The organism is Streptomyces sp. NPDC002490 (genome assembly GCF_040296045.1).
GTDB lineage: Bacteria > Actinomycetota > Actinomycetes > Streptomycetales > Streptomycetaceae > Streptomyces.
This window is the reverse complement of sequence record NZ_JBEOWM010000044.1, coordinates 1-54440: the sequence shown is the minus strand read 5'-3', so window position 1 is coordinate 54440 and position 54440 is coordinate 1. Positions and strand designations below refer to the sequence as shown.

General features: G+C 73.6%; 43 protein-coding genes, 1 other RNA gene and 1 pseudogene. 28 read left to right on the top strand and 17 right to left on the bottom strand.

The annotated features are described in order from the left end of the window. Positions 1-111: 111 nt before the first annotated feature. Together ABT092_RS24485 and ABT092_RS24480 are read right to left on the bottom strand one after the other, a co-directional pair. A complete protein-coding gene (locus tag ABT092_RS24485; protein ID WP_351247351.1) occupies positions 112-960 on the bottom strand; it encodes a hypothetical protein in 849 nt (282 codons plus the stop codon). 156 nt (positions 961-1116) lie between these two features. After that, on the bottom strand, positions 1117-2004 hold the full coding sequence (locus tag ABT092_RS24480; protein ID WP_351247349.1) for an N-acetylmuramoyl-L-alanine amidase: 888 nt from the start codon (positions 2002-2004) through the stop codon (positions 1117-1119). 306 nt (positions 2005-2310) lie between these two features. Between ABT092_RS24480 and ABT092_RS24475 the strand changes: the two genes are divergently transcribed. Beyond that, positions 2311-3387 carry a Zn-dependent alcohol dehydrogenase gene (locus ABT092_RS24475; protein WP_351247347.1) on the top strand — a complete coding sequence of 359 codons (1077 nt, stop codon included), beginning with the start codon at positions 2311-2313 and terminating at the stop codon, positions 3385-3387. A gap of 107 nt (positions 3388-3494) precedes the next feature. Here the strand turns inward: ABT092_RS24475 and ABT092_RS24470 are convergent, their stop codons facing one another. Both ABT092_RS24470 and ABT092_RS24465 read right to left on the bottom strand, forming a co-directional pair. Continuing rightward, positions 3495-3644 carry a hypothetical protein gene (locus ABT092_RS24470; RefSeq protein WP_351247345.1) on the bottom strand — a complete coding sequence of 50 codons (150 nt, stop codon included), beginning with the start codon at positions 3642-3644 and terminating at the stop codon, positions 3495-3497. 62 nt (positions 3645-3706) lie between these two features. After that, on the bottom strand, positions 3707-5080 hold the full coding sequence (locus ABT092_RS24465; protein ID WP_351247343.1) for a hypothetical protein: 1374 nt from the start codon (positions 5078-5080) through the stop codon (positions 3707-3709). A gap of 265 nt (positions 5081-5345) precedes the next feature. On the opposite strand from ABT092_RS24465, the gene ABT092_RS24460 reads away from it, so the two are divergent. From ABT092_RS24460 to ABT092_RS24450, 3 genes are read left to right on the top strand one after another with little or no spacing between them, the layout of a single operon-like run. Then, positions 5346-6212, top strand: coding sequence for a Nif3-like dinuclear metal center hexameric protein (locus ABT092_RS24460; protein ID WP_351247341.1), 867 nt, complete (start codon positions 5346-5348; stop codon positions 6210-6212). A gap of 44 nt (positions 6213-6256) precedes the next feature. Continuing rightward, entirely contained in the window at positions 6257-6952 is a 696-nt protein-coding gene (locus ABT092_RS24455) for a zinc ribbon domain-containing protein (RefSeq protein WP_351247363.1), read from the top strand. A gap of 22 nt (positions 6953-6974) precedes the next feature. Further along, positions 6975-8276: a bifunctional RNase H/acid phosphatase gene (locus ABT092_RS24450; RefSeq protein WP_351247361.1), complete on the top strand. Its 1302-nt coding sequence runs from the start codon at positions 6975-6977 to the stop codon at positions 8274-8276. Between the two features lie 28 nt (positions 8277-8304). Here ABT092_RS24450 and eda read toward each other — a convergent pair whose 3' ends face one another. After that, positions 8305-8949, bottom strand: coding sequence for a bifunctional 4-hydroxy-2-oxoglutarate aldolase/2-dehydro-3-deoxy-phosphogluconate aldolase (eda, locus tag ABT092_RS24445; RefSeq protein WP_351247339.1), 645 nt, complete (start codon positions 8947-8949; stop codon positions 8305-8307). Between the two features lie 64 nt (positions 8950-9013). After that, the gene (gene yaaA, locus ABT092_RS24440; protein WP_351247359.1) at positions 9014-9814 is read right to left on the bottom strand and encodes a peroxide stress protein YaaA; all 801 of its coding nucleotides are present in this window, start codon (positions 9812-9814) and stop codon (positions 9014-9016) included. Between the two features lie 197 nt (positions 9815-10011). On the opposite strand from yaaA, the gene ABT092_RS24435 reads away from it, so the two are divergent. Beyond that, positions 10012-11718 (top strand): ABC transporter substrate-binding protein, encoded by a 1707-nt coding sequence (locus tag ABT092_RS24435; protein WP_351247337.1) that lies wholly within the window; start codon positions 10012-10014, stop codon positions 11716-11718. Between the two features lie 78 nt (positions 11719-11796). Here the strand turns inward: ABT092_RS24435 and ABT092_RS24430 are convergent, their stop codons facing one another. From ABT092_RS24430 to ABT092_RS24415, 4 genes are read right to left on the bottom strand one after another with little or no spacing between them, the layout of a single operon-like run. Further along, a complete protein-coding gene (locus ABT092_RS24430; RefSeq protein WP_351247336.1) occupies positions 11797-12984 on the bottom strand; it encodes a C45 family autoproteolytic acyltransferase/hydrolase in 1188 nt (395 codons plus the stop codon). Continuing rightward, positions 12981-13715 (bottom strand): SDR family NAD(P)-dependent oxidoreductase, encoded by a 735-nt coding sequence (locus ABT092_RS24425; RefSeq protein ID WP_351247334.1) that lies wholly within the window; start codon positions 13713-13715, stop codon positions 12981-12983. Before ABT092_RS24425 ends, ABT092_RS24430 begins: the two co-directional genes overlap by 4 nt. Continuing rightward, positions 13712-14554, bottom strand: coding sequence for an SDR family NAD(P)-dependent oxidoreductase (locus ABT092_RS24420; RefSeq protein WP_351247332.1), 843 nt, complete (start codon positions 14552-14554; stop codon positions 13712-13714). The genes ABT092_RS24425 and ABT092_RS24420 overlap by 4 nt, the downstream gene beginning before the upstream one ends. Beyond that, positions 14551-15351 carry a polysaccharide deacetylase family protein gene (locus ABT092_RS24415; protein WP_351247330.1) on the bottom strand — a complete coding sequence of 267 codons (801 nt, stop codon included), beginning with the start codon at positions 15349-15351 and terminating at the stop codon, positions 14551-14553. Before ABT092_RS24415 ends, ABT092_RS24420 begins: the two co-directional genes overlap by 4 nt. Positions 15352-15630: 279 nt before the next feature. Here ABT092_RS24415 and ABT092_RS24410 point away from each other — a divergent pair, with 279 nt between their 5' ends. After that, entirely contained in the window at positions 15631-17028 is a 1398-nt protein-coding gene (locus ABT092_RS24410) for an APC family permease (RefSeq protein WP_351247328.1), read from the top strand. 69 nt (positions 17029-17097) lie between these two features. Here the strand turns inward: ABT092_RS24410 and ABT092_RS24405 are convergent, their stop codons facing one another. Both ABT092_RS24405 and ABT092_RS24400 read right to left on the bottom strand, forming a co-directional pair. Beyond that, complete coding sequence (locus tag ABT092_RS24405; protein ID WP_351247326.1) at positions 17098-17781, bottom strand: hypothetical protein; 684 nt, start codon at positions 17779-17781, stop codon at positions 17098-17100. A gap of 62 nt (positions 17782-17843) precedes the next feature. After that, the gene (locus ABT092_RS24400; RefSeq protein ID WP_351247324.1) at positions 17844-18662 is read right to left on the bottom strand and encodes a MerR family transcriptional regulator; all 819 of its coding nucleotides are present in this window, start codon (positions 18660-18662) and stop codon (positions 17844-17846) included. A 127-nt stretch (positions 18663-18789) separates the two neighbouring features. Between ABT092_RS24400 and ABT092_RS24395 the strand changes: the two genes are divergently transcribed. From ABT092_RS24395 to rnpB, 3 genes are all read left to right on the top strand, one after another. Beyond that, on the top strand, positions 18790-19242 hold the full coding sequence (locus tag ABT092_RS24395) for a DUF4260 family protein (RefSeq protein ID WP_351247322.1): 453 nt from the start codon (positions 18790-18792) through the stop codon (positions 19240-19242). Positions 19243-19321: 79 nt separating this feature from the next. Next, complete coding sequence (locus ABT092_RS24390; RefSeq protein WP_351247357.1) at positions 19322-19846, top strand: TetR/AcrR family transcriptional regulator; 525 nt, start codon at positions 19322-19324, stop codon at positions 19844-19846. 35 nt (positions 19847-19881) lie between these two features. After that, positions 19882-20298, top strand: an RNA gene (gene rnpB / locus ABT092_RS24385) — RNase P RNA component class A. A 102-nt stretch (positions 20299-20400) separates the two neighbouring features. Here the strand turns inward: rnpB and ABT092_RS24380 are convergent. Beyond that, a complete protein-coding gene (locus ABT092_RS24380; RefSeq protein ID WP_351247320.1) occupies positions 20401-21714 on the bottom strand; it encodes a nucleotide sugar dehydrogenase in 1314 nt (437 codons plus the stop codon). 68 nt (positions 21715-21782) lie between these two features. On the opposite strand from ABT092_RS24380, the gene ABT092_RS24375 reads away from it, so the two are divergent. Beyond that, the gene (locus ABT092_RS24375; RefSeq protein ID WP_351247318.1) at positions 21783-22556 is read left to right on the top strand and encodes a glycosyltransferase family 2 protein; all 774 of its coding nucleotides are present in this window, start codon (positions 21783-21785) and stop codon (positions 22554-22556) included. 38 nt (positions 22557-22594) lie between these two features. On the opposite strand, the gene ABT092_RS24370 is transcribed toward ABT092_RS24375, so the two are convergent. Beyond that, entirely contained in the window at positions 22595-23536 is a 942-nt protein-coding gene (locus tag ABT092_RS24370; protein WP_351247316.1) for a TauD/TfdA family dioxygenase, read from the bottom strand. Positions 23537-23880: 344 nt separating this feature from the next. Here ABT092_RS24370 and ABT092_RS24365 point away from each other — a divergent pair. From ABT092_RS24365 to ABT092_RS24355, 3 genes and pseudogenes are all read left to right on the top strand, one after another. Further along, a pseudogene (locus ABT092_RS24365) lies at positions 23881-24183 on the top strand (helix-turn-helix domain-containing protein); the annotation flags it as partial. A gap of 126 nt (positions 24184-24309) precedes the next feature. After that, complete coding sequence (locus ABT092_RS24360) at positions 24310-25329, top strand: XRE family transcriptional regulator (protein ID WP_351247355.1); 1020 nt, start codon at positions 24310-24312, stop codon at positions 25327-25329. A gap of 681 nt (positions 25330-26010) precedes the next feature. Then, complete coding sequence (locus ABT092_RS24355) at positions 26011-26958, top strand: ParB N-terminal domain-containing protein (RefSeq protein ID WP_351247314.1); 948 nt, start codon at positions 26011-26013, stop codon at positions 26956-26958. A 125-nt stretch (positions 26959-27083) separates the two neighbouring features. Here the strand turns inward: ABT092_RS24355 and ABT092_RS24350 are convergent, their stop codons facing one another. Both ABT092_RS24350 and hppD read right to left on the bottom strand, forming a co-directional pair. After that, positions 27084-28184, bottom strand: a complete 1101-nt coding sequence (locus ABT092_RS24350; RefSeq protein ID WP_351247312.1) for an alpha-hydroxy acid oxidase — start codon at positions 28182-28184, stop codon at positions 27084-27086. Further along, positions 28168-29274, bottom strand: coding sequence for a 4-hydroxyphenylpyruvate dioxygenase (gene hppD / locus ABT092_RS24345; protein ID WP_351247310.1), 1107 nt, complete (start codon positions 29272-29274; stop codon positions 28168-28170). The genes ABT092_RS24350 and hppD overlap by 17 nt, the downstream gene beginning before the upstream one ends. Before the next feature lie 311 nt (positions 29275-29585). Here hppD and ABT092_RS24340 point away from each other — a divergent pair, with 311 nt between their 5' ends. The 7 genes from ABT092_RS24340 to ABT092_RS24310 all read left to right on the top strand — a co-directional run bounded on the left by ABT092_RS24340 (position 29586) and on the right by ABT092_RS24310 (position 39945). Continuing rightward, the gene (locus tag ABT092_RS24340; protein ID WP_351247308.1) at positions 29586-30731 is read left to right on the top strand and encodes a prephenate dehydrogenase; all 1146 of its coding nucleotides are present in this window, start codon (positions 29586-29588) and stop codon (positions 30729-30731) included. 538 nt (positions 30732-31269) lie between these two features. Further along, positions 31270-33876 carry a helix-turn-helix transcriptional regulator gene (locus tag ABT092_RS24335; RefSeq protein WP_351247306.1) on the top strand — a complete coding sequence of 869 codons (2607 nt, stop codon included), beginning with the start codon at positions 31270-31272 and terminating at the stop codon, positions 33874-33876. Positions 33877-34070: 194 nt separating this feature from the next. Beyond that, positions 34071-35474, top strand: coding sequence for an aminotransferase-like domain-containing protein (locus tag ABT092_RS24330; protein WP_502968495.1), 1404 nt, complete (start codon positions 34071-34073; stop codon positions 35472-35474). A gap of 228 nt (positions 35475-35702) precedes the next feature. Continuing rightward, positions 35703-36833: a 3,5-dihydroxyphenylacetyl-CoA synthase DpgA gene (gene dpgA, locus ABT092_RS24325; protein ID WP_351247304.1), complete on the top strand. Its 1131-nt coding sequence runs from the start codon at positions 35703-35705 to the stop codon at positions 36831-36833. Between the two features lie 23 nt (positions 36834-36856). Then, a complete protein-coding gene (dpgB, locus tag ABT092_RS24320; RefSeq protein WP_351247302.1) occupies positions 36857-37507 on the top strand; it encodes an enoyl-CoA-hydratase DpgB in 651 nt (216 codons plus the stop codon). Next, positions 37504-38817: a (3,5-dihydroxyphenyl)acetyl-CoA 1,2-dioxygenase DpgC gene (gene dpgC, locus ABT092_RS24315; protein WP_351247300.1), complete on the top strand. Its 1314-nt coding sequence runs from the start codon at positions 37504-37506 to the stop codon at positions 38815-38817. Before dpgB ends, dpgC begins: the two co-directional genes overlap by 4 nt. A gap of 258 nt (positions 38818-39075) precedes the next feature. After that, positions 39076-39945: an alpha/beta fold hydrolase gene (locus tag ABT092_RS24310; RefSeq protein ID WP_351247298.1), complete on the top strand. Its 870-nt coding sequence runs from the start codon at positions 39076-39078 to the stop codon at positions 39943-39945. A gap of 6 nt (positions 39946-39951) precedes the next feature. On the opposite strand, the gene ABT092_RS24305 is transcribed toward ABT092_RS24310, so the two are convergent. Beyond that, complete coding sequence (locus ABT092_RS24305) at positions 39952-41247, bottom strand: sensor histidine kinase (protein ID WP_351247296.1); 1296 nt, start codon at positions 41245-41247, stop codon at positions 39952-39954. Positions 41248-41820: 573 nt separating this feature from the next. Between ABT092_RS24305 and ABT092_RS24300 the strand changes: the two genes are divergently transcribed. From ABT092_RS24300 to ABT092_RS24265, 8 genes are all read left to right on the top strand, one after another. After that, positions 41821-42987: a peptidoglycan-binding protein gene (locus ABT092_RS24300; protein WP_351247294.1), complete on the top strand. Its 1167-nt coding sequence runs from the start codon at positions 41821-41823 to the stop codon at positions 42985-42987. Next, positions 42984-43790 (top strand): ABC transporter ATP-binding protein, encoded by an 807-nt coding sequence (locus ABT092_RS24295; protein ID WP_351247292.1) that lies wholly within the window; start codon positions 42984-42986, stop codon positions 43788-43790. Before ABT092_RS24300 ends, ABT092_RS24295 begins: the two co-directional genes overlap by 4 nt. Continuing rightward, positions 43787-44992, top strand: coding sequence for an ABC transporter permease (locus ABT092_RS24290; protein WP_351247290.1), 1206 nt, complete (start codon positions 43787-43789; stop codon positions 44990-44992). Before ABT092_RS24295 ends, ABT092_RS24290 begins: the two co-directional genes overlap by 4 nt. Before the next feature lie 273 nt (positions 44993-45265). After that, complete coding sequence (locus ABT092_RS24285; RefSeq protein WP_351247288.1) at positions 45266-45490, top strand: MbtH family protein; 225 nt, start codon at positions 45266-45268, stop codon at positions 45488-45490. A 196-nt stretch (positions 45491-45686) separates the two neighbouring features. Continuing rightward, the gene (locus ABT092_RS24280) at positions 45687-47798 is read left to right on the top strand and encodes an ABC transporter ATP-binding protein (RefSeq protein ID WP_351247286.1); all 2112 of its coding nucleotides are present in this window, start codon (positions 45687-45689) and stop codon (positions 47796-47798) included. Next, a complete protein-coding gene (locus ABT092_RS24275) occupies positions 47795-49675 on the top strand; it encodes an HAD-IIIC family phosphatase (protein WP_351247284.1) in 1881 nt (626 codons plus the stop codon). Before ABT092_RS24280 ends, ABT092_RS24275 begins: the two co-directional genes overlap by 4 nt. After that, entirely contained in the window at positions 49672-49896 is a 225-nt protein-coding gene (locus ABT092_RS24270) for an acyl carrier protein (protein WP_351247282.1), read from the top strand. The genes ABT092_RS24275 and ABT092_RS24270 overlap by 4 nt, the downstream gene beginning before the upstream one ends. 134 nt (positions 49897-50030) lie before the next feature. Further along, positions 50031-54440: non-ribosomal peptide synthetase (locus ABT092_RS24265; protein WP_351247280.1), on the top strand; the 4410-nt coding region annotated here is incomplete at its 3' end.

The following is a 54440-nucleotide window of genomic DNA, read 5'->3' as shown; positions in this document are numbered from 1 at the left end:
CGGCCCCCCCCCCCCCCCCCCGCCCCCCGGCCCCCCCCCCCCCCGCCGCGCCCCCCCCCCCCCCCGCGCGGCCCCCCCCCCCCACGCCGTGTGCGGAGGGAGGGGCCGTGATCAGCCCCGCTGGATGCCCGAGGTGTCCTGGAGGACGCCCCTGCGGCCGTCCTGGGTCTGCGCCACCAGACCCGGACCGCGCTGTTCCACGGCCAGGTACCAGGTGCCCGGGGTGAGCTCGGCGATCGGGTTGGGCGAGCCGTCCTCCGGGAACAGCTGCCGGGTCACCGGCACCGCGAACCAGAACGGCGAGAAGTCCCCGCCGGACGACTGCGGCCCGGGCGCCGCCGCGGGGCCGGGCTGGGGCGCCTGGTGACCCGCGGGCTGGCCCGGGGTGCCGAAGGCGTTCGGCTGCTGACCGCCGAAGGGCGGCTGCTGGCCGCCCGGACCGGCCGGGTAGCCGTAGCCGCCGGGCGGCTGCTGACCGTACGGCTGCGGCGCCGCAGCCGGGCGCGGGGCGCCCATCAGCGGCGCCTTCAGCGCCGGCACCAGCGGGGTCGCCACCGCGGCGCCCGCGAGCAGCACGGCCGCGATCAGGCCGAGGATGAGTCCGGCGCCCGCGTCCGGGGACAGCGCGGCGTTGCTGTCGAACGGGCCCGCCGGGTCGAAGATGTTGCCCAGCGCACTCCACGCGGAGAAGATCGCGAAGGCCACCCCGAACTGACCGAGGTCCAACCCGACCACCTTGCGCGGCTGCGGCTGGGTGTGGGAGAAAACGATCAGTCCGGCGGCGATCAGGCCGGCCAGGAACATGCTCATCAGGGTGGGGCCGCTGTCCCAGGCGTTCGGGTACTCGGCGCTCTCCATGGCCCCGTCGATCGAGTACATGTCGAGGAACGACGCGATGAAGAGCAACACCGCTGCTCCGATCACCACGCCATCGCCTCTCGTGAGGGAGCGGATGTTCACTTCAGGAAGGTCCTTCGTCGGTCGTCTGGTCGGTCGCTCGTGAAGGGGGCGTGTCGCCGCCGCGCGGAGGCGGGAAGCGAGGGGGGTGACCCTCCATCGTAGGCTGACCCTATCGTCGGCCCGGCGCAGGAGTCTGCCAGGCCGGGGCAGGGCATACTACCCACGCAGAAAACTCATGATTCCCTCAGCGATTCCCCACGCCGCCCGCTGGCGCCAGGCGCCGTCCACGAGCCGGGCCGCGTCCTGCGGGTCCCGCATGTTCCCGCACTCGACGAACACCTTGGGCACCCGGGACAGGTTGAGCCCCCCGAGGTCCCCGCGCACGTCCAAGCCGGTGCCGCCGCCCAGGTAATTGGCGGGCGCGCTGCCGGTGGCCCGCCCGAACTCCCGGGCGACGTCCTCCCCCAGGGCGCGGGAGGGGGCGACGATCGCGGCGGTGTCGGCGGCGCCGGCCTTCACCCGGGCGGGCAGGATCACGTGGAAGCCCCGGTTCCCCGGTGCGGAACCGTCCGCGTGGACCGAAACCACGGCATCGGCGCGCGCCGCGTTGCCGGTCCGGGCCCGTTCGTCCACGCAGGGCCCGAAGGCCCGCTCCCCGTCGTGCGTGAGGACCACCCGCGCGCCCCGCTCCCGCAGCGTCGCCGCCAGCCTCCGGGACACGTCCAGGGTGAAGTCCGCCTCGGTTGCGGCGTCCGGCCCGTCGCCCGTCGCCGCCCCGGTGGCGTCGCACGCCTTGCGCCCGGTACCGATGTCGACCTCGCGGCCGATCTCGCGGGGGTGCCGGAAGTTGCCCGGGTTGTGCCCCGGATCCACCACGACCACCTTCCCGGCCAGCGGCCCCGCGGCCAAGGCCCCGCCGGTCGACGGTTCGACCGGGCGGCCCGGAGCGCCGGCCGGCCCCCGCTCGGCGGCCGACCCGCCCCCGCCGGCCAGGGCCGCCACCCCCACCAGGAGGACGCCGCACCCCGATACGGCCACCACCAGCGGCCCGCGCCGACGCCGGGCCGGCGGGGCGGCGGAGGGCTCGGGAACGTGTTCGGGCACGGGGCGACCCTAACCCCGCGGGGGCGCCGGGGCGGCTCCACGGCGCAGGACGCGCAGGGCACCCGTGGCCGAGACCTCCTGGAAGCGGCCGGAGGCGGCCCCGGCGCCGTGCCGCCCACACCTCGGAGTGTTCTCCGCGGCGTCGGGTTGACCGGCGAAATCATCGGACGGTATTGCGTTCTACGATGATCGAGCCGGTCCGCACGAGGGGAGTCGGGCCGGCCCGCCGCCGCGTGCGCCCGGTCGGTACGCCTCCGCCGGGTCGCCCGGGCGCGACGGACCCCGCCCGAGGAGAGGAGCACCGCGATGCGCGCAGCCGTCCTGCACGAGACGGGACAGTCCCAGCTGGAGGTCCACGACGACGTCGAGGCGGTCGGGTTCGGCCCCGGCAAGGTGCGCGTGCGGATGCGGGCGACCGGGCTCTGCCACTCCGACCTCTCCGCCATGGACGGCACCCTGCGGCAGCCGGTGCCGTTCGTCCCCGGCCACGAGGGGGCCGGGGAGGTCCTGGACGTCGGGGACGGGGTGGACGCGGTCCGCCCCGGGGACCGGGTCCTGATCGGGTGGTTGCCCGCCTGCCGGTCCTGCGGACCCTGCACCCGGGGGCAGACCCATCTGTGCCTCAGCGGCTTCCGGGCCGCCCGCACCCCGCACTTCCGCCGCCCCGACGGTCCCGTCTTCGGCTTCGCCGGCAGCGGCACCTTCGCCGAGGAGCTCGTCGTCGACGCGGCGGGCGCGGTGCCGATCCCGGACGACCTGCCCTTCGACCTCGCCGCCCTGATCGGCTGCGGGGTCACCACCGGGCTCGGCGCGGTCCTCAACACGGCCCGGGTGGAGGCCGGTTCGTCGGTGGCGGTGGTCGGCTGCGGCGGGGTCGGCCTCGCCGCCCTCCAGGGCGTCCGGCTCAGCGGTGCCGCCCACGTGGTCGCCGTCGACCCGGTGGCCTACCGCCGGGCGGCGGCGCTGCGGTTCGGCGCGACCGAGGCGGTGGCCCCCGAGGGCTTCGACGACGCACGGCAACGGGTCACCGGCGGCGAGGGCTTCGACTACGTCTTCGAGGTGGTCGGCACCTCGACCACCGCCCGCACCGCCTACGAGGCCACCCGGCGCGGGGGCACCCTGTGCGTGGTCGGCGCGGGCGCCCCGGACGACTTCCTCCGGCTCAGCATGTTCGAGCTCTTCTTCGACGAGAAGCGCATCCTGCCGTCGATGTACGGCGGCGGCGACCCGCTGCGCTCCTACCGGCGGGCCGTCGACCTGTGGCGGACGGGACGGATCGACCTGGAGGGCCTGATCACGCACCGGATCGCGCTCGCGGAGGTCAACGAGGCGTTGGCGCGGATGCGGGCGGGCAGCGCCCTGCGGACCTGCATCGAGTTCTGAAGGCGTGGACCGACCCCAACGGCCCCGCAGGGCGGGGCCGTTGGGACGTGCGGGCGGCCGGCGGGAACCCGTGGGCCCCGCGCCGGCCGCCGGGAGCGGTGGCTCGACTACGCCGCGGCGGAGTCCGGCTTGCGGTGCCGGCCGTGCGGTTCCTCCTCCTGATCGTGGGCGGCCACCGCACCCCGGTGCTTACCGGGTCCGGCGGTCTCCACGGCCTCGCGCGGTTCGGCGCTCGGGTCCGTCTGGGTCTCGGTCATCCGCATGGTTCACCCCGTCAATGGATCTTCACAACAGCCGGGTGATTCTAGCGGGCGACCGATCATCCGCCGAGGGGCACCCGCCCGGTGAGCGGGGCCTGTTGCAGCGGTACCGGGCGGAGGTGGCCGCCGACTCCGACCACCGCGCCGGCCCCCGGCCAGACGCCCGACCCGGGTCCGCACGGCACCAGGGTCACCCCGCCCGGATGCGGTTGCCCCTCGACGGACGACCCGTTCCGTCCGTCCTCGGCGGCCCGCGACCGGACCGGCGGCGGCTCGCCGGTGTGCTCGGCCCGCGGCGCGGGGACCGGGACGTCGGCGGCCGGACGGCCGGGCGCGGCGGTCGCGGGCGGGGGAGTCGAGGGGTGCGCCGCGGCCAGCGCGGCGGGCGTCAGCCGGGCCACCCCGCACGGCACCGTCCGGGTGGCGTACGGCAACCGCAGCTCACCGTCCCGGGTCCAGAGTCCCGACCCCGGCAACCAACCCGGTGGGGGCGGGAGTTGACGCACCGTTCGGGAGGCGGCGCGCCACACGCCCAGCCAACTGCCCCGCGGACCGTCGATCCGCAGGGCGACCCCGCACTCCTCCGGGGCCAGCGCCTGTCCCGGTTGCAGGGCGAAGGGCGCCACCCGGTGGCCCGGCAGTCGCAGGCAGTCGGGGAAGCGGACCGGCAGGGTGCTGCCCAGCACGCCCCAGCCCAGCCGCTCCAGCCCCGGCGAAGGGGCGTCGGAACGGATCAGCAGCAGCCCGCTGTCGGGATCGGCGAGCACCAGTCGGTCGGTGCTGTCCCGGGCGATCTGGAGCAGCGGGGACGCCGCTCCGCCCTGCCCGAGGTCGACGGAGACCGCCTTGGTGCGGCCGTCCGCGGTCCGGTCCAGGGCCAGCAGCCGGCCCGTCCGGTCCAGCCAGGCGCCGCCCGAGCAGCGCCCGGGGACCTCGGCGACCAGCTCCGGTCCCGCACCCCCGGCCACCCGCCACACCCGGCTGAGGTCGGTGTCCGCGCCCAGGGCGTAGGCGCAGGTCCCGCCGGGCGCGGGCGGGAGCAGGCTCCACCGGGCGGTGCGCGGGCCCTGGTCCAGGGCGCCGAGCCGCACCTCGCCGGTCCGCGGTCCCGTCGGGTAGACCAACGAGAACTCGTGGCGGTCCGCGACCGGCCGCCGCACCAGCACCCGGCCGTCCGCCATCGGCTGCACCTCGGTGCCGGGCTCCTCCGGCCGGGGCCCCGGCAGCGGAACGGCGTACGGCTCGGGGCCGTCCAAGGTCCACCGTTCGGGGAACCAGCGGTCCGCGGCGTCCGCGGACCGGGTCAGACGGGCGGCGTAGCCGCCGTCCTCGGTGATCACCAGGCTCCCCGAGACGCCCCCGGGACCGGGGGGCAGGGGTGGTGCGGGTGGTTCGCCGTCGTCAGCAGTGGTCCCGCTGGCACAGACCGTCATGGTTCGGTCACCTCCGGCGACGAAGCTAGGTTTTCGTACGCACGGACGTTGCACGCGTCGCCCGACATTCATCACAAAGGGTGGCGATCGGGGGTTCCGGTCGAAAACGCGCCGGAGACGGCCGGGGTGCGGCGGCCGGCTCGGCACCCGGCGGCGCGGTACGAGTGCCCCGCGGGTCCGGCTGCGGCCGACCCGGCGGCGACGGCGCGGACCCGGGCGGGGATCAGCCGTCCAGGTGGGGCACGGGGCCAGGTAGCCTAGCTGCGTGCCCCGCCTGTCTGAAGTCATCGCCGCGCTCGACGCCCTGTGGCCCCCCGAGCGGGCCGAGGGGTGGGACGCGGTCGGCACCGTCTGCGGCGACCCCGACGCCGAGGTCCGCCGGGTGCTGTTCGCCGTCGACCCGGTGCAGGAGATCGCCGACGAGGCCGTCCGGCTCGAAGCCGACCTGCTGGTCACCCACCACCCGCTGTACCTGCGCGGCACCACCACCGTCGCCGCCTCGCACTTCAAGGGCCGGGTGGTGCACACGTTGATCAAGCACGACGTGGCGCTGTTCGTCGCCCACACCAACGCCGACCGCGCCGACCCCGGGGTGTCCGACGCCCTCGCCGGCGCCCTGGACCTGCGGGTGACCGGCCCGCTGGTGCCCGATCCGAGCGATCCGGCCGGCCGCCGCGGCCTGGGGCGGATCTGCGCGCTCGACCGTCCGATGACCGTCCGCGAACTCGCCGAGCTGGCCGCCCGCCGGCTGCCCGCCACCGCGCAGGGCGTCCGGGTGGCCGGCGACCCGGACGCCGAGGTCCGCACCGTCGCGGTCAGCGGCGGCTCCGGCGACGGCCTCTTCGACCAGGTCCGGGCCGCCGGCGTGGACGCCTTCCTCACCGCCGACCTGCGCCACCACCCGGTGTCCGAGGCCCGGGAACACACCCCCCTCGCGCTGCTCGACGCGGCGCACTGGGCCACCGAATGGCCCTGGTGCGAGCTGGCCGCCGCCCAGCTCGACGCCCTCTCCGACCGGCACGGCTGGGGACTGCGCAGCTACGTCTCCCGGACGGTCACCGACCCCTGGAGCGCCCACGCGGCGTCCGTACCACCACTGGCCACCACCTACGAACCGGGAGCCCCCAACTGAACGCCGCGCCCGCCGACCAGCTCCGACTCCTCGACGTCCAGGGCCTGGACGTACGACTCCAGCAGCTCGCGCACAAGCGCAGGTCGCTGCCGGAGCACGCCGAGATCGAGTCGTTGACCAAGGACCTCAGCCAGCTGAAGGACCTGCTCGTCGCCTCCCAGACCGAGGAGGGCGACTGCGCCCGGGAACAGACCAAGGCCGAACAGGACGTCGACCAGGTCCGTCAGCGGGCCGCCCGGGACCAGCAGCGCCTGGACTCCGGCACCGTGTCCAGCCCCAAGGACCTGGAGAGCCTCCAGCGGGAGATCGTCTCGCTCGCCAAGCGCCAGGGCGACCTGGAGGACATCGTCCTGGAGGTCATGGAGCGCCGTGAGTCGGCCCAGGAGCGGGTCACCGAACTGACCGACCGGGTCGCCGCCGTGCAGGCCAAGGTCGACGACGCCACCGCCCGGCGGGACGCCGCCGACGGCGAACTCCGGGCCCAGGCCGCCGCCGCGACCAAGGAGCGCGAGCTGATCGCCGCCTCCGTCCCGGCGGACCTGCTGAAGCTCTACGACAAGCTGCGCGAGCAGCAGGGCGGCATCGGCGCGGCGCGCCTCTACCAGCGCCGCTGCGAGGGCTGCCGCCTGGAGCTCAACATCACCGAACTCCACGAGGTGCGGGCCGCCGCCCCGGACGCGGTGGTGCGCTGCGAGAACTGCCGACGCATCCTGGTGCGCACCGCCGACTCCGGTCTGTAGGGGCGTCGACGTGTCGTCCTCCGTGCGGGAGTTCGTGGTCGAGGCGGACGGCGGGTCCCGGGGCAACCCGGGGCCGGCCGGTTACGGCGCCGTGGTCATCGACCCGGCGAGCGGCGAGACCCTCGCCGAAGCCGCCGAGTACATCGGGGTGGCCACCAACAACGTGGCCGAGTACCGGGGGCTGATCGCGGGGCTGCGCGCGGCGCACGCCCTCGACCCGGCCGCACGGGTGCGGGTGCGGATGGACTCCAAGCTGGTCGTCGAGCAGATGTCGGGCCGCTGGAAGATCAAGCACCCCGACATGAAGCCGCTGGCCGCCGAGGCCGCCGCGGTCTACCCGGCCGGTCGGGTCGGCTACGAGTGGATCCCGCGCGAGCGCAACAAGCACGCCGACCGGCTCGCCAACGAGGCGATGGACGCGGGCAAGCGGGGCGAGCAGTGGTCGCCGTCGACCTCCACCGCCGCACTCGACTCCCCCGCCGCGGAACCGGAGCGGACGCCCGGGGACGCGACGGCGGGCGCGGCGAAGGCCCGGGCCGCCCTGGCCGGCCGTCGCCCCGCAGCGGACGCGGCGTCGGCCGGGGAGACCAAGGTCCGCGCCGACCTGCGGGCGGCCCGCAACCTGGCCGTCGCGGCGGAGCGACCCGGTCGGGTGCCCGTCACCGGCTGGGGCCCCGCCGCCGACCTGGGGCAGCCGGCGACCCTGGTGCTGCTGCGGCACGGCGAGACCGCGCTGACCGCGACCAAGGCGTTCTCCGGCAGCGGGAGCGGGACCGACCCGGCCCTCTCCGAGGTGGGTCGGTCGCAGGCGGCGCTCACCGCCCGGGCGCTGGCCGCCCGCGGCACGGTCCAGGCGGTGGTCTCCTCACCGCTGCGGCGCTGTCGGGAGACCGCGGGCGCCTCCGCCGAGCTGCTGGGCCTGCCCGTGAGCATCGACGAGGACCTGCGCGAAACCGACTTCGGCGCCTGGGAGGGGCTCACCTTCGGCGAGGTCCGGGAGCGCCACCCGAGGGACCTCGACGCCTGGCTCGCCGATCCCGAGGCCCGGCCCACCGGCGGTGGCGAGAGCTTCGTGGAGGTCGCCGAGCGGGTCGCCCGGGGGCGGGACCGGCTCGTCGAGCGGTACGCGGGGCGCACCGTCCTGGTGGTCACCCACGTCACCCCGATCAAGACGCTGGTGCGGCTCGCCCTCGGGGCGCCGCCCGAGTCGATGTTCCGGATGGAACTCTCCGCGGCGGCGCTCTCCGCCGTCGCCTACTTCACGGACGGCAACGCGAGCGTGCGGCTGTTCAACGAGACGGCCCACCTGCGCCCGACCCCCTGAGCGGGGGCGGCCGCGGGCGGGCCGGGGCTCAGCGGGCGGCCAGCGCGGCGGCCTCGCGGGCCAGGGCCTCGACGCGGTCCCAGTCGCCGGCGCGCACCGCGGCCTCCGGCAGCATCCAGGAGCCGCCCACGCAGGCCACGTTGGGCAGGGCCAGATAGGCGGGGGCGCTGTCCAGGGCGATGCCGCCGGTGGGGCAGAAGCGGGCCTGCGGCAGCGGCCCGGCCAGCGACTTCAGGTAGGCGGTGCCGCCCGCGGCCTCGGCCGGGAAGAACTTCAGGTCGGTGACCCCCTGCTCCAGCAGCGCCACGACCTCCGAGGTGGTGGAGACCCCGGGCAGGAACGGGACGCCGGTGGTGCGCATCGCGTCCAGCAGGGCGGGCGTCCAGCCGGGGGAGACCAGGAACCGGGCGCCGGCGGCGACCGCGGCCCCCGCGTGCTCCGGGCGGGTCACGGTGCCCGCGCCGACCACGGCCTCCGGCACCTGCTCGGCGATCGCCGCGATGGCGTCCCGGGCGACCGGGGTGCGCAGGGTGACCTCGATGGCGGGCAGCCCACCGGCGACCAGGGCCCGGGCCAACGGCACGGCGTCGGCGAGGTCCCGCACCACGACCACCGGAATGACGGGGGCGAGGTCCAGGGCGGAGGCGGGGGCGGCGGGCTGCGTGGATGTCATGGCGCCATCCTGCCGTTGAGCGAGCGCTCCACGCAAAGGGTGTTGCATGGAGCGCAACGGATGGTCAGTGGATCTCGGTCACCACGACGTCCAGCGCCCACGGGGCGCCCGAGCGGGCCGGCGGCTGCGCCTCCACCACGTACCCCAGGTCCCGCAGGGCGGTCACCAACTCGGCCGGCCCCTTCGGGTCCGCCCCGGCGGCCAGCAGGCTCCGCACGATCCGCCCCTTGGTCGCCTTGTTGAAGTGGCTCACCACCGACCGCCGCTCCACCCCGTCCACCACCTGCGCGTGCAGCACCCGCACCGTCGCCGTCCGCCCGGCGACCTCGCCCGCCGGACGCCAGGCCGCCGCGTACGCCGAGGACCGCAGGTCGAGCACCAACCCCCGATCCGCCACGGCGGGCAGCACCCCGGCCGTCACCGGACGCCAGAACGCGCCCAGCGCCCCGAGCCCCGGCAGCTTCACCCCCATCGCGCACCGGTACGGCGGGATCCGGTCGTTGATCCGCACCGCACCCCACAGCCCCGAGAACACCAGCAGCGAACGGGTCGCCCGCCGCTTGGCCGCCGCGTCCAGCGAGCCCAGGTCCAGCGCGTCGTACAGCACCCCCGTGTACAGTTCCCCGGCCGGCCGGGCCCCCGCCGTGCGCAGCTCCGCGTTCTTGGCGACCTCCGCCCCTTGGCCCCCGCTCAGCCCCAACACCGTCCGGGCCCGTTCCCCGTCCCCGAGGCACAGCTCCACCAAGGCGTCGAGCACCCGCTCCCGGGCCGGCGCCAACCCCGGCAGGGACAGCCCCTCCGCCTTCAACGGCGCCCCCCGACCTGCGGCGGCCTTGCCTTCGGACGGCGGCAACAGCACGAGCACGAGCATCTCCAAGGGGCGACGGGGGCCGGTCGGCCCGACCAGCCTAAGCCGTCCCCGCCCGGCGCTCCGGCCGCCCCGCTCGGCCAGGGGCGAACGTCCCTGGCCGCACACCCCACCGACCGTTTATGGTGCAAAGGCGGGGGTTTTGCCACAACGGTCGGCGTCCGCGCCCGCCACCGGGCGAAAGGAGGAGGACCGTGCCGTCACCGCAGCCCCCACCGTCGCGGGAGGAGTCCTGGGACATCACCCTCGCGACCGACCCCGACGCCCCGTCGTCGCCCCCCGCCCCCGAGGGCCCCGGCCCCGCCCTGCTACGACGCGTCGCCGGCTTCCACGCCGCGGGACTCACCGACGCCCGCTTCCTGTGGTGCGAGGACGGCCAGTGGCTGCTGTGCCACCTCGACCTGCGCACCCCGATCCAGGAAGAACCCGTCATCACCCTGCGCACCCGGCCGCTGCCGGGACCGCCCGCCGGCCTCACCGCCCGCGAGATCGACATCATCTCGCTGGTCGCCCTCGGACTCTCCAACCGGGAGGTCTCCAGCCGCCTCGGCACCAGCATCCGCACCGTCACCACCCAGGTCGAACGGCTGCTGAAGAAGCTCGGCCAGGACTCCCGGGCCGGACTCGGCGCCCTCGCCGTGGACCGCGACCTCATCCGGCTGCCCATCCCCGGCGGGGTCGAGCACCGCTCCGGCATCCGCGTCCTCGACATCGAACGGCACGCCGCCACCGCCACCGCCGTCCCCCTCGCCCGGCGCAGCCGCCCCGCCACCGCCGCCCCGGGCCGCGCCCCGCGCCCCACCGTCCGGATCGGCACCGTCGTCGTCGCCGGGGCGTTCGCCGCCGACGGACGGGAGTCCGCCCGCGGCGCCGCCCTCGCCGTCCGCGACATCAACGCGCTCCGCCACGACCACGGCCGGTCCGTCGAGCACCTCACCGTGCACATCGACCCCTTCGACCCCGGATCGGTCGAGGACGCACTGACCGAACTCGCCGAAGCCGACGTGGACGCCGTCACCAGCAGCTACGTCAGCGCCCTGTCCCCGGCCGTCTTCGAGTTCGCCGCCGACTTCGGACGGCCCTTCCTGCACACCAACACCTGGACCCGCAGCGTGGACGCGGTGCGCGCCGACCCCCGCCGCTTCGGGCACGTCTTCCAGACCTGCCCCTCGGAGACCGCCTACCAGTCCGCGCTCCTCGCCCACCTCCGGGACCACCCCGCCGCCGGCACCCCCCGGCTGGCCGTCGTGGAACTCGACGGCTACGGCTGCGCGATCACCGACGACACCTTCACCTCCCGACTGGACGAGGCCGGGTGGACGGTGGCCTCCACCCACCGGGTCGGCCTGACCGTCGACTCCGTGGACGACCTGGTCAAGGAGGTCCTCGCCGACCGCCCCGAACTGGTCGTCGTCTCCCACCTCAGCGTGGAGACCTCCGCGGCGATCCAGAACGCGCTCACCCGGCACAGCCCCCACCAACGGACCTACCACATCTACACCCCGTCCGTGCCGGGCTTCGCCCGTCGGATCGAGCACCGCGGGGGACAGGTCTTCTGGTCCACCGTCACCGGCCGCCCCGACGACCCGCTGGGCCTGCGCTTCAGCGAACGCTACGCCCGCGCCTTCGGCGTCCCGCCCGGTCGCAGCCAGGCCAGCGCCGCCTACGACCAGGTGCGCATGGTGCACGCGGCGTTCTCCATCACCGGCTCGCTGCGCCCCGAAGCGGTCGGCGCCTACCTCCGGGACTCGGCCTACCGGGGCGTCAACGGCACCTACCTGTTCGCCTCGCCCGGCCAGGCCGTCTCCGGCTACCCCTACGAGTCCGGCGACGCCAGCCTCTCCCAGCCGATCCGCACCTACCGGCTCTCCCCGGCCGGACAGGAACTCCTCCCCGCCTGACCCGCACGGCCGGGGGGACGCGCCCGCCGGACGACGAGGGCCCCGGGCGGTGGGGACACCGCCCGGGGCCCGCCCGGCTCAACCCGCCAGGAACTCCCCGTAGTCGTACCGGATCCGCGGCACCGCGCACGGATGCCCCAGCGCCAGGTGCATCTCCCGCCGCGCCGGCAGGAACACCGCGCTCGCCACCGTCGACCCCTGCTCCAGCGGGTGCTGGGTGGCGTCCGGGTGGCAGCACAACGAGTCCGGGAAGTTCTCGTGGTCGCTCAGCACCTCGTGCCACCCGGCCAGGGACGGCTCGGGCATCAGCTCCGCCCCGTACTCCGCCCGACCGCGACGGAACGGCGAATCCGGCATCACCCGCGGGCCCAGGTCCTCGCCGGGCGCGCCGAAGTCCCCGTCGCCCCCGTGGAAGTGGTTGGCGTGCACCAGGAACCCGCCGCGCTCCACGGGCGTGCGGTGGACCTCCGCCGCCCCGCCCGGACGGGTCTCCGCGTCCACCGCCCGGTCCCCCTCCACCAGCAGGTAGTTCGCCGAGGACGAGCGGGTCGCGCTGCTGATCAGCCGCTCCCCGGCGGCGAGCGACGGCGCGTCCAGCAGCGCCCGCAGCATCAGGTGGTAGGGCACCCCCGTGTCACCCACGTCCCGCGAGGTCACCAGGGCGTTGGTGAGGACGGTGAGCCCGGCCGCGTTCATCCCGAACTTGGCCAGCAACCCCGCCTCCACCACCGACACCCAGCGCGGTCCCCGGTCCGGATCGGACTCCAGCACCACCACGGTGCCGTGCGAGAACGGGATCCAGTCCCAGTTCTGGCCCGCGATCGGCTCCGGGCCCCGCAGGTCGCAGAAGGAGGTGCACTCCGCCGGCGGACGGCCGCCGGGCGCCCGCCCGGCCGCCGCGATCGTGCGGGCCTTGCCGGAGAACAGGATCTCGGTGCGCAGGTTCAACGCCAGCACGTCCTCGAAGGCCACCCCGGCCCCCTCGGCGATGCCCCGCATCTCCTCCAGGTAGCCCGCCCCGCCCGGCACCGCCGCGGCCTCAAACCGCTCCAGCGCCGGCACGAACGTCCGCGCCAGCCCGGTCGCCCCGGCCCACGTCAACCCGCCGAACTTCGCGTACACCTCCGCATAGGCGGCCAGGCTCGCCCGCACCCGCTCCCGCGCGAGGGCCCCGTACTGCCGGCCCCGCTCCCGGGGCCCGCCCTGCACCCGCACCACCAAGGGCTCGGCGTAGCTCACCTCGGCGGCCCGCGATCCGGCGCTCATGCCGCACCCTGCCCGCCGTCGACCGCGACCACCACGCCGTTCACGTACGAGGCGTCCGCGGAGGAGAGGAACAGGCACACCCGTGCCACCTCCGCCGCCGTGCCCAGCCTGCGGGCCGGAATCCGCCCGAGGACCTGCGCGAACGCCCCCGGGTCGGCGGACACCGTGGTCATCGGGGTGTCGATCACCCCCGGTGCCACGGCGTTGCAGCGCACCCCGTCCGGCCCCCACTCCACGGCGAGCTGCCGGGTCAGCGCCTCGACCGCGCCCTTGCTGGCGCTGTACGCGGCACTGGGCTCGCCCGCGTCGCCGCGGGCCGCCGCGATCGAGGACAGCAGGGTCACGCTGCCGCCCCCCTGGGCGACCATCCGTCGGCCCGCCGCCGCGGCCACCAACAGCGAACCGCGGGCGTTCAGTCCCACCACCGCGTCCCAGTCGGCGGCGCCGGTCGCGACCGCCGGTGCGAAGCGGTAGACGCCCGCGCAGTGCACCAGGGCGTCCGGGGCGGCCCCGGCCCAGAGCCGGTCCACCCCCGCGAACGCCTCCCGCACCGACTCCTCGTCGCCGACGTCGCACGCCAGCACCGGGTACCGGGCGTCCCCGTCGGGCCGCAGGTCGAGACCGACGACGGACCAGCCCGCGTCGTGCGCGAGGTCGGCGGTCGCGCGGCCGATGCCGGAGCCGGCGCCGGTGACGACCAGCCGGCGCGGGGTGGTGGACGTGTCGCTCATGAGGGGAGCACTCCTCCGTTGACGTTGATGGTCTGGCCCGTGACGTAGTCGGCGCCGGAGAGCAGGAAGTGGACGGCGTCCGCGACGTCGGCCCCCGTGCCGTGCCGGCCCAGCGGGACGTCCGCGGCCACCAGCCGCCGCTCCTCGTCGGGGCTGCGCCCGCTGCGGCGGGCCCGGGCGGCGAGTTCCTCGCGGTGCATCTCGGTCATGATGTAGCCGGGCGCCACCGAGTTGACCGTGGCCACCGCGGCCAGCTCCACCGCCAGCGTCGTCATCAGCGACTGCACGGCCGCCTTGGACGCGCTGTAGGCGCCGGCCCCGGGCGTCGGGGTCTGGGCGAACAGCGAACCGAGCACCACGATCCGCCCGCGCTCCCCGCCCCGCCCCAGCAGCGGGGCGACGGCCCGGGCGCAGCGCAGCACCCCGAAGAAGTTGATCTCGAAGACCTGCCGGACGGCCTCGTCCGGGGTCTCCAACAGCGGGGTGTCCGGCCCGCCCACGGCCGCGTTGGCCACCAGGGCGTCCAGGGAGCCGAACGCCTCGACCGCCCGGGCCGCCATCCGCTCGGCGCCGGCGTCCGGCCCGGTCCGCGTCACGTCGGCGACCACGGCGACGGCGTGCCGCCCGCTCGGGTCGAGCCGGCGGGCCGTCGCCTCCACCTCGGGGTCGACGTCGGCGAGCAGGACGTTCCAGCCGTCGGCCAGCAGCCGCTCGGCGACGGCCCGCCCGATGCCCCGGGCCGCCCCGGTGACCAGGGCGCTCCGCCGCCGGCCGGCGGCGTCCGCCCGGTGCGGGACGCTCGCACCGTCCATGCCGTCCATGCCGTTCACCCCCTTCATGCCGGCACCGCGGCCCGGCGCGCCGCGTCCGCGATCTCCCGGCCGCGGGCGAACCAGACGCCCGAGTCGGCGCGCACCCGGGTCAGGAACTCGGTCAGCATCCGCAGCCGGCCGGGGCGCCCGATGATCTGCGGGTGCACGGTCAGGGTGACCAGGCCGCCCGCGGCGTGGATGGCCTCGGTCTCCTCGGTCCACACCTCGGCCACCTCCCGTGCCGACCGCATCGTCTTGTTCCAACTCGTCGCGTCGAACCAGAAGTGCGGGGCGTCGTCCAGCGACCAGTGCACGGGGATCTCCACCAGCTCGTGCTCGGGGTGGGTGTAGGGGCGCACGGCGTCCATCATGTTCGACGCGTAGGAGAAGCCGTGGGCGACCAACAGGTCCAGGGTGTTCGCGCTGATGTCCCAGGACGGCGAACGGTATCCGTGCACCTCGCCGGCGATCGGTCGCAGGACCTCGATTCCTCGGACGAGTTCTGATTCCTCTTCTTCGCGGGACATGAGGTGCGGCGAACGATGTGTGTATCCGTGATGGCCGATCTCGTGTCCGTGGGCGACGACGGATTCCAGGATCTCCGGATGGCGTACGGCATCTCCGCCGCAGACGAAGAACGTCGCGGGAATGTCGAGGCTTTCGAAGACTTCCAGGAGTTGGGGAACGGCGGTCCGCGCGCCGTACCGGGCCTGGGAGAGGACTCCGGGACGGGCGGCGTTCGCCGGGTCCTCGGCGAGCCACAATTCCTCGGCGTCGAAGTCGACGGTCACCGCCATTGCCGCGTCACAGCCCACTGGCCACATGTACGGGGTCCTTCCGCTCGCTCGCCGGGCCGCCACCGCACGCTCCCTCGGGAGCGGGGCGGCCACGTTGCTGAACACGGTATCGACCCAGGTCGCACGGCGAACTCCGTAAGATTACGTATGTGCCGTGCCCTCGACGGCGCCCCCCGCACCGGGGCGGTCGGGGGGCCGCCGCGCCATACGTACAGATGCGTATGTCCGACCCGCCGCGGTTTTGCCACCCTTCGGGAATCGATGGAACCCCCGTTGAACCGACGGGCGCGGAGAGGAAACGAGCCGGTGTCCAGTACCACGACGGAGAAAGCGCCCCAGCTCAACAGGGTGCTGCGGTTGCCCGCGATCGTTCTTTTCGGCCTCACCTATATGTCTCCGGTGGCCGTTTTCACGACGTACGGAATCGTGGGTGCCGAAACCGGCGGCCATCTTCCGGCTGCCTACGTATTGGCGCTCTCGGTCATGCTGCTGACCGCGCACAGTTACGGGCGCATGGTGCGGAGTTTCCCGACGGCGGGTTCCGCTTACAAGTACTCACAGAAGGTGTTCGGCGGCCATGTCGGGTTCCTGACCGGCTGGACCCTGATGCTCGACTACCTGTTCCTGCCCATGGTGTCGTTCCTCCTCGCCGGCATCTACCTGCACGCGCAGTTCCCGGGCGTCCCGCAGGGCGTGTGGAGCGTGGCCGCGCTCCTGCTGGTGCTGGTGTTCAACGTGGTGGGCGTGAAGTTCGTCAGCAAGGTCACCGCGATCGTGATGGGCGTGACGGCCCTGCTGCTGGCCCTGTTCGTGGGTCTGGCCGGCGCCAAGTCCAACGTCCCGGCCGGCGAGCTGTTCGACTCCTTCGTCCCGGCCTCCGACCAGTGGGGGCTGCTGGCGGGCGGCGCCGCCATCCTCGCCCTGAGCTTCCTCGGCTTCGACGCGGTGTCCACCCTCGCGGAGGAGGCCCACAACCCGCGCCGGACCGTCCCGCTCGGGATCATCCTCACCACCGCGATCGGCGGCGGGCTGTTCATCCTGGTGGCCTGGGTGGGCGCGCTGGTCCGCCCCGACAACGACTTCACCAACGCTGACTCGGCGGGCGCGGAGCTGATGAGCACGGTCGGCGGCTCGGCCATGAGTTCGGCGTTCACCGCCGTCTACGTGATGGGCTGCATCGGCTCGGCGATGGTCTCCCAGGCCAGCGTCTCGCGGATCATCTTCTCGATGGGACGCGACGGGCTGCTGCCGAAGCGGGTCTTCGGCCGGCTCAGCCCCCGCTTCGGCACCCCGGTCGGCGCCCTGGTCGCGGTCTCCGCGGTCGCCCTGCTCTCCGTGTTCCTCACCCTCGACCAGGCCGTGGTCATGATCAACTTCGGTGCGCTGGCCGCGTTCTCGATGGTCAACCTGAGCGTGATCAAGCACTACCTCTTCGGTCGGGACCGCACCCTCACCCCTCGCTCCCTGCTCGTCAACGGCCTGCTGCCCGGCCTGGGCTTCGCCAGCACGGTCTGGCTGTGGACCAGTCTGACCGGGGAGACCTTCGTGGTCGGCCTGGTGTGGATGGCGGTCGGGGTGGTCCTCCTCGCCATCACCACCCGGTTCTTCACCCGACGCCCGCCCGAGCTGCACATGGGCATGGAGGACGAGGACGTCACCCCCGCCGTCCCGGGCGCACCCCGCGACTCCAGCCCGGTCGTCTGAGGCGCCCCCTCGAACACCGCGGCGCCCGGCCGGACCCCCGTTCCTGCCGGGCGCCGCGGCGCGTTCGGCTCAGCCCGCGGCGGGTCCCGGGCCGGGGCCGGACCGCAGCGCACGGACGAGGTCGTCCGGCTCCTCTGCGTACAGGTGGACGACCGAGAAGCGTTCCACCCGCCCGAACAGGGTGGTGCGGGTCAGCGGTGCGCCGAGCTCCAGGGTGACGTTGGTGATCGCCCCGACGTCCACCGACAGCTCGCCGGGCTCGGGACGGTCCGAGGTCCGCAACCTCCGGTGCACGGCGACGACCTCCGCCCGCGGAACCCGCACGTCCAGCGCGGCCCCCCGGCGCACCCGCAGCGCCTCGTCGGAGAGCACGTGCGGGCGGGCGACGGCCGCGGCCTGGAGCCCCAGGACCATGACCACCGTGTACACGTCCAGCACCAGCACGACCGCATGGGCCACGGGGTGCTCCCGCAGCAGGTACACCAGGCCCACGGTCTCGACCAGGCAGGCGAAGGCGATGCCGTACACCATGGCCGCCTGGCCCCGTGCGTAGCCGAAGGGACGGTCCCCGGCCCCGATCCCCTGTGGCCGGCGGCCCAGCCACCGGACGTAGGAGGCCAGGACCCGCACCTCGTGGCGGGCCGTCCGTCCGAACGTCCCCGGTACCCGGCCCTCGTCCGCCGCCGGCGCCGCCGGGCAGGGGCGTTCGTCCCGGGCGGCGTCCCCCGTCGCGATCGATCCGTTCTCCGTCACGTCCCCTCCGTTTCCCGTGCATCCGTGGTCCAGCTGCCCCCCGTTGTGCGGGTGGGTGGTGTTCACCGCGGGCCCTCGGTGGCGTCGGCCGTATCGGCCGTATCGGCCGTATCGGCGAGGAGGGCGATGGCCCGGCGCACGGCGGCGGCCTGGGCCGGGGCGAAGTCGGCGAAGAGGGCCTCCGCGAAGGCGCCCTGCCACTCCTGCGGGCCTTCCGCCCGGGCCGCCCGTGCCACGTCCGGGGGGAGGAACGCGACCAGGGCGCGCGCCGCCCCGTCCACCCGGGGGTCGTCGGGGGCGGCTTCGGCGAGCGCGTCCAGGAGGGCGTACACCTCGTGGGCGCGGGCGGCGCCGCCGGGGGCCAGCACCGTCTCGCCCAGTGCGGAGATCAGCCGGGCGGAGCCCTGCGGGGTGGCCGCGGTGTCCAACAGGGCGAGCAGCTCACGGTCCTTGACCGCCATCGGGGATGGCGGTGCATCGCGTACGACCGTGTCCAACTCGCCCAGCAAGGAGGTGAGTTCGGGGGACAACGGGCCGTTGGCGCGCAGCCGTCCGGCGCGGGCCTCGGCCAGGATCACCGCGACCCGTCGCCGCCGTTCGCCCAGTGCCCGTTCCTGTCGGGCCAGGTCCTCGTCCAACTCCGTCAGCACGTCGACCAGCTCCCGCCCCGCGTCGTCGGTGAGCACGTCCCGGACCTCGGCCAGCCCGAGGCCCAGCTCGGTCAGCCGACGGATGCGCGCCAGCAGCACCGCGTGCCGCAGGTCGTAGGTGCGGTAGCCGTTGGGCCGGCGCTCCGGCTCGGGCAGCAGGTCCAGGTGGTGGTAGTGGCGCACGGCGCGCGGGGTGACCCCGGCGACCGCGGCGAGTTCTCCGATCCGCATGCCTCCAGGAGAAACCCTGACGTTGCGGCAAGGTCAAGGCCGAGACCCCCTCGGGGTGGCTAATGGTGTTAGCCTCAAGGAGGGCTAACGCTGTTAGCCGCTGCCTCGCCCGCTGAAGGAGCCCGCCGTGTCCCACCTCGCCCTCGCCTCCCGGCCCCGCACCCCCGCTCCGGCCCCTGCCGGCCGCACCCGTGCCGTGCCCGCCCCCGGGCTGCGTGCCGCCTGGCTCGCCGCCGCCCTGTTCTGGACCGGGTTCGCCGGGTGGGAAGGCGTCCACCACGGGTGGTCCGCCGGGGGAGCGGCCCTGTTCTTCGCCCTCGCCCCCGATCTGGCGATGCTGGTGGGCCTGCGGGAGCACGCGGGCTTGGTGCGCGGTCAACTCCCGCCCCGCGCCGTTCCCTACTACAACCTGACGCACCGGGCCTCGATCCCGTTCGCCCTCGCGGCCCTGTACGCCCTCGCCGCCCCCGCCGGCTGGGCACCCGTCTTCGCGGCCCTGTGCGGCTGGCTCGCCCACATCTCGTACGATCGCGCCTTCGGGTACGGACTGCGGACGAAGGAAGGCTTCCAGCGTGGCTGAACGGCGGGCGGACACGGCGGCGGAGCTCCCCCCGGGCGCGCGGGACCCGCTCTCCCGGCTCACCCCCCGCGCCCGTGAGATCGTCCTCGCCGCCCGGGCCCTGGTGGCGGAGTCCGGCCCGGCCGCCCTCACCATGCGCGCCCTCGCCGACCACCTGGGCATCAAGGCCCCCTCGTTGTACAAGCACTTCCCCGACAAGGCGGCGGTGGAGGCCGAGGTGATCGCCCTCGGGCTGCTGGCGACCGCCGAGGCCCTGGAAGCCGCCGAGGAGCGCTTCGCCCGGGCGTCCGGGGAGCCGGGGGAGGGCCGCCCCGCCTCGATCCTGGAAGCCCTCGCCGAGGCGTACCGTGCGGACGCCCTCGCCCGTCCGCACCTCTACCTCCTCGCCACCGAACGCCCGCTGCCCCGCCACGCGCTGCCCGAAGGGCTGGAGGCCCGGGCGGCGCTGCCGCTGATGCGGGCCTGCGCCTTCGACGAGGCCCGGGCCCGCGCCCTGTGGGCCTTCGCGCACGGCATGGTCAGCCTGGAGATCCACGGCAGGTTCCCGCAGGACGCCGACCTCCCGGCGGCCTGGACGGCGGGCGTCCGGGCCCTGGAACGCTGACCTGCGCGGCCGGGTAGCATGTCCGGTACGGCAGACGAGCCGGGCGGACGGCCGCGTGGGCATCTCCGATGCCCCCGAGGAACGTCCGGGCTCCACAAGGCAGGGTGGTGGCTAACGGCCACCCGGGGTGACCCGCGGGACAGTGCCACAGAGAACAGACCGCCGGGGACCGTACCCGTACGGATCCCGGTAAGGGTGAAACGGTGGTGTAAGAGACCACCAGCGCCTGGGGCGACCCAGGCGGCTAGGTAAACCCCACCCGGAGCAAGGTCAAGAGGGAGCGCCTCCCCTGAGGGGCGGCACTCCTGCGCGGACGTTCGAGGGCTGCCCGCCCGAGTCCGCGGGTAGACCGCACGAGGCCGGTGGCAACACCGGTCCTAGATGGATGGCCGTCGCCCCGACGACCGCGAGGTCCCGGGGTACAGAACCCGGCTTATAGCCCGACTCGTCTGCCGCCCGGGGCTGCTGGCCGGCGCATGCGCAGGTCGGGGGGACATCTTCGGGTATCCGGAGGCTCGCCTCGGCCTCGGTGCACACTGTTTCGGAGCCCGCGCTCACAGCGCGTCGACGTTCGGGCCGGAAAGCCGGTTCCGGCAGTCCAGTACGTATCGGGCGTACAGTTTCACCGCCTCGTGGTCGAATTCGTCATGGTCGACGAGCAGCACCACCGCGTCGGCCGCGGTCAGCTCCTCCGGCGTCGCCTCGGTTCGAAGAAGAGTGGTGAGCGGGTCGGCGTACCGGTCGTGCTCGGCCGCTCGTCGTCCCAGGGCGACCTGTTCGGGGTCGTGCGCCCCGGCCACCACGTGCGGGTCGGCGACCCGGACCTCGGCGCCCATCCGGGTCAGTAGTTCGGCGACCCGTGCTGTCGGCGTCTCCCGCGCGTCTCCGGTGTTCTTCTTGTATGCGAGACCGAGCAGGAGCACCCGCGAGCCCTTCACCGAGAGCCTCCGCGCGTTGAGGGCCTCGCCGAGGCGGCGGACCACATGGTCGGGCATGTGGCTGTTGACGTCGTTGGCCAGCTCCACGAAGCGGAAGGGCCGGCCGAGCGCTCGCTCGACCCGCCAGGACAGGTATGAGGGGTCGATCGGCAGACAGTGCCCGCCTACCCCCGGACCGGGCGTGAAGCGAAGGAAGCCGAAGGGCTTGGTGGACGCGGCGTCGATCGCTTCCCAGAGGTCGATGCCGAGGTCATACGCGAACACGGCAAGCTCGTTCACCAGGGCGATGTTCACGTGCCGGAAGGTGTTCTCCAGCAGTTTGGTCAGTTCGGCCTCCTTGCAGGAGGAGACCGGGACCGTACGCTCGACCAACTGCCCATAGAAGCCTTCCACCGTGGCCAGGCCATCGGTTGTGGTGCCGGAGACCACCTTCGGGGTGTTCTCCAGCCGCCACCGGGGGTTGCCCGGGTCGATCCGCTCGGGGCTGTAGCCGAGGTGGAAGTCCTCGCCCACCCTCAGACCGGAGCCCTCTTCCAGTAGCGGGGCGAGCAGCTCCTCGGTGGTGCCCGGGTAGGTGGTCGACTCCAGCACAACAGTGGCCCCGGGCCGCAGGTGCTGCGCGAGCAGCCGGGCCGATGACTCGACGTACGAAAGGTCGGGTACCCCGTCCCGGAGCGGCGTGGGCACGGTGATGACTGCGAAGTCGAAGCCCGTCACATCCCCGGGCTCGGCCGAGGGCAGATATGCCCCACTGTCCAGGAGCGGCCGCAGCCGCTCGGCGGGAACGGCCTCCACGTACGACTCGCCGACCGCCAGCCGATTGATCCGACGATCGTCCACGTCGTAGCCGACGACACGGTGGCCCACCTCCGCGGCGCGCACGGCCAGTGGCAGTCCCACATAGCCTTGACCGGTGACAACAACATGCATGGCAGCTCCCACTATGATTCCAGTGCTTGAATGAGCCCGTCGTATGTGGCCTAGCAAGGAGAAGCGCTGTGCCCCTGGTCTCTGTCGTGATGCCCGTGTACAACTCGGCAGCGACTCTCGGCGCAGCAGTTCGGTCGGTACTCACGCAGACCCACAGCGACCTTGAGCTGCTGGTAACCGACGACAAGTCATCCGACGGATCTATGGACCTACTGATGGAGTTCGCCCGGCAGGACAAGCGCGTCCTGCCGGGATCTGCGCCGGAACAGGGCGGCGCTGCTCGGGCGCGGAACCTTGCCATCGAGCGAGCCCGAGGGGAATACGTCGCCTTTCTCGACAGTGACGACATGTGGCTTCCGGAGAAGACTGAGCGACAGATCGAATTTGCTGCCGCAGGTAGTGCGCCTCTGACGTTCACCTCGTACTTCAAGATGGACGCCGATGACGATGGCGAGAGCACCGACTTCATCCCGAACGGGCGCGTGATCCACGCGCGGGCGCACGTGGACTATCGGGCGATGCTGGTCCGGGACCACATCGGCGCTCTGACCGCCATGTACGACCGCACGGTTCTCGGCACACGGCTGATGCCGGAGATGCGGAAGCGCCAGGACTACGCCCTGTGGCTTTCGATCATGCGTGAGGGCGCTGACGCCCGGGGAATGCCCGAGCCGCTTGCGGTGTACAGGTCCCACCGGACGGGATCGTTGTCCTCCAACAAGGCGTCGCTGGTCCGCTACAACTGGGAGCTCTACCGCGAGCACGAGGGGCTGTCGGTTCCCCGGTCGGCGCGGGCGCTGGCTGGCGCTGCGTGGCAGTCGCTGCGCAACTCGCGGATCTAGGACCCTCGATCGGTTCCGGCCAGAGGGGCACCGCCGACCTACGCGGTACCCGGTTCGGCGGTGCCCCTGTCACGCAGGAACAACTGAAGCAGCAGGCGGCGGTGCTCGGGTGCGATGTCGTGCTGGCCGTCTGCGAGTGCCTCACGGCCGTGAACCCATCGGCGCTGGTTCACGATCAAGAGGTCACCGCACTGGAGCGTGAAGGTGACCTGACCGGCGACCATCTGGTCTGCGAGTTCCCTGGCAGCGCAGGCGTGTGCCTCATCGAGTCCGGACTCGATGAGCATCTTGGCCGTGAACCGGACGAACCCGGAGTCCTCGGACTCGCCGTCCAGGACGGGAAACGGCTTGTACTCCTCGCCCACGTCGGACAGGTCGAAGAAGCCTCCGTAGCTGTACGCCATGTCGGCCAAGAGAGCGCGACTCGATGGCGTCAGCCGCGCTACGGCCTCCCGAGCGTTGGAGAGGATGCTCGCGCCGGCCCCGAGCGGGTCGGGTCGGACGCACAGAAGCGTGGTGTAGTCCGGCGGCTGGGTCGCGTTGACCAGGTCCATGTGGAATGCGTTGTAGCCCGTACCGGTGGACAGGCCGGGGTTGGCATCGAGGTTCGTTCCGATTTCCTTCCACAGCGGCCACCGCCGGAAAGGCTGGAAGGGGATCGCCACCTCGGTGAGAATTGCTGTTGCCAACCGTAGAAGATGCTCCCCGACCCCCAGCGTCCGGGCAATGTTCCCCAGTCGCACCACCGCGTATCCGCCAGTCGTTCCGTTCAGCACGGTGAGAAGCGAATCCCTGAATTCATCGAATAGCGGAGCTGACTCCATTTCGGCTCGATACCACTCGATCGTGGAACATGCCAGAAAGGAGCCTTCTGTGTTCCAAGAAGGAAGCCTGCTTCCGATCTCGATCAGATTCCCTTCCAGTTCCCTCGGCAGGTCGACGAAGCCGTCCCGGTCGGCATCCATGATCTCGGACATCATGTGGTCCCTTCTGCGGATTCACTTCGGTCGGCTGCCGAAGCATTGCTCGCCCTGATGGTCGTTGGCCAAAGCGTGTTGCGAACGTTCGTCGGGTGCGGGGGCGCGAGCCCTCCTCACCGGCGACGCACGGCACCACAGTGCGGCGGGGATCGACCAAGCTCCAGTTCGCCCGAAGGTCGTTCAGCGGTCTCGGCGTTGAGTGGAAACAGTGCACGCACCGTGTCGTGCCTCCCTGATGGACGGCCCGGATCCCGAGCTGCCGGTGAGGGAAGGAAAGCGTCGGCCAGCGCGTGAGGGAAGGAGCGTCGGGGCGGCGTGCAAGCGGATTGCACCCCGTGTAAGCGATGTGCAAGAACTCGCGTTCCGAAGGGTGTCGGCGCGACAATCCCGGTGGCGGAAGGAGGGGAACCGTGGCGTTGGACGACGTACGCCCGATCCGGCACGCACCCTCGATGAGGGAGGTCGTAGCCCGGGACAATCCTGGTGCTGTCGTCAGGCTGGCACGTCTCGCGGCTGAGCTGACCCAGACCGAGTTGGGGGCAGCGACCGGATACACGGCGGCTTCGATTTCCCGCATGGAGCGGGGCAAACAGCCGATGCGGGACATGGTCCTGTTACGGCGCATCGCGGAAGTGCTCGGCATCCCGCCCCAACTGCTCGGTCTCGCCCCGCGACACACCCCGCCCGGGGTGTACGAGTCGGCCGTCCACCCACCCGGCCCGGCAACTAGGGTGGACGGAACACCGCCGTCAGGCGAAGAGGGTGAGGACTCAGTGCGACGCCGGAATCTCCTGGCCGGGCTGGCCACGACCACCGCGAGCACGGTTCTCGGCCCGGCTCCGGCCTCGTCCCGGGCGACCTTGTCCGGGCTGGAGGATCTGCTCCTGCACCGGGACGGACCGTCCGTCGGTGTCGAACCCACCCCGAAGTCGGTGGCTGCAGCCCTCGCCGCTTCCCAGCGGGAGTTCGGGACCTGCCACTACGATGCCCTCGCCCGTGCGCTGCCTGCCCGTATCGCCCTGGCCCAGGCCCTGGGTCGGCAAGGGGCGGCCGAACAGTCCGCGACCTCCGTCGCCAAGCTGTACAACACGGCCACCCGGCTGTGCATCAAGCTCGGCGAGGACGGCCTGGCTGCCGTCACCGCCGACCGGGCACTGACAGCCGCTCTGTCCGGTGCGGGAGCCCTGACCGTCGCCGAGGCGCACCGCATGGTATCCAGCTCCTGGCGACGGCAGGGCCATTACGCACGCGCCACCGAAGTCGCCGTGGCCGCAGCGCAGCGGCTGACTGAGGATCACATCGCACCGGAGACCGAACGCCTGTCCGTCCAGGGCAATCTGTACGCCACCGCCGCGTACACCGCGGCCAAACAAGGGGACCGGCATGCGGCCCGGGAACTGATCACCGAAGCGGAGAGCAAGGCCGTCCGGCTGGGGCGCGACGGGGAGTCCGGCACCGCCTTCTTCGGGCCCAGCCAGGTTCTCCTGCACCGGATTTCCATCAGTCACCTTCTGGGTGACGCCGGACGGGCGATCGAACACGCCCGAGAGGTCGATGTCCGCCGACTGCCCACTCCCGAACGCCAGGCCCGGTACTGGATCGACGTCGCCCGCTCCTTCGAACAATGGAGCAAGCCCGACCGCTGCTACCGGGCCCTCCTGGCCGCCGAACGGGCCGCCCCCCAGGAAGTGCGTCGCGGCTCCGTGCGCACGATGGTCACCGGACTGATGCGGCACGACCGCACCCTCCCCGGCGTCCGTGCTTTCGCCAACCGCGTCGGTGCACTGAGCTGATCTTCGCGAGTCTGCCGTGGACTCCATCAGAAGAAGGGCCCTCCATCGGCTTTCGTACAGGTCATAGCGGTGTGGTGACCGTCCTCGGCGTACCGCCCGACTCGTCTGCCCCGCAGGGCTTCCGGCCGGCGCGTGCGCCGGCCGGGGCGAAGGGGGCGGAGGCGCCCGGCGGGCCATCGGTTGCTCCGGCCCGAATCGTTGGCCTGATCGTGTCCACGCGCCGGGGGCGCTGCGCCGTGGCGCGCTCGGGGCGTGCTGACGGTGGATGGCCGTCGCTCCAGCAACGATGCAGGTCAAGGCGGTGTGGCCGGGTCACTCCGGAGGGGCGTAGCACCTCGGGGGCGGGCCGGCGTAGGGGTGGGCCGCAGGGGGTGCGCAGGGGTTTCGGCTGGCAAACGCCGGTGTTAATTTCGCGGGGTCTACTGCATGCATATTCGGTCTGTCGGATGTCGAACGCCGCGGCCGAATGCTCTGCTCCAGCGGGGGAGACGGAGTCCTTGGACGCACCAGAGCCGGGAACCCGACGGGAGTCTGCCCCGCCACGGAGAGAAGCGGTGGAAGAGCACGCCGGGGTGCTCATCAGGAGATGAACGCCTGACCACGAGTTCTTGAGGAGCTGGGGTGGCGCCCGAGATTGCGGGAATCGATCAACAGCCCGTCGTTCAGGTCGAGTTGGGGTCATTGACCATAGCCGACTCGCCGAGGCTCGACGGGGAGAGACCGGAGCACGTCCACGCCTTGGCCGATGCCGGGGCCGAACTCCCACCGATCACCGTGCACCGCACGACCATGCGGGTCATCGACGGGGCGCACCGACTGCACGCGGCCCGGCTCCGTGGCCGCAGCACCATCGCCGTGCGGTTCTTCGACGGCGACGAGGCCGAGGCGTTCGTGCTCGCCGTCCAACTGAACGTCACCCACGGGCTGCCCCTGACCCTGGCGGACCGCAAGCGCGCCGCCGAGCGGATCATCGCCTGGCACGCCGAATGGTCCGACCGCAAGGTGGCCATGGTCACCGGCATCTCCCCGGGGACCGTGGCCGACATCCGTCGACGGGTCGTGCGGGAGCCGGAACGGGTGGGCAAACGCGTCGGCCAGGACGGCAGGTTCCGTCCCGTGGACGGCAGCGTCGGGCGCATCCTCGCGGGGCGGCTGCTCACCGAGAACCCCGGGCTGTCCCTGCGCCAGGTGGCCCGGGCCGCGGGCATCTCCCCGGAGACCGCGCGGGACGTGCGCAGCCGGCTCAGCAAGGGCGAGGAGTTGGTGCCCCGGCAGCGGGGCCGACGGACCGAACCGGCCGCCGCCCACCCGGCGCCCCGGGCCCGCGGGGAGTTCGCCCCCCTGGTTCCGGTACGGTCCGCGGGCCGCGGCCGGGCGGTGCCGGACCCGGACCGGGCCGGGCTGGTCAAGCGGCTGAAGGCCGATCCGGCGCTGCGGTTCAGCGACACCGGTCGCAACCTGCTGCGCCTGCTGACCCTGCACACCCTCCAGAACGAGGAGTGGGACGCCATCATCGACAACGTCCCGCCGCACTGCCGCGACCTGGTCGCCGACCTCGCCCGGCAGTTCGCCAGTCTCTGGTCCGACTTCGCGGTGCGGGTGCAGGAGGATGTCGTCCGGACCGGCTGACCCCCGGCCGGCCGCGGTGTCCAAGTGCGCAAACCGCACACTCGGACGGCCCGTGGCGCGCCGGTCCGCCACCCCGGTGTCCGGCCCCGTTCGGCGGGGCCGGACACCGGGGTGGGGCCACGGCCCTACGGCAGGCGAAGGGTGCGCAGGTCACGCGCCTCGGACACGCCGGCGCAGCCGGACAGGCCGAGGGCGTCGTGGAGTTCGGCGGCCAGCAGGTCCAGGACCCGGGCCGCGCCGGCCGCGCCGGCCGCGGCCAACCCCCAGACCGCCGGCCGGCCCACCAGCACCCCGCGGGCCCCCAGTGCCAGCGCCCGCAGGACGTCCGTCCCGCTGCGCACCCCGCTGTCCAGCAGGACTTCGCAGCCGTCGGGCACCCCGCGCACCACCTCGGCGAGCACCTCGACGCCGGGCGGCGCGCCGTCGAGTTGCCGGCCGCCGTGGTTCGACACCACGACCGCGTCGACCCCCTCCGCCGCGGCGCGCACCGCGTCCTCGGGGTCCAGCACGCCCTTGAGCACCAACGGCAGTCGGGTGCCGCGGCGCAGCTCCGCCAGGGTCGACCAGGTCACCGAGGGGGAGAAGGCCCGTCCGGTGTGGACGGCCACGGCGGACCGCCCGGCGGACCGTTCGTGGGCGTCCGCCCCCTCGGCCAGGTGGACCGCCCGCACCCCCTCGGGGAGCGCGAACCGGTTGCGCACGTCCCGCAGTCGACGCCCCATCCACGGCACGTCCACGGTCAGCACCAGGGCCTCGCAGCCCGCGTCCTCGGCCCGGCGGACCAGGTCCCGGGCGCGGGCCGGGTCCCGCTGCCAGTAGAGCTGGAACCAGACGCTGCCGCCGAGCGCCGTCAGTTCCTCCACCGGCACGCTGCTGAGGGTGCTCACCAGGAACGGCACCCCGGCCGCCGCCGCGGCGCGTGCGGTCGCGGCCTCGCCCTCGGGGTGGGCCAGCCGCTGGTACGCCACCGGTGCGACCGCCACCGGCATCCGCACCGGGCGTCCGAGCAGGGTGGTGGCGGTGCTGCACTCTGCGACGTCCCGGAGCACCCGGGGCACCACGCACACCCGGTCCAGGGCGCGCCGGTTGGCGTCCAGGGTGCTCTCCGCGCCGCTGCCGCCGGCGAGGTAGTCCCAGACCTCGGGGGGCAGCACCGAGGCGGCGATGCGCTCGAAGTCGGCCAGGCAGTGGGCCTCGGCGGGGTCCGGCTCACCGCGGGAAGTCACGCTGTCCGGTCCTCTCCGACTCCACCGCCTCGTACAGGGCCTTGATGTTGGCGCTGCCGAAGGTCCGGGCGCCCTGGCGTTCGATGACCTCGAAGAAGAGGGTGCGCCGCGGGTGGGTGGAGGCGGTGAAGATCTGGAAGAGCTGCCCGCCGTGGTCCTCGTCGGCCAGCACGTGGGTGGCGCGCAGGTCGTCGATCCGGTCGCCGAGGTCGATCCGGGCGCCCAGCCGGTCGTAGTAGGCGGCGGGGGTGCTGAGGAAGGTGACGCCCCGGCGCCGCAGCGCGCGCACCGCACGGACCGCGTCGGGGGAGGAGAACGCGAGGTGCTGGACGCCGGCGCCCTGGTGGTCCTTGAGGAACTCGTCGATCTGACCCGCCCGGTGGGCGAGGTCGGGCTCGATCAGGGTGAGGGTGACCGTTCCGGAGCGGCTCTGCACGACCTTGGACTCCATGGCCTGGGCGCCGACCACGATGCGTTCCTCGAAGACGTGCCGGAACCCGAGCGCCTCCCGGTAGAAGTCGACCGTCGGTTGCAGCTCGCCGCTGTTCAGACAGACCGCCACGTGGTCGAGTTCGAGCAACTCCACCTGCTCGGAGCCCGCGTCGGCCGCCTGCGCGGGGACGGCGACGGGCACGAACCCGACCGGGAGCCCCGGCCCTTCCCGCGGGTCCCGCTGCACCAGGGTGTGGACCACGTCCCCGAAGCCCCCGACCACCGTGGTGAGCCGGGTCCGGTCGGCCGGGTGGACCACGGGCCCGCGCAGGACCCGGGCGCCTCCGGCGACCGCCGTCGCGAGGGCCGCCCGCACGTCGGGGGTGCGCAGGGCGAGGTCGGCCACCCCCTCGCCGTGCGCCAGGACGTACGCCGACGCCGGATGGCGCTCCGACACCCCTTCGGTGAGGACCAGGGTGATCCGCCCGTGCCGGAGGGCCGCACTGCGGTGCTCGGACGATTCGCTGGTGCCCACGATCGCGAAGGCGTACTTGTCGATCCAGTCCTGCACGGACGCGTCGAGGTGTTCCACGTACATCTCGACGTAGTCGAGGGAGAGTTCACCGAGCGGATCCGCCTTCTCCACTGCGTCAGGCATGCGTGTCCCCTTCCGGGAATGCGATCGATTTCCCTGAACCATAAGTTCCTCGTCGTGCGTCTGGCCATTACGGGAATTCCGGTGGAACGGACGGTTGGACAGGCGGGGTTGGACGGTTCGTCGATCTTCGGAAATGCGTGACCGGGCGCCACGGGGGCGTGCGACGAGGGGGCGGGCATGGTGGTGGTCTCCCGTGACCGCCGAACGTCGAGCACATGTCCGCGGACCCTGGCGACCACTGTGGCGCATTGCTTAACTGGGCGCCGGATTCTTTTTCGGACGGAGCGCTTTTTCCCGCGGGGGGATGCCACGTGATCCGCACCTTGGCCGTCGTCGGAACGGGACTGATCGGCACGTCGGTGGCATTGGCCGCGAGCGGGCGGGGCGTCACGGTGTTCCTGTCCGACCGGGACCCGGTGGCCGCCCGGACGGCCGCCGCCCTCGGCGCCGGGCTGGCCGAGCCGCCGCCCGCCCCCGTCGACCTGGCGGTGCTCGCCGTGCCGCCGAGCCAGGTCGCGGGCGCCCTGCTGGAGCTCCAGGAGCGGCGGTCGGCCCGGTACTACACCGACGTGGCGAGCGTGAAGGCGGACGCCGAGCAGGTGGTGCTGCGCCGGGCGCCGGAGCCCTTTCGCTTCGTCGGCGGGCATCCGATGGCCGGTCGGGAGTGGTCGGGGCCGATGGCAGCCCGCGGGGACCTGCTGCGCGGCCGGACCTGGGCGTTGACCCCCTCGCCGTTGACCTCCGAGGGCGCGCTGGAGCGGGCCTTGGAACTGGTGTCGCTGTGCGGGGCGGTCCCGGTGGTGACGCGCAGTGCGGCGCACGACGGGGCGGTGGCGCTCACCTCCCACGTGCCGCACCTGCTGGCCAGTCTGATGGCGGCCCGACTGCGGGACAGCACGGCGGGCATGCGGCGGTTCGCCGGACCGGGGGTGCGGGACGTGACCCGGATCGCCCGGGGGGACTCCCGGTTGTGGGGGGACATCCTCCGGTCCAACGCGGGCTCGGTGGTGGGCGTGGCACGGGAGGTGCAGGCGGACCTGGCCCGGCTGGTGACCGCGCTGGAGGCGCTCGCCGATCCGGAGGGCCCGGGGCGGGACGAGGGCATGCGGGTGCTGGTGGACGTGCTGGACCGGGGGATCACCGGGGTGGAGCGCCTCGCCGAGTCCGGGCCCGGGGCGGCCGCCGGGTCGGCGCCGCGCGGGGAACCGCCGGAGGTGTGGGTGGCGGTGCGGGAGCGCCCGGGTGAACTGGCCCGGCTGTTGGCGCTGCTGGGGGACCGGGTGGCCGCCGAGACCGTGTCGGTGGGCGCCGACGGGCCGACCGGGCTCCGCGCCCGGTTCGCGGTACCGCCCGAGTGCGTCGACGCCCTGCTGGACCGGTTGGCGGCCGGGGGATGGTCGGCCGGGCGGGCGGAGCGCGGTGAGGCGGCGCGTCTGACGGCCGGGGCCGGCGGATGACGGGGTGCGCGGGCGGCACGGTCCGCGCGGGCGTGTGCCGGCGGGTGGGTCCGCGGAACTCCGCCGCGGGAATGCGCCGGGCGTTCGCGGTCACCTCGGGAATGGATGAATCATTCACCATGCGAGTTTTTTATTGAATCTTTGAGGGCAGGGCCGGTGGCGGTGGTGCCACTTCGGGCAGAATCCCGACAAACATCCATTGACCGGAACGCCGGGACATGTGCGGGCGTCGGATTCCGGTCGGAGTGCCCGGATGTCGTGTCGTCTTCGTGCGCGTGCGGACGGCGGCGTCCCGGGTTCGTCCGGGATCGGTTCGGAGTTCGGGACGAGGCGTCTATTTCCGGGCGCGGTGGTTACCCTGTGAGTGAGCTGGGAAGGTTCCCGCGCACCACCGGGCCGGCCACCCCCCACACAGGCCCGTTGTTCCGGGTGTGAAAGCGTCTCCGCTTCCGTCCTCCGGGTCGATCACTCTTCGGGAGTCGGGGCCGCCGGAGCCGACAGCACGGACGAGCGTACGGATACGGTACGGGGGATACCTGTGAACCTCGCAGAGCGGGATGCCCACCTTCAGTTACTCGACCGACTGTACGTGCGCTGCACCAACGACCGCGGCTCCGTCGTCCTGGTGGGCGGACCGGTCGGTGCGGGGAAGACCGCCCTGTTGTCGGCCTTCGCCGAACGGGCCGTCGCGCACGGCGCGCTGTTCCTCTCCGTCACCGCCTCGGCCAGCGAACGCCACCACCACCTGGGTCTCGCCGAACAGTTGGTGAACACCCTGCGCACGGCCGGCATGCCCACCGATCCGTTCGCCGACGACGCAGCGGACGGCACGGCTGCCGCGGAGCGTCCGGCGGCGGCCGGGCCGGTGCCGGTGCCGCTGCTCCAACGGCTCTCCCGCGCCGTGTGCGCGTTCGCCGAACGCCGGCCCCTGGTCGTCGGCGTGGACGACGTGCACTTCGCCGACGCCGCCTCCCTGGAGGTCCTCGGCTACCTGGTGCGCAGGATCGACTCCTCCGCCGTGCTCATGGTGATGAACGAGTGCACCGGGCACGACCGGACCCTGGTCGCCCTGCACGCGGAGATCCTCCACCTCGCCCACTGCCACACCGCGCGACTGGCCCGGCTCACCGCGGACGGCGTCGCCGAGCAACTGCGCGAACGCCTGGGCGCCACCCCCTCCGACCAGGAGGCCGAGCTGTGGACGCGGGTCAGCGGGGGCAACCCGCTGCTGCTGCACGCGCTCGTCGACGACCGCACCACCAGCGGCACCGCCCCCGGCGAACCCCAGCCCGGGGAGGCGTACCGCTATGCCGTGGTGCGCTGTCTGCACCGGTGCGCCCCGGGCGCACGGGGCGCCGCCCGGGCCCTCGCCGTCCTCGGGGACTCCGCCGCGCCCGCCCTCGTCGGGGAACTCGTCGGCCGCGACGGCATCCTGGTCGGCGCCAGCATCGCCGGACTGCACGCGGCCGGGCTGTTGGCCGCCAACCGCTTCCGGCACGAGCAGGCACGACTGGCCGTGCTCGCCGACGTCCCGGCCGCCGAACTGCGCGCCCTGCACGGCCGGGCCGCCGAACTCCTCCACGAGGAGGGGGCCCCGGCCGTCGCGGTGGGCAGCCAGCTGATGGCCGCCCACGACTCGGTGCGCACCCCGTGGCGGGTCGAGATCCTCCGGCAGGCGGCCGAGGAGGCGATGCTCGCCGGTGACGTCGTCGCGGCGGTCGGCTACCTCCGGCACGCCACCGGGGTCTGCCCCGACCGGACCAGGGAAGCCCAGGTCATCGCCGAACTCGCCGACGCGCAGTGGCACATCGACCCCGCCAAGGCGACCCGTCACCTCGACCAACTGGTCCGACTGGTCCGCTACGGGATGCTCACCGGGGCCGAGGCGCTGGTGCCGGTCAAACACCTCATCTGGTGGGGCGAGTTCACCCGGGCCGACGCCCTGCTGAAGCAGATCGAGGCCCACGAGGAGCGGAACCCGTCCGCGGTGTCGACCGCCCCCGGGTGCACCGGGGTGCAGCTGGTCCGGTCGGCGCTCGCCCTGTGCGTCCCGGACCCCTCCGATCGGCACGGGGCCTCCTGCGGGCCCCCGGACGGGGCGGCCACCGGCGTCGGGCCGCTGGCCGTTCGGACCTTCCTCGACCTGTCCACCGGGGGGACCGGCGAGGGGGAGGAGGCGCAGGGCGTCGACCAGGTGCTGCGCGGCACCCGCGCCGGCAGTCCGCTGGCCGCCGTCCTCCTCGCCCTCACCCTGCTCATCCAGACCGACCGGTCGGACGACGCCGTCTCCTGGTCGGACCGCCTGTTGGAACAGCGCTGGATCGAGCGGGTGCCGATGCGCCGGGCCATGCTGGAGACGGTCCGCTCGGCCGCGGCCCTGCGCCGCGGCGAGGCCGTCAAGGCCGGCGCCTCCGCCCGCACGGTCCTGCGGCTGGTGGCACCGGCGTCCTGGGGAGTGGCGGTCGGCCTGCCACTGGCCCTGGCCGTCCGCTCCGGCACCGAGACCGGCGCCTACGACACCGTGGTGCCCCTCCTCAACACTCCCGTGCCACCCGGCATGTTCGAGACCCCGTTCGCCCTGCCCTACCTCCAGGCGCTCGGCCGCTACCACCTGGCCGTGGGCCGGCCGCACACCGCCCTGACCCACTTCCGCTCCTGCGGGGAGCTCATGACGAAGTGGCGGATCGACGTCCCGCACCTGGTGGACTGGCGCAACGACGCCGCCACCGCCATGGTCGCCATGGGACGGGTCCAGGAGGCCCGCAGCCTGATGGAGGAGCAGTACCTGCGGCGTGGCGCGGGGCGGCCCGCCGACCACGTCCGGGAATCCGCCGGCGGCGGCGCGACCGTCCCCGCCGCGGTGCCGCAGCACCGCGGGGACCCCCCGGGGCTGCCGGCGGCCCCCCACCACCCGGACACCGGGGACGCCCCGTCCGAACTCACCGAGGCGGAGCGCCGGGTGGCCGCCCTGGCCGCCGGCGGGTGCACCAACCGGGAGATCGCGGGCAGGTTGTTCATCACCATGAGCACCGTGGAACAACACCTCACCAAGATCTATCGAAAGCTCCGGGTGCGGGGACGCAACGACCTCCCCTCCGCGCTCCGGGTCCACGGACTTCCCCCCTGTCTGCCGAACGGCGGCTGAGGACCTCGGGCGGTCGCCCGGCACGGGCCGCAGCGCGTCCAACCGGCGGGCGCTTTCGGTTGGACGACGGTTGTCGCCGGATCGCGAACCGTGTGAGCCTGGCCGTCGAAATCCACGTCGGACGTTCGCCGGGCGATCCCGCGCGGCACCGAACGGCCCGGGCGAACGCGACACCACGGCCTCGGGGAGCACCCATGACCGAACCGGACGCCGAAGGGCGGGACACGCAGGCGCCACCGGCGGCCGAGGCCGCGGACCGCGCACCACGCCGCCCCCTGCACCGGGCCGCACTCCACGCCAGCCTCGCGGACCCGGTGCTCGACACCATGAACTTCCTCAACGAGGTGACCCACCGCTACCCCGACGCGATCTCCTTCGCCCCGGGCCGCCCCTACGACGGGTTCTTCGACCACGCCCGGATCACCGACCACCTGCACACCTACCTCGACCACCTCACCGCCCACGGCGCCACCCCCGCCGACCTGCGCACCGCCCTGTTCCAGTACGGCCCCACCGCCGGTCTGATCCGCGAGGTCATCGCCGACTCGCTGCGCGTGGACGAGGACGTCGACGTCCCCGCACGGTCCCTGGTGGTCACCGTCGGCGCCCAGGAGGCCATGCTGCTGGTGCTGCGCGCCCTGATGCGCGACCCCGACGACGTCCTCCTCGTCGTCACCCCCTGCTACGTGGGCATCACCGGCGCCGCCCGACTGCTGGACGTCCCCGTGGTCGCCGTCGACGAGCGCGAGGACGGGCTCGACTGCGCCGACCTGGACGCCGCGGTCCGCCGCGAACGCGCCCGTGGGCGCCGGCCCCGCGCCTGCTACCTGGTGCCCGACCACTCCAACCCCTCCGGCACCACCCTCGGGTTCCGCGCCCGCGGCGAACTCCTCGACCTCGCCGCCCGCCACGACCTCCTGATCATCGAGGACAGCCCCTACCGCAGGGTGAGTCCCACGGCCGCGCAGCCGACCCTCAAGTCCCTCGACCGCGACCGCCGGGTCGTCCACCTCGGCTCCTACTCCAAGACCCTCTTCCCCGGCGCCCGGGTCGGATTCGTGGTCGCCGACCAGGAGGTGGTCGACGAGCAGGGCCGCACCGGACTCCTCGCCGACGAACTCGCCAAGATCAAGAGCATGGTGACGGTCAACACCGCCTCGCTCAGCCAGGCGGTGGTGGCCGGCGCCCTGCTCGCCGCCGGGGGCCGGCTCTCCGAGCACGCAACGGAGCTCGCCGACCACTACGGCGAGGCCATGGCCACCATGCTCCGCTGCCTCGACGAGAGCCTGCCCGCGCCGCGGCGCACCGCCCTCGGCGTGCGGTGGAACCGGCCCGCCGGAGGGTTCTTCCTCCGGGTCCGGGTGCCCTTCGACGCGGACGAGACGGCACTCGCCCGCTCCGCACGGGAGTTCGGCGTCATCTGGACCCCGATGCGGTACTTCCACCCGCAGGGCGGCGGCGAGCGGGCCCTGCGCCTGTCGGTCAGCCACCTCACCCCCGCGGAGACCAAGGAAGGCGTCGCCCGGCTCGCCCGGTTCGTCGAGACCCTCGCCGAGCAAACGGAACCGGAAGGCCCCGCGGCGGGCACCGACCCCTGAACTCCGCACCGGACCCGTTCGGCAGCCCTTCCCGAACACCGGACCACCCCGGGCCGCCGCGGTGCACCACGGCGAAAGACGACGCACCCACCGGGAAACAGGAATCCGGCGACCCGGAAAGCACTCCGGAGGACGCCGCACCGAGAACCGGAGGAGAAGGAGAACGATGAGCGGCACGACCGCACGACGACCGCGCAGCAGACCGCGCATGTGGGGGTGGACCTTCCGATGACCATCGGCCTCGACGCACCGGCTCCCGCCGGAGGAACCGCCCCGACCCGCCTCCCGGGCCCCCGCCCGCCACGGATCGTCGGCGTGGGAACGGCCACCGCCGGCACCGCCTACTCCCAGCCCGACGTCCTCGACGCCTTCGGGATCACCGACCCCAAGGTCCGCTCCGTCTTCCTCAACAGCGCCATCGAACGACGCCACCTGACCGTCCCCGAGCCGGACGAGCACGGCGTCCGGGTCCCCGAGCCCCAGGGCGACCTCCTCGACAAGCACAAACGACTCGCCGTCGGGATGGGCGCCGAAGCCCTCCGGGCCTGCCTCAAGCGCGCGGGCGCCGAACTGGGCGACCTGCGCCACCTGTGCTGCGTCACCACCACCGGCTTCCTCACCCCCGGACTCAGCGCCCTGCTCATCCGGGAACTGGGCATCGACCGACACTGCAGCCGCTCCGACATCGTCGGCATGGGCTGCAACGCCGGCCTCAACGCCCTCAACGTGGTCGCCGGTTGGGCCGCCGCCCACCCCGGGGAACTCGCCGTGGTGCTCTGCGCCGAAGCCTGCTCCGCGGCCTACGCCTTCGACTCCACCCTGCGCACCGCCGTCGTCAACAGCCTCTTCGGGGACGGCGCCGGTGCCGTGGCGCTGCGCTCCCCGGCACCGGACGACCACCCCGCGGCCACCCCCGAGGGCCCCCGCGTCCTCGCCTTCGCCAGCTGCATCATCCCCGAAGCCGTCGACGCCATGCGCTACGACTGGGACCGAGACCTGGGACGGTTCAGCTTCTTCCTCGACCCCCAGGTCCCCTACGTCGTCGGTGCGCACGCCGAACTCGTCGTCGACCGGCTCCTCGACGGCACCGGCCTGCGCCGCAGCGACATCCGCCACTGGCTGGTGCACTCCGGCGGCAAGAAGGTCATCGACTCGGTGGTCGTCAACCTCGGACTCACCCGGCACGACCTGCGGCACACCGTCGGCGTGCTCCGCGACCACGGCAACGTGTCGAGCGGCTCCTTCCTGTTCTCCTACGAACGCCTGCTCGACGAACGGGTCACCCGGCCCGGTGACCACGGCGTGCTGATGACCATGGGCCCCGGCTCCACCATCGAGACGGCGCTGGTCCAGTGGTGACCGCCCAGGGAGGGACCGACCCCATGCCCACCGTGAAGATCGACGGCACCGCACCCCTGACCGCGGCGTCCGTCGCGGCCCTCGTCGACGTCTGCGACCAGGTCGAGGACCGGCCCGGCACCGGCCCCGTGATCGTCCGGACCGCCGGGAGCCCCGGCCCCGACTGGACCGCCGGCCTGGACGTCGCCCTGGTCACCAAGTGGGAACGCGCCCTGCGCCGACTGGAACGCCTGCCCGCCCCCACCGTGGCCGTGGCCAGCGGCGACACCGGAGGCCCCGCCCTCGACGCCTTCCTCGCCGCCGACGTCCGCCTCGCCACCCCCGACACCCGACTGCTCGTCGTGACGGACGGCGAGGCGACCTGGCCCGGCATGGCCGCCTACCGGCTCGTCCAACAACTGGGCACCGCCCGGGCCCGGCGCGCCGTGCTCTTCGGCGCCCCGGTGCCCGCCGAGGACGCCCTGGACCTCGGACTCCTCGACGAGGTCACCGACGACCCCGACACGGTCCTCACCGACCTGACCCGGCTCGCCGCCCGGCTCACCGGCAAGGAGTTCGCCATCCGCCGCCAACTCCTCTTCGACGCCGCCACCACCGCCTTCGAGGACGCCCTCGGCTCCCACCTCGCCGCCTGCGACCGGGCGCTGCGCCGCACCACCGCGGACGCCCCGTGACCGGGCCCCGCCCGCCGCGCGAAGCGGCCCCCGAGGGCTGGACCGCCCTCGCCGACGCCGCCCGGCGCGTCGACGACCTGATCGCCCGCCTGCCCGACCCCGCCGACCGCACCGCCGGGCAACGGGCCCTCGTCGAGGCGGCCAAGGACCGGGCCCGCTCGCACCGCGTGCGCTTCCTGACCGCACACGTCGACACCGTCTACGACCGGCTCACCGAGGACCGCACCCGCGACCTGCGCCTGGACGAACTGGTCACCGAGGCCGGCAAGGAGTACCCGGGGCTGCTCCCCACGGAGGAGCACCTCGCCGGCGAACGCGGCCGGGTCCAGGCCGACAAGGAGGGCCACGAGATCGACCAGGGCATCTTCCTGCGGGCCGTCCTCGCCTCCCCGAACGCCGGCCCCCACCTCCTCGACGCGATGCTCCGCCCCACCCCGAGGGCCCTGGCCCTGCTGCCCGGCTTCCGGGACCGCGGGACCGTGGAGACCGACGCCGTGCGGCTGGAACGCCGGGACGGCGTCGCCCATCTGACGCTCTGTCGCGGCGATCGTCTCAACGCGGAGGACTGCCGCCAGGTCGACGACATGGAGACCGCCGTCGACCTCGCCCTGCTCGACCCCGAGGTCCGGGTCGGCCTGCTGCGCGGCGGCCCCATGACCCACCCCCGGTGGCGGGGACGGCGCGTGTTCAGCGCGGGCATCGACCTCAAGGAGCTCAGCACCGGCGGGATCACCCTGGTCGGCTTCCTGCTCCGCCGCGAGCTCGGCTACCTCCACAAGATGGTGCGCGGGCTGCGCACCGACCCGACCGGCCCGACGGGTTGGCGCACCCCGCGGCTGGAGAAGCCCTGGGCCGCCGCCGTGGACGGCTTCGCCATCGGCGGCGGCGCCCAAGTGCTCCTGGTCTGCGACCACGTGACCGCCGCCGCCGACAGCTACCTCAGCCTGCCCGCCGCCCAGGAGGGCATCATCCCGGGCGCGTCCAACTTCCGCCTGGCCCGTCAGGTCGGTCCGCGCCTCGCGCGCCAACTGGTCCTCGGGGGACGCCGGCTGCGGGCCGCCGAACCCGACGCCCGACTCCTGGTCGACGAGGTCGTCGAGCCCCCGGACATGGACGCGGCCGTCGACCGGGCCGTGGCCCGCCTCGCCGGGGACGCCGTCCTCACCAACCGCAGGATGCTCCTCCTCGCCGAGGAACCCGTGGACGCCTTCCGCGCCTACCTGGCCGAGTTCGCGTTCCAACAGTCCCTGCGCATCCACGGGGAGGACGTGCTGCACAAGGTCGGCCGGTTCGCCGCGGGCACCCGATGAGCGGCGCCCGCACCGCCGGCACCAGGACGGGGGCGCCCCCGCGGCCGCCGCCGGCAGTCGCGGATGCGGCCCGGTGGCGGACCTCGCCGGGAGCGTTCACCGCCCCGCACGCCGGGGAAGAACGCCGTAGGACCGACCGCTGACCGCGTCGGGCGGCCCGCTCCCGCCCGGGGCGGCGGCCCGCGCCGCTGGGGCGAACGGCGCCCGGTCGACGCGGCGACCGCCGGCACCACCACGGCCGGCAGGAAGGAACGGACCATGCCGCGCGCGCGGATCAACGGGATCGACCTCGCCTACGAGGTCCACGGCACGGGGGAGCCGGTGGTGCTGGTGTCCGGCACCGGCAGCCCGGGCCGGGTCTGGCGGACCCACCAGGTGCCCGCCCTGAAGGCCGCCGGTCACCGGGTGATCACCTTCGACAACCGGGGCCTGGCCCCCGACGAACCCGGCCAACGCAGGTTCACCCTGGACGACATGGTGGCCGACCTCGCCGGGCTGATCGAACACCTCGGGGCGGGCCCCTGCCGGGTGGTGGGACACTCACTGGGCGGCATCCTCGTCCAGGAACTGCTGGTGGCCCGGCCCGAACTCGTCCGCCAGGCCGTCCTGATCGCCTCCGGCGGACGGACCGACGAGGTGGTCCGGGCCATGGCCGCCGCGGACCTCGCCCTCGCCGACAGCGGGATCACCCTGCCGCCCGTCTACGCGGCCTTCGTGACGGCGCTCCAGAACCTCTCCCCGCGGACCCTCAACGACGGGGCGCTGCTGCGGGACTGGCTGACGGTCTTCGAACTGCTCGGGGTCGACCCGGCCGCGGTGCGCGGACAGTTGCCGGTGGGCCAGATCCCCGACCGGCTCCCCGCCTACCGGACCGTGCGCCGCCCCTGCCTGGTCGTCGCCTTCCGGGACGACCTCGTCATCCGCCCCCATCTGTCCCGCGAGGTCGCGGACGCCATCCCGGGCGCCCGCTACCGGGAACTCGCCGACTGCGGGCACTACGGCCACCTGGAGCGGCCGGAGGCGCTGAACGAACTGGTCCTCGACTTCTTCGCCGGCCGGGAACCCGGGGTCACGGGCGGCGCGCTCCCCGTGGACGCGGCCCGGGAGCCCGTCCCCGGCCGGCGCTGACCGCCGTCAGCGGACGCCGGCCGCGGCCCGCCCGGGACGGACCCCGTCCGGGGCGGACCCGCGCTCACCGGGGAAGGACACCGTGACGCTGAGTCCGCCCTGCGGCCGGGGCTCCGTGGTCACGGTGGCGTCGTGGGCGGTCGCGACGGCCTGGACGATGGACAGCCCGAGCCCCAAGCCGTCCGCCCGCCGCCCGGTGCGGGTGCCGCCCAGCCGCTGGAACGGCTGGAACAGGGTCTCCACCTTGTCCGGCGGCACCACCGGACCGGTGTTGACGACGGTGAGCACCGCGCGCCCGGCCACCGTCCGGGCGCCGACCTCCACCACCCCGCCGGGCACGTTGTACTTGAGCGCGTTCTCCACCAGGTTGACCACCAGGCGTTCCGCCAACGGCCGGTGACCCGAGGCCACCGCCGCCGTCACCGAGGCCGTCAACGCCACCGAGCGGTCCCGGGCGCCGGCCGACTGCGCCTCGACCACCTCTTCGACGAGCTGCGCCAGGTCGAAGGGGTGCCGGACCTCGATCCCGGCGTGGCTGCGGGTGAGGGTGAGCAGGGCCTCCAACAACCGTTCCTGCTGGGCGCCGGCGGCGAGGATGCGCTCGTGCGCCCGGCGCAGGGAGTCCGCGGTCGCCTCCGGATCGGAGAGGGCGACCTGGCCCAGGGCGCGCTGCCGGGCGAGCGGGGTGCGCAGCTCGTGGGAGGCGTTGGCGACGAACTGCCGTTGGGCCAGGAAGGACCGCTCCAGCCGGACCATCAGCGCGTCGAAGGTGTCCCCCAGCTCCTTGAGTTCGTCCGGGGGCCCGTCCAGGTCCAGCCGGCGGTGCAGATGGGTGGCCGAGATGTCCCGGGCCGCCGCGGTGATGGTCCGCAGCGGACGCAGCATGCGCCCCGAGACGATCCAGCCGAGCGCCACGGAGAACAACGACACCACCCCGAGCGCGATGAAGGAGTTCAGCAGCAGCTGCCGCAACAGGTCGGCCCGCTGCTCGATGAGGGCCTTGCTGGCCGCCTTGGTCAGCTGGTCCTTCATGACCACCCGGGCGTCGGGGGTCATCTGCCCCGCCGCGTCCGGGGGCGGCAGCGTCACCGAGTCGTCCGGCGTCTCGATGAAGTTGGTGCTCGACCGCATCGGCGGGTCGCCCAGCGGCGAGTAGCGCACCAACAGGTACGTGATCGCCAGCAGCACCGCCCCCGAGGCCAGGAACAGCACTCCGTGCAGGATGGTCATCTTGGCCCGCACCGTGCGGCGGGAGCCGCCGGACCGTGCGGCGCGACGGGTGGACCTGGCCGTAACCGACATGCGCGTCCTCAACCTCCGGGTGTGCTCGCTGCCCCAGGATGATCCGTTCCCGGTTTCCGCGGGGTTTCACCGGAGCGCACCGGAGCGCCGCCCCGCTCCGCACGCCGGAGTCCGGGACGCCGCCCGCCGGCGCGCGAAAGGCGCACGCGGGAGCGCGAGCGGGCCTGCACGCCCTGGGTGAGAAGGGCCGGGAACCCGGTTCCGAGGGCGAAACCTTGGTGAAACCGGGAGTCTCGTAGAAAGGGTTCCACAGAAAGCCGGTGGGCGATCCGGAGCGGTACGGGCGGTAGGGGAAACCGCGCACCGGGGCCGTCGGGCCGGAGGAATCCGCCCCGGTCCCCGAAGGCGCGGGAAAGCCTTCCCCCCGACCCGACCGGAACCCCGGTGTCGCGTTCCGGCATCGGGAATTCCGATGCCGGAACCGGCGGCCGGGACCCGCCCCGACCGCTTGCCGAACCACTCGTTCGACCGACACCGACAAGGACGGCGGCTTCACCTCATGCAGGACAGTCCCTTCGACCTCGCGTCGTCACACTCCCGCCGGGGAAGCCTCCGGCAGTTCGGGGGCGCATCGTGAGCACCACGCAGCTTCCCACCGACGACGGCACCGCGGACGCGGCACCGCCGGACGAGGGCACCGGCGGGCGCGCCCGCCGCAAGGGCGCCGGGCGCCGCCGCTGGATCGTCACGGCCGTCGTGGTCGCCCTGGTGGGGGCGGGCGCCGGCATCGTCGTCACCGATCCGTTCGGCCGGGCGCAGCAGGAGGACGCCGCGGAGGACACCACCCGCACCGCGCTGGCCCGGGTCACCAAGGGCACGCTGGCCGCCCGGACCCAGACCAACGGAACCCTCGGGTACGCCGGCTCCTACAAGGTCGTCAACAAGTCCGACGGAACCCTCACCCAACTGCCCCGGGTGGGTCAGGTGATCCGTCAGGGGAAGGTCCTCTACCGGGTCGACGGAAAGCCCGTGGTGTTCCTCCGGGGCGCCTACGTCCCTGCCTACCGGAAACTCTCCTGGAACATGGAGGGCATCGACGTACAACAACTGAATTCCGCGCTGCTCGCCCTCGGATACGCGGACGAGGGCGATATCGACCCCGATTCCGACTACTACGGCTGGCAGACCTATTACGCGGTCAGGGAACTCCAGGACGACGTCGGACTGAAGGTCACCGGAGAACTGGAACTGGGCCAGGCGGTGTTCCTGGCCGCGAAGGAGTTCCGGGTGACCAAGGTCGGCGCGGTCAGCGGAACCTCCGCCGGGCCCGGGGCCGTGGTCCTGGAGGGCTCCTCCACCCAGCGGCAGGTCACCGTCGACCTGCGGGCCAGCCAACAGGCGGACGTGAAGGCGGGCGACGAGGTGACCATCTCCCTGCCGAACGGGCAGTCGACGCCCGGCGTGGTCGCCTCGGTCGGCAAGGTCGCCACCAAGTCCGGCGAGTCGATGACGGTCCAGGTCCTGATCAAGCCGTCGAAACCGAAGGCGACCGGCCAACTGGACCAGGCGCCCGTCCAGGTGTCCATCGTCAGCGGCTCGGTCGAGGACGTGCTGTCCGTCCCGGTGAACGCGCTCCTCGCCCGGGCCGGCGGCGGCTACGCGGTGGAGGTGGTGGACGCCCGGGGCGAGCGCCGTCTGGTGGAGGTGGAGACCGGACTCTTCGACGACAGCGCCGGCCGGGTCCAGGTCACCGGCAAGGGGCTCAGCGCCGGCCAGAACGTGGTGGTGCCGGGCTCATGAGCGAGACGACCGCGGACACCGCGACCGCCCCCCGCCGCGCCCCGGGCGAGCCCGTCCTCGAACTGGAGGGCGTCAGCAAGGTCTACCCCGGGATCTCCCCGGTGGTCGCCCTGGACCGGGCGAGCTTCACCATCCGCCGCGGCGAACTCGTGGCGATCGTGGGCCCGTCCGGCTCCGGGAAGTCGACCCTGCTCCAGGTGATGGGCAGCCTCGACCGGCCCAGCTCCGGCAAGGTGAAGATCGTCGGCGACGACGTGGCGCGGATGTCGGACCGGTCCCTGGCCGGACTGCGCGCCACCCGTATCGGCTTCATCTTCCAGCAGTTCTTCCTCGCCCAGAACTCCACCGCCCTGGAGAACGTCGCGGACGGGCTCCTCTACGCCGGCGTGCGCCACCGCGACCGGCTCAAGGCCGCCGCCACCGCACTGGCCCGGGTCGGGCTCGCCCGCCGGGCGAACCACCGGCCGTCCGAACTCTCCGGCGGCGAGCGCCAACGCGTCGCCATCGCAAGGGCGTTGGCCGGGAACCCGGCGATCGTGCTCGCCGACGAACCCACCGGCAACCTCGACAGCGTCACCAGCGCCTCGATCTTCACGCTGCTCAAGCAGCTCAACTCCGAGGGCACCACCATCGTCGTGATCACCCACGACCGCGAACTGGCGCTCCAGATGCCCCGCCGGATCGAGGTGCTCGACGGCCGCATCGTCCACGACGTCACGGTCCCGGAGGGCTCCGGGCCCACCACCGACGGCGCCGCCCCCACTCCGGACGGCCCCGCCCCCTCCGAAAGGGTCCCGACATGACCACCACGGCGCCGCCCCCGCCGGGCCGGATGCACCTGGCCGACCTGGCCAGGACCGCCAGCGTCGGCCTGCGCACCCGGCGGATGCGGGCCGCGCTGTCCGCGCTGGGCATCGCCATCGGCGTGGCGGCGATGGTCGCGGTGATGGGCCTGTCCCGCTCCTCGCAGGCGGGACTCCTGGCCGAGATCGACAAGCTGGGCACCAACCTGCTCACCGTCACCCCCGGCCGGGTCGTCGGCGGCGGCGACGCCAAGCTCCCCGTCGACGCCCCCGCGATGATCGACCGGATCGAGCGGGTCGAAACGGTGCAGAGCACCGGCAAGACCGACGCCAACGCCTACCGGAGCCCGCACATCCCCAGCATCAACACCAACGGCCTCAGCGTCGCGGCCAGCAGCCTCGACCTGCCGACCGCGGTGCGGACCACCGTCGCCGAGGGGAGGTTCCTCAACGCGGCGACCGCCGAACAGCCCGTCGCCGTCCTCGGCGCGGACGCCGCCGGTCGCCTCGGTATCGACCGCGTCCACCAGGGGGTGCGGATCTGGGTGGGCGGCCAGTGGTTCTACGTCGGGGGCATCCTCAAGCCCGCCACGCTCACCCCGGAGATCAACTCCGCCGTCCTGGTGGGCTACGGGGCGGCGAAGAAGTACCTCAACTTCGACGGCCACCCGTCCATGGTCTACGTACGGGCGCAGACCGACCACGTCAACGAGGTCCAGCGGCTGCTGGCCGCCACGGCCAACCCGGAGAACGCCGACCAGGTCGCCGTCAGCCAGCCCTCGGCCGCCCTGGAGGCCCGGGCCGCCACCCAGTCCGCGCTCAACGGCCTCTTCCTCGGGCTCGGCGCGGTGGCCCTGCTCGTCGGAGGCATCGGCGTCGCCAACACCATGGTCATCTCCGTGCTGGAACGCCGCTCGGAGATCGGTCTGCGGCGCGCCCTGGGCGCCACCAAGGGCAACATCCGGGTGCAGTTCCTCTCCGAGGCGGTGCTCCTCGCCGCCCTCGGCGGCGCGGTCGGGGTGGCCCTGGGCGTCGTCGCCACCATGGTCTACGCACAGATCAAGGGCTGGACCACCGTCGTCCCGGTGATCGCCTGGGGCGGCGGACTCGGCGCCGCCGGCGCCATCGGCGCCGTCGCCGGTCTGCTCCCCGCCCTACGGGCCGCCCGCATGCAGCCCACCGAGGCCCTGCGCACCACCTGACGCACCGACCGCCCGGCACCGTGGACCGCCACCCCCACGGTGCCGGGTCCCGTCACGCCGGCCCCGGAACCGGCGCCCGACCCGCGTTTCCCCTCCCTTTCGCCGAGAATTCGAGCGTCCAACTGTCAATTCCGTGTCCAACTGCGGGAATCGGTCGGTTGGACGCCTTTGGCTCTTGCTTGTCCGGCCAGTTGGTGACAACTAACATCGCTCGGACAGAAGGCGAAACAGCACGCACAACACGGCTCGGTTCCGCTTCCCGGGAGGGGCGAAATGGCGAACCCATTCGACAACGAAGACGGGTCCTTTTACGCGCTCATCAACGACGAGGGCCAGTATTCGCTCTGGCCCACCTTCGCGGACGTCCCCGCGGGCTGGGAGATCGCCTTCGGCGAGGACACCCGGCGGGCCTGCCTCGACCACATCGAGGAGCACTGGACGGACATGCGTCCGAAGAGCCTCATCGAGGAGATGAAGCAGTACGAGAAGGCCCAGTAGGGCCGTCCCCCCTCCACGCCGCGTCTTCCCGCGGTCGCGCCCCGGGCGCCCCGGCGCCCGGAGCCGCGCCCCGCCGCCCGAGCCCCCGGCGCCGCCGTCCGACGGCGGCAGGGGAAAGGCGTACGGCGTGCATTCCGGCCGGCCTCGAAAACTGCCGGGCCTTCCGATCAATCGACGGACAAGGAGGTTCCGAGGCATGATGGCAGGCGCGGGGCCGCAGATGATGGTTCGGGGATTCGGCTCGGATTCCGGGCTGACCCGTCAGAAGATCAAACCCGGCACCGTGCCGCGGATCCTTCCCTATCTGAGACCGTACCGGCGGACCGTGTCCCTGCTGATGTTCATCACGGTCCTGGAAGCCGGCATCACGATCGCCAGTCCGCTGCTGTTCAAGGTCCTCATCGACGAGGGCATCCTGCCCCGCGACCGGGCCGTCGTCATCACCGTCGCCGTGGTGGTCCTGGTGCTGGCCCTGCTGGAGGCGCTCGCCGCCTACCTCCAGAGCCTGCTGTCGGCACGGATCAGCGAGGGACTCGTCTACGACCTGCGGACCGAGGTGTTCCAGCACGTCCAGAAGCAGCCGCTGGCGTTCTTCACCCGCGCCCAGACCGGCGCCCTGGTCAGCCGCCTCAACACCGACGTGGTCGCCGCGCAACAGGCCCTCACCGTCCTGATGTCGACGGTGGTCTCCGGGGTCCTCGCCCTGCTGCTGGTCCTCGGCACCATGTTCTACCTCTCCTGGGCCATCACCCTGATCGCCCTGGCCGTGCTGCCCGTCTTCGTCCTCCCCGGCAAGATCATCGGTCGGCGGATGCAACGGCTGATGCGGGAGTCCATGGAGCAGAACGCCGAGATGGGCTCCCTGATGCACGAGCGGTTCAACGTCGCGGGCGCCCTGCTCACCAAGCTCTACGGCCGCCCCGCCCACGAGACCTCCCTGTTCAGCCGGCGCGCCGCCCGGGTCCGGGACATCGGGGTGACCACCTTCGTCTACAGCCAGCTCCTGCTGGTCTCCGTCACCCTGCTGGCCACCCTCGCCACCGCCCTCGTCTACGGCGTCGGCGGGGTCCTCGCCATCCGCGGCACCTTCGAGATCGGCACGCTCGTCGCCCTGGCCGCCCTGCTCACCAGGCTGTTCGGGCCGATCAACCAACTCTCCAGCCTCCAGGCCAACGTGATGACGGCGCTCGTCAGCTTCGACCGGCTCTTCGAACTCCTCGACCTCACACCCCTCATCGAGGAGAAGCCGGACGCCCGGGCCCTGCCCGCGCGGGACACCGGCGCCCCGGAGGTCACCTTCGAGGACGTCAGCTTCCGCTACCCGGCCGCCGCGGACGTCTCCCTCGCCTCCCTGGAGTCCATCGCCCTGCCCGGCCAGGCGCGCAAGGAGAACCCGCTCACCCTCAAGAACCTCAGCTTCACCGCCCCCGCCGGCAAGCTCACCGCCCTCGTCGGCCCCTCCGGCGCCGGCAAGACCACCCTCACCCATCTGATCCCCCGCCTCTACGACCCCGTCTCCGGAACGGTGCGCATCGACGGCGTCGACGTCCGCGACCTCACCGCGGACTCCCTGCGCGACACCATCGGCATGGTCACCCAGGACGCCCACCTCTTCCACGACACCCTGCGCGCCAACCTCCTCTACGCCCGGCCCGAAGCCACCGAGGACGACCTCGTCGAAGCCTGCCGGTCCGCACGGATCTGGGACCTCGTCGCCTCCCTCGCCGACGGCCTGGACACCATCGTCGGCGAACGCGGCTACCGCCTCTCCGGCGGGGAGAAGCAGCGCATCGCCCTGGCCCGACTGTTCCTCAAGGCGCCCTCCGTCGTCGTCCTCGACGAGGCCACCGCCCACCTCGACTCCGAGTCCGAGGCCGCCGTCCAACGCGCCCTCGGCACCGCCCTGGAGGGCCGCACCTCGGTGGTCATCGCCCACCGGCTGTCCACCGTCCGCGAAGCCGACCAGATCCTCGTCATCGAGGACGGCGAGGTTCGCGAACGGGGCCGGCACGAGGAACTCCTCCTGCGCGGGGGGCTCTACGCCGAGTTGTACCGCACCCAGTTCGCCACCGGGCCGCCCCCCGCCCGGCCCCCCGCCACCGCACCCGAACCGGAGTCGGTCCCGCAGTTCGCCGGCGGCCCCCAGTTCTTCGTCCCCGGCGGCGGCCCCGTGGGCGGCACCCCGCCCCCGCCCCCGCCGCCCGGCCTCCCCTCCGGCGGCGGCCCGCCCCCGCTCCAGATCCTCGGCGGCGGAGCCGGCGCCCCGCCGCCCCCGCCCCCGCCCGGCGCGAACGGACCCGGCCGGTGACGGAACCCGAAGAGGCCCGGGCCGCGCTGCGCGCCCTGGCCGACAGCGGCCGGCTGGCCGCCGAGTTCCCCCGGGCGGGGCGCCTCACGGCCCGCCTGGCCGCGACCGACCTGCCCTGGGCCGGCCGGCTGCTGGCCCGCCTCGACCCCGCGGAGGTCCTGGCCGCCCACCCCGACACCCCGAAGGTCACCCTCGGCGTCACCGGACACGGCACCCTGGCCGGCCTGCCCGGGGCCCTGCACGCCCAACTCGCCCGGCACGGCGTGCTCGCCGACCTCCGGGTCTCCGACTTCGACCACTACGCCCTCGACCTGCTCGACCCCGCCAGCGCCCTGCACCGCGCCCGCCCCGACCTCGTCCTCTGCGTACTCGATCCGATGATCGTCTTCGACGAGGTGCCCGTCCCCTGGCGCCCCGAGGACGTGGCCCGGGTCGCCGCCGAGAAGACCGCGCTCCTCGCCGACCTCGCCGCCCGGTGCGCCGACGCACCCGGCACCCTCGTCCTCAACACCCTGCCCCTGCCCCGCGCCCACAGCGCCCAACTCGTCGACCACCGGTCCCGGGCCCGCCTCGGCGCCCGGTGGCGGGAGGCCAACGGGCGCATCCTCGCCCTCGCCGAGGAACACCCCTCCACCGTCGTCATCGACCTCGACCCGCTCCTCGCCGAAGGCGTCCGGGCCGTCGACGACCGCCTCAGCAGCTACGCCAAGGCCCACCTCACCGAGGAACTCCTGGGCGCCTACGCCGTCGAGGTCGGCCACCTGGCCCGACAACTCACCGGACGCCTCAGGAAGTGCCTCGTCCTCGACCTCGACGACACCCTGTGGGGCGGCATCCTCGGCGACGACGGCCCCGAGGGCATCGAGATCGGCGACGGCTACCGCGGCGAAGCCTTCCACGCCTTCCAACGGGTGCTGCGCCAACTCGCCGACCAGGGCGTCCTCCTCGCCGCCGTCAGCAAGAACGAACCCGACGCCGTCACCCGGGTACTGCGCGAACACCCCCGCATGGCCCTGCACGAGGACGACTTCGTCCACGTCCTCGCCAACTGGCGCCCCAAACCCGACAACCTGCGCACCCTCGCCGACACCCTCGGCCTGGCCACCGACGCCCTGGTCTTCGTCGACGACAACCCCTTCGAACGCGAACTCGTCCGCCGGGAACTCCCCGAGGTCGCCGTCGTCGACCTGGGCGCCGACCCCGCCCTGCACCGCCACGCCCTGCTACGCGACGGCTGGTTCGACACCCGCGAGGTCACCACCGACGACCGGGTCCGGGCCACCCGCTACCGCACCGAAGCCGCCCGCAGCGGCTTCCTCGACGCCGCCGCCTCCACCGACGACTACCTCCGGGAACTCGGCACCCGGGTGCGGATCGCCCCAGCCGCCCCCGCCGACGCCCCACGGATCTCCCAACTCACCCTGCGCACAAATCAGTTCAACCTCACGGCGGAGCGCCTCCAACCCGCCGAGGTGCAGGCCCGCAGCGAGGACCCGCACAGCCTCACCCTCACCGTCCACGCCCGTGACCGCTTCGGCGACCACGGCCTCGTCGGCGCCGTCCTCGCCCACCGCGACGGCGACACCCTCCACCTCGACAACTTCCTCCTCAGCTGCCGCGTGTTCTCCCGCGGCATCGAAACGGCCTGCCTCTCCCACCTCCTCACCCTTGCCCGCACCACCGGCGCCACCTCCGTACGGGCCCGGCACCGCCCCACCGACCGCAACCACCGGGTCGCCGACCTCTACCCCCGTCACGGATTCACCCCTTCCGACACCACAGACCCCACCACCCGCACCTTCCACCACCCGCTCACCCACATCGTCCCCGTCCCCCCGCACCTCCACCTCGACCCCCCGGGGGACCCGCGACCATGAACGACCTCGACGACTTCCTCACCCTCCTGCACGACGAACTCGGCCTACGGGTCACCCCCGAGGACACCGACCGCGCCCTCACCGAACTCACCGGCTGGGACTCCCTGCACCTGCTGCGCCTGGTCACCGCACTCGAAGCCAGGACCGGCCGCAGCATCAGCGTCATCGACCTCTTCGAGGCCCCCGACCTGCGCCGCATCTACCAGCTGACCACCACCTGACACCGTCGGACCGGCTCCGCCCCGACCCCCCGCCCGCCCGCGGCCCACCGCGCGCGGGCGCGCCCGGTCCTGCCCGCCCAGCGCCGTCACCCCCGACCCGTGGAACGCCACCGCACACCGAGTGAGGGACCCGCATGCCCCAGGACGCCCGCCGGCTGCCCCTGTCCGCCGCCCAGTACGACATCTGGCTCGCCCAACGCATCGGCGAACCCAGCCCCGTCTACCACTCGGGCGAGTACGTGCGGATCGACGGACCCGTCGACGTCCCCCGGTTCGAGGCGGCCCTCCGGCAGGCGGTCACCGAGTGCGAAGGGCTCGGCGTGCGCATCGTGGAGGACGCCGAGGGCCCCCACCAGATACCCGCCCCCGCCCCGGCCCCCCTCGCCTTCCACGACCTGTCTGCCTCCCCCCACCCCGAGGCCGAGGCCCTCGCCCGGATGCACCAGGACCTCGCCCGGCCCGCCGACCCCACCGCCACCCCCCTGCACGCCCACGCCCTGATGAAGCTCTCCGACACGCGGTTCCTCTGGCACCAGCGCTACAACCACGTGGTCATGGACGCCTACGGCTGGTCCCTCCTCGGCCGCCGCGTCGCCGAGCTCTACACCGCCCGCACCACCGGCACCCCCGCACCACCGGCCCGGTTCGGCACCCTCGCCGACCTCCTGGACGAACAGGACCGCTACCGGGCGTCCACCGACCACGCCCGCGACCGCACCCACTGGACCGAACTCCTCGCCGACCGGCCCGAGCCCGTCGCCCTGCCCCTCGGCGGCCCCGCCGCCCCCGGCGCCCGACGCGAGACCGCCCACCTCGACCCCGCCGGCGCCGACCGACTGCGCCACCTCGCCCGCACCACCGGCACCAGTTGGCCGCACCTCGCCCTCGCCGCGGTCGGCGCCCACTTCGCCCGCACCACCGGCGACCGGGACCTCGTCTTCGGGGTCACCGTCACCGCCCGCCTGACCCCCCTCGCCGGACGCACCCCCGCCACCCTCGCCAACGTCCTGCCGCTGCGGCTGCGCGTCGACCCCCACGACGACCTGGTGACGCTCGCCCACCGGGTCCGCGAGCAACTCCGCCACCTCCTGGTCCACCAGCGCTTCCGCGGCGAGGAACTCCGCCGCGCCCTCGACTGGCCCGCCGCCGGAAGACACGGCTTCGGACCGCTCGTCAACATCGTCACCTTCGAGCAACCACTCGACTTCGCCGGCGCCCCGGGCCGACCGCACGACCTGTCCGTCCCCCCGGGCGACGACCTGGTGATCACCGTGCGCGGCGGTACCGAAGGTCCGATCCGGATCGACCTCGACGGCGACGACTCCACCCCCGGCAGCGACCACCTCACCGCCCACCAACAGGCCCTCCTCGCCCTCCTCGACCCGGCCGGCACCGACCCCCGCACCCCCCTCCACCGCACCGATCCCCTCACCCCCGCCGCCCGCACCGTCCTGCTCCACGACCGCAACGCCACCGCACACCCCGTCCGCCGCACCACCCTCCCCGAACTCCTCGCCGAACAGGCCGCCCGCACCCCCGACCGGCCCGCCGTCCTCGACGAGCACACCACCCTGACCTACCGGGAACTGGACGCCCGCGCCCACCGCGCCGCCCGCTGGCTCACCCGCCACGGCATCCGCCCCGGCGACCGGGTCGCCGTCGCCATGGACCGCTCCGCCGAACTCCCGGTGCTGCTCTGGGGCGTGCTCCGAGCCGGCGCCGCCTACGTCCCCCTGGACCCCCACCACCCCGCCGAACGCCTCGCCCGCATCCTGGCCGACGCCCGCCCGGCCCACCTCGTCACCACCCGCACCACCCACCGCGCACTGCGCGACGCCGCCCCGACCGACCACACCCCCCGGACCCTCTGGGACGCCCCCGACACCCGCGCCGCCCTCACCGACACCCCCGCCGACCCGACCCCGACGAGGATCCCGCCCGACGCCCCCGCCTACGTCATCTACACCTCCGGCTCGACGGGACAGCCCAAGGGCGTCGTCGTCGGCCACGCCTCCGTCGTCAACCGGCTGGAGTGGATGCGCGACCGCTTCGCCCTCACCCCCCACGACCGCATCCTCCAGAAGACCCCCATCGGGTTCGACGTCTCCGTGTGGGAACTCTTCCTGCCCGCCCTGACCGGGGCCGCCCTGGTGATGGCCCGCCCCGACGCCCACCGCGACCCCGCCCGACTCGTCGACACCGTCGACCGCTTCGGCATCACCCTGGCCCACTTCGTCCCGTCCATGCTCGACGCGTTCCTCCACGCCGCCACCCCCGGCACCTGCCGGTCGCTGCGCCGGGTGGTGTGCAGCGGCGAAGCCCTCTCCGCCGAAGCCGTCACCGCGTTCCAACACCGCTTCGGCACCCGCACCGGCCTCCAGAACCTCTACGGCCCCACCGAAGCCACCGTCGACGTCACCGCCTGGGACTGCGCACGCCGGGACGGCCCCGCCCGCACCGTCCCCATCGGTTCGCCGATCTGGAACACGCGGACCTACGTCCTCGACGCCCACCTGCGCCCCGTGCCCGCCGGCATGACCGGCGAACTCTACCTGTCCGGCGTCCAGTTGGCGCAGGGCTACGTCGGTCGTGCCCACCTCACCGCGGAACGCTTCACGGCCTGCCCCTTCGAACCCGCCGGCGCCCGGATGTACCGCACCGGGGACCTGGCCCGCTGGACGCCGGACGGCGAACTCCTCTACGCCGGCCGCGCCGACGACCAGGTCAAGATCCGCGGCTTCCGCATCGAACCCGGCGAGGTCGAAGCCGCCCTCACCGCCCACCACCAGGTCGCCCGGGCCACCGTCACCGTCCGCGAGGACCGCCCCGGCACCCGGCGCCTCGTCGGCTACGTCGTCCCCCGCGGCGACCGCGTCGACCTCCCCGCCCTGCGCGCGCACACCGCTCGACTGTTGCCCGACCACATGGTGCCGTCCGCGTTCGTGGCCCTGGGCGCCTTCCCGGTCACGGTGAACGGCAAACTCGACCGCGCAGCCCTTCCCGCCCCCGACACCACCCGTCGCGCCGGACGGGCCCCCGCCACCCCCACCGAGGAGGTGCTCCATGGGCTGTACGCAGAAGTCCTCGGCCTGGCGGATCCCGACACCGACGCGTCCTTCCTCGCCCTCGGCGGAGACTCCGTCACCGCGATGCGCCTGGTCGGCCTGGTCCGCACCACCCTGGGCGCCGCGCTCGACGTCGGCGACGTCTTCCGCCACCCGAGCGTCACCGAACTGGCCCGCCTGCTGGCGCACGGCCCCGGCGACACCCGCCCCCGACTCCTCGCCCGGGAACGCCCCGCACGTCCGCCCCTCTCCTTCGGCCAGCGCCGGATGTGGCTCCTCAACCAGCTCAAGGAAGCCGGCGCGGGCGCCGCCTACAACGTTCCGCTGGTCCTCCGGCTCTCCGGCACCCTGGACGTACCGGCCCTCCGTGCCGCCCTCGGCGACCTCGCCGACCGGCACCAGACCCTGCGCACCGTCTTCCCCGCCGTCGACGGCACCCCCCGACAGCACCTGCGCACCGGAGCCGACCGCCACCCGCCGCTACGACTCCGCGCCCTCGCCGACGCGGACGTGCCCGCGGCCCTCGCCGCCGAACTGCTCGCCGGCTTCGACCTGGTCGACGACCTGCCCTGGCGCACCCTGCTGCTGGAGACCGCCCCCACCGAACACCTCCTGGTCCTCGTCGCCCACCACATCGCGGTGGACGGCTGGTCCATGGGTGTCCTCGCGCGTGATCTGCGTACCGCCTACGCGGCCCGCCGGGGCGGCGCGGCGCCCGACTGGGAACCACTGCCCGTGCAGTACGTCGACTACGCGCGCTGGCAGCGGGAGTCCCTCGGCGAGGCGGACGACCCGGAGAGCCCGGCCGGCCGCCAACTCGCCCACTGGAGGGCCGCGCTGGCGGGCATCCCGGACGTCACCCCGCTCCCGGTGGACCGGCCGCGTCCGGCGGTCCCCTCGTTCCGCGGCGGTTCGGTTCCGCTGGAGCTGACGGCCGAGGTGCACGCCGGCCTGGCGGCGGTGGGGCGCGAGGTCGGGGCGACGGTGTTCATGGTGGTGCAGGCGGCGTGGTTGATGCTGCTGGCCCGACTGGGCGCGGGGACCGACGTCCCGCTGGGCACGGCGGTGGCCGGGCGGGGCGAACGCGAACTGGACGACCTGACGGGCTTCTTCGTGAACACCCTGGTGCTGCGGACCGATGCGAGCGGCGATCCCACCTTCCGGGAGCTGTTGGAACGGGTCCGGGAGACCGATCTGGCCGCCTACGCCCACCAGGACCTGCCGTTCGAGCAGGTGGTGGAGGACCTCAACCCGGCCCGCTCCCTCTCTCGACACCCGCTGTTCCAGATCATGCTGGTGCTCCAGAACGTGCCCCCGGCCACCTGGGACCTACCCGGACTGAGCGTACGGGCCCTGGAGGAACGGGAGTTGCCGACCGAGGCCGTGCCGGCTCGGTTTGATTTGTCGTTGAGTTTGTCGGAGCGGTGGGATGTGTGGGGTGGGCCGGCGGGGGTGGTGGGTGGTCTTCAGTTTGCGGTG

Bases quoted from the DNA above. Each gene is read 5' to 3' on its own strand.
- ABT092_RS24475 (WP_351247347.1), top strand. From the start codon at position 2,311: ATGCGCGCAGCCGTCCTGCACGAGACGGGACAGTCCCAGCTGGAGGTC.
- ABT092_RS24470 (WP_351247345.1), bottom strand. From the start codon at position 3,644: ATGACCGAGACCCAGACGGACCCGAGCGCCGAACCGCGCGAGGCCGTG.
- ABT092_RS24465 (WP_351247343.1), bottom strand. From the start codon at position 5,080: ATGACGGTCTGTGCCAGCGGGACCACTGCTGACGACGGCGAACCACCC.
- eda (WP_351247339.1), bottom strand. From the start codon at position 8,949: ATGACATCCACGCAGCCCGCCGCCCCCGCCTCCGCCCTGGACCTCGCC.
- ABT092_RS24430 (WP_351247336.1), bottom strand. From the start codon at position 12,984: ATGAGCGCCGGATCGCGGGCCGCCGAGGTGAGCTACGCCGAGCCCTTG.
- ABT092_RS24425 (WP_351247334.1), bottom strand. From the start codon at position 13,715: ATGAGCGACACGTCCACCACCCCGCGCCGGCTGGTCGTCACCGGCGCC.
- ABT092_RS24420 (WP_351247332.1), bottom strand. From the start codon at position 14,554: ATGAAGGGGGTGAACGGCATGGACGGCATGGACGGTGCGAGCGTCCCG.
- ABT092_RS24415 (WP_351247330.1), bottom strand. From the start codon at position 15,351: ATGTGGCCAGTGGGCTGTGACGCGGCAATGGCGGTGACCGTCGACTTC.
- ABT092_RS24400 (WP_351247324.1), bottom strand. From the start codon at position 18,662: ATGCGGATCGGAGAACTCGCCGCGGTCGCCGGGGTCACCCCGCGCGCC.
- ABT092_RS24380 (WP_351247320.1), bottom strand. From the start codon at position 21,714: ATGCATGTTGTTGTCACCGGTCAAGGCTATGTGGGACTGCCACTGGCC.
- ABT092_RS24370 (WP_351247316.1), bottom strand. From the start codon at position 23,536: ATGATGTCCGAGATCATGGATGCCGACCGGGACGGCTTCGTCGACCTG.
- hppD (WP_351247310.1), bottom strand. From the start codon at position 29,274: ATGCCTGACGCAGTGGAGAAGGCGGATCCGCTCGGTGAACTCTCCCTC.
- ABT092_RS24330 (WP_502968495.1), top strand. From the start codon at position 34,071: ATGACCGAACCGGACGCCGAAGGGCGGGACACGCAGGCGCCACCGGCG.
- dpgA (WP_351247304.1), top strand. From the start codon at position 35,703: ATGACCATCGGCCTCGACGCACCGGCTCCCGCCGGAGGAACCGCCCCG.
- dpgB (WP_351247302.1), top strand. From the start codon at position 36,857: ATGCCCACCGTGAAGATCGACGGCACCGCACCCCTGACCGCGGCGTCC.
- ABT092_RS24310 (WP_351247298.1), top strand. From the start codon at position 39,076: ATGCCGCGCGCGCGGATCAACGGGATCGACCTCGCCTACGAGGTCCAC.
- ABT092_RS24305 (WP_351247296.1), bottom strand. From the start codon at position 41,247: ATGTCGGTTACGGCCAGGTCCACCCGTCGCGCCGCACGGTCCGGCGGC.
- ABT092_RS24295 (WP_351247292.1), top strand. From the start codon at position 42,984: ATGAGCGAGACGACCGCGGACACCGCGACCGCCCCCCGCCGCGCCCCG.
- ABT092_RS24290 (WP_351247290.1), top strand. From the start codon at position 43,787: ATGACCACCACGGCGCCGCCCCCGCCGGGCCGGATGCACCTGGCCGAC.
- ABT092_RS24285 (WP_351247288.1), top strand. From the start codon at position 45,266: ATGGCGAACCCATTCGACAACGAAGACGGGTCCTTTTACGCGCTCATC.
- ABT092_RS24280 (WP_351247286.1), top strand. From the start codon at position 45,687: ATGATGGCAGGCGCGGGGCCGCAGATGATGGTTCGGGGATTCGGCTCG.
- ABT092_RS24270 (WP_351247282.1), top strand. From the start codon at position 49,672: ATGAACGACCTCGACGACTTCCTCACCCTCCTGCACGACGAACTCGGC.